The sequence below is a fragment of the Microvirga lotononidis genome (assembly GCF_034627025.1).
Classification (GTDB): Bacteria; Pseudomonadota; Alphaproteobacteria; order Rhizobiales; family Beijerinckiaceae; genus Microvirga; species Microvirga lotononidis.
In genome coordinates this window covers 113,382-168,319 of the sequence record NZ_CP141048.1, presented here as the reverse complement: position 1 = coordinate 168,319, position 54,938 = coordinate 113,382, and the positions used below count along the sequence as shown (strand labels likewise).

Annotated in this window: 60 protein-coding genes and 4 tRNA genes (2 of these 64 cut by a window edge); 53 read left to right on the top strand and 11 right to left on the bottom strand. The window is 62.9% G+C overall.

What is annotated here, in order from left to right:
* Positions 1-478, top strand: partial view of an ABC-type transport auxiliary lipoprotein family protein gene (locus U0023_RS00825; protein WP_009764265.1) — the 3' portion only. 212 nt of this gene lie to the left of the window's left edge; 478 of the gene's 690 nt are visible here — the last part of the coding sequence; its start codon lies beyond the left edge, outside the window; the stop codon is at positions 476-478.
* Between the two features lie 495 nt (positions 479-973).
* Here U0023_RS00825 and U0023_RS00820 read toward each other — a convergent pair whose 3' ends face one another.
* Entirely contained in the window at positions 974-1,162 is a 189-nt protein-coding gene (locus tag U0023_RS00820; protein WP_009764266.1) for a hypothetical protein, read from the bottom strand.
* Between the two features lie 910 nt (positions 1,163-2,072).
* Between U0023_RS00820 and U0023_RS00815 the strand changes: the two genes are divergently transcribed.
* Positions 2,073-2,831 carry an outer membrane protein gene (locus tag U0023_RS00815; protein ID WP_009764267.1) on the top strand — a complete coding sequence of 253 codons (759 nt, stop codon included), beginning with the start codon at positions 2,073-2,075 and terminating at the stop codon, positions 2,829-2,831.
* 198 nt (positions 2,832-3,029) lie between these two features.
* Here the strand turns inward: U0023_RS00815 and U0023_RS00810 are convergent, their stop codons facing one another.
* The 3 genes from U0023_RS00810 to U0023_RS00800 are packed head-to-tail and all read right to left on the bottom strand — an operon-like array spanning position 3,030 to position 5,210.
* Positions 3,030-3,905 carry an HpcH/HpaI aldolase/citrate lyase family protein gene (locus U0023_RS00810; protein ID WP_009764268.1) on the bottom strand — a complete coding sequence of 292 codons (876 nt, stop codon included), beginning with the start codon at positions 3,903-3,905 and terminating at the stop codon, positions 3,030-3,032.
* A complete protein-coding gene (locus tag U0023_RS00805) occupies positions 3,905-4,384 on the bottom strand; it encodes a MaoC family dehydratase (RefSeq protein WP_009764269.1) in 480 nt (159 codons plus the stop codon). The genes U0023_RS00810 and U0023_RS00805 overlap by 1 nt, the downstream gene beginning before the upstream one ends.
* Positions 4,385-4,436: 52 nt before the next feature.
* Entirely contained in the window at positions 4,437-5,210 is a 774-nt protein-coding gene (locus tag U0023_RS00800) for an NAD kinase (protein WP_009764270.1), read from the bottom strand.
* A gap of 49 nt (positions 5,211-5,259) precedes the next feature.
* Between U0023_RS00800 and cutA the strand changes: the two genes are divergently transcribed.
* On the top strand, positions 5,260-5,589 hold the full coding sequence (gene cutA / locus U0023_RS00795) for a divalent-cation tolerance protein CutA (protein WP_009764271.1): 330 nt from the start codon (positions 5,260-5,262) through the stop codon (positions 5,587-5,589).
* Here the strand turns inward: cutA and U0023_RS00790 are convergent.
* Both U0023_RS00790 and U0023_RS00785 read right to left on the bottom strand, forming a co-directional pair.
* The gene (locus tag U0023_RS00790) at positions 5,586-6,566 is read right to left on the bottom strand and encodes an MBL fold metallo-hydrolase (RefSeq protein WP_009764272.1); all 981 of its coding nucleotides are present in this window, start codon (positions 6,564-6,566) and stop codon (positions 5,586-5,588) included. The genes cutA and U0023_RS00790 overlap by 4 nt on opposite strands.
* Before the next feature lie 72 nt (positions 6,567-6,638).
* Positions 6,639-7,451 carry a TrmH family RNA methyltransferase gene (locus tag U0023_RS00785; protein ID WP_009764273.1) on the bottom strand — a complete coding sequence of 271 codons (813 nt, stop codon included), beginning with the start codon at positions 7,449-7,451 and terminating at the stop codon, positions 6,639-6,641.
* Between the two features lie 162 nt (positions 7,452-7,613).
* Between U0023_RS00785 and U0023_RS00780 the strand changes: the two genes are divergently transcribed.
* A complete protein-coding gene (locus tag U0023_RS00780; RefSeq protein ID WP_009764274.1) occupies positions 7,614-7,790 on the top strand; it encodes a hypothetical protein in 177 nt (58 codons plus the stop codon).
* 100 nt (positions 7,791-7,890) lie between these two features.
* On the opposite strand, the gene U0023_RS00775 is transcribed toward U0023_RS00780, so the two are convergent.
* Positions 7,891-8,127: a hypothetical protein gene (locus U0023_RS00775; RefSeq protein ID WP_009764275.1), complete on the bottom strand. Its 237-nt coding sequence runs from the start codon at positions 8,125-8,127 to the stop codon at positions 7,891-7,893.
* Positions 8,128-8,435: 308 nt separating this feature from the next.
* Between U0023_RS00775 and U0023_RS00770 the strand changes: the two genes are divergently transcribed.
* Positions 8,436-8,705 (top strand): hypothetical protein, encoded by a 270-nt coding sequence (locus U0023_RS00770; RefSeq protein ID WP_040638761.1) that lies wholly within the window; start codon positions 8,436-8,438, stop codon positions 8,703-8,705.
* 307 nt (positions 8,706-9,012) lie between these two features.
* On the opposite strand, the gene U0023_RS00765 is transcribed toward U0023_RS00770, so the two are convergent.
* A tRNA-Thr gene (locus U0023_RS00765) sits at positions 9,013-9,087 on the bottom strand.
* Between the two features lie 139 nt (positions 9,088-9,226).
* On the opposite strand from U0023_RS00765, the gene U0023_RS00760 reads away from it, so the two are divergent.
* Positions 9,227-9,535 (top strand): hypothetical protein, encoded by a 309-nt coding sequence (locus U0023_RS00760; protein WP_009764278.1) that lies wholly within the window; start codon positions 9,227-9,229, stop codon positions 9,533-9,535.
* Between the two features lie 81 nt (positions 9,536-9,616).
* Here U0023_RS00760 and U0023_RS00755 read toward each other — a convergent pair whose 3' ends face one another.
* Complete coding sequence (locus U0023_RS00755) at positions 9,617-11,335, bottom strand: MFS transporter (protein ID WP_009764279.1); 1,719 nt, start codon at positions 11,333-11,335, stop codon at positions 9,617-9,619.
* A gap of 235 nt (positions 11,336-11,570) precedes the next feature.
* Positions 11,571-12,395: a TrmH family RNA methyltransferase gene (locus U0023_RS00750; RefSeq protein WP_009764280.1), complete on the bottom strand. Its 825-nt coding sequence runs from the start codon at positions 12,393-12,395 to the stop codon at positions 11,571-11,573.
* Between the two features lie 190 nt (positions 12,396-12,585).
* Here U0023_RS00750 and U0023_RS00745 point away from each other — a divergent pair.
* From U0023_RS00745 to U0023_RS00540, 42 genes are all read left to right on the top strand, one after another.
* A tRNA-Tyr gene (locus tag U0023_RS00745) sits at positions 12,586-12,670 on the top strand.
* Between the two features lie 17 nt (positions 12,671-12,687).
* Positions 12,688-12,761: transfer RNA gene (locus tag U0023_RS00740), tRNA-Gly, on the top strand.
* A gap of 230 nt (positions 12,762-12,991) precedes the next feature.
* Positions 12,992-14,182: an elongation factor Tu gene (gene tuf / locus U0023_RS00735; protein WP_009764297.1), complete on the top strand. Its 1,191-nt coding sequence runs from the start codon at positions 12,992-12,994 to the stop codon at positions 14,180-14,182.
* Between the two features lie 43 nt (positions 14,183-14,225).
* Positions 14,226-14,302: transfer RNA gene (locus U0023_RS00730), tRNA-Trp, on the top strand.
* Between the two features lie 164 nt (positions 14,303-14,466).
* Entirely contained in the window at positions 14,467-14,667 is a 201-nt protein-coding gene (secE, locus tag U0023_RS00725; RefSeq protein ID WP_009764283.1) for a preprotein translocase subunit SecE, read from the top strand.
* 12 nt (positions 14,668-14,679) lie between these two features.
* Positions 14,680-15,213 (top strand): transcription termination/antitermination protein NusG, encoded by a 534-nt coding sequence (nusG, locus tag U0023_RS00720; RefSeq protein ID WP_009764284.1) that lies wholly within the window; start codon positions 14,680-14,682, stop codon positions 15,211-15,213.
* Between the two features lie 171 nt (positions 15,214-15,384).
* A complete protein-coding gene (rplK, locus tag U0023_RS00715; protein WP_009764285.1) occupies positions 15,385-15,813 on the top strand; it encodes a 50S ribosomal protein L11 in 429 nt (142 codons plus the stop codon).
* 10 nt (positions 15,814-15,823) lie between these two features.
* A complete protein-coding gene (gene rplA, locus U0023_RS00710) occupies positions 15,824-16,525 on the top strand; it encodes a 50S ribosomal protein L1 (protein WP_009764286.1) in 702 nt (233 codons plus the stop codon).
* Positions 16,526-16,708: 183 nt separating this feature from the next.
* Complete coding sequence (locus U0023_RS00705) at positions 16,709-17,140, top strand: YciI family protein (protein ID WP_009764287.1); 432 nt, start codon at positions 16,709-16,711, stop codon at positions 17,138-17,140.
* A 31-nt stretch (positions 17,141-17,171) separates the two neighbouring features.
* Positions 17,172-18,452: an RNA polymerase sigma factor gene (locus U0023_RS00700; protein ID WP_009764288.1), complete on the top strand. Its 1,281-nt coding sequence runs from the start codon at positions 17,172-17,174 to the stop codon at positions 18,450-18,452.
* 678 nt (positions 18,453-19,130) lie between these two features.
* Complete coding sequence (gene rplJ / locus U0023_RS00695; RefSeq protein ID WP_009764289.1) at positions 19,131-19,649, top strand: 50S ribosomal protein L10; 519 nt, start codon at positions 19,131-19,133, stop codon at positions 19,647-19,649.
* 52 nt (positions 19,650-19,701) lie between these two features.
* On the top strand, positions 19,702-20,079 hold the full coding sequence (gene rplL / locus U0023_RS00690; RefSeq protein ID WP_009764290.1) for a 50S ribosomal protein L7/L12: 378 nt from the start codon (positions 19,702-19,704) through the stop codon (positions 20,077-20,079).
* 247 nt (positions 20,080-20,326) lie between these two features.
* Complete coding sequence (rpoB, locus tag U0023_RS00685) at positions 20,327-24,457, top strand: DNA-directed RNA polymerase subunit beta (RefSeq protein WP_009764291.1); 4,131 nt, start codon at positions 20,327-20,329, stop codon at positions 24,455-24,457.
* A gap of 110 nt (positions 24,458-24,567) precedes the next feature.
* Positions 24,568-28,743 carry a DNA-directed RNA polymerase subunit beta' gene (rpoC, locus tag U0023_RS00680; RefSeq protein ID WP_009764292.1) on the top strand — a complete coding sequence of 1,392 codons (4,176 nt, stop codon included), beginning with the start codon at positions 24,568-24,570 and terminating at the stop codon, positions 28,741-28,743.
* Between the two features lie 367 nt (positions 28,744-29,110).
* Positions 29,111-33,901 carry a cadherin domain-containing protein gene (locus U0023_RS00675; protein ID WP_009764293.1) on the top strand — a complete coding sequence of 1,597 codons (4,791 nt, stop codon included), beginning with the start codon at positions 29,111-29,113 and terminating at the stop codon, positions 33,899-33,901.
* A 468-nt stretch (positions 33,902-34,369) separates the two neighbouring features.
* On the top strand, positions 34,370-34,741 hold the full coding sequence (gene rpsL, locus U0023_RS00670; protein ID WP_009764294.1) for a 30S ribosomal protein S12: 372 nt from the start codon (positions 34,370-34,372) through the stop codon (positions 34,739-34,741).
* Between the two features lie 27 nt (positions 34,742-34,768).
* Entirely contained in the window at positions 34,769-35,239 is a 471-nt protein-coding gene (gene rpsG, locus U0023_RS00665) for a 30S ribosomal protein S7 (RefSeq protein ID WP_009764295.1), read from the top strand.
* Between the two features lie 19 nt (positions 35,240-35,258).
* A complete protein-coding gene (gene fusA / locus U0023_RS00660) occupies positions 35,259-37,334 on the top strand; it encodes an elongation factor G (RefSeq protein WP_009764296.1) in 2,076 nt (691 codons plus the stop codon).
* A gap of 45 nt (positions 37,335-37,379) precedes the next feature.
* Positions 37,380-38,570: an elongation factor Tu gene (gene tuf / locus U0023_RS00655; RefSeq protein WP_009764297.1), complete on the top strand. Its 1,191-nt coding sequence runs from the start codon at positions 37,380-37,382 to the stop codon at positions 38,568-38,570.
* A 67-nt stretch (positions 38,571-38,637) separates the two neighbouring features.
* A complete protein-coding gene (gene rpsJ, locus U0023_RS00650) occupies positions 38,638-38,946 on the top strand; it encodes a 30S ribosomal protein S10 (RefSeq protein WP_009764298.1) in 309 nt (102 codons plus the stop codon).
* Positions 38,947-38,993: 47 nt separating this feature from the next.
* A complete protein-coding gene (rplC, locus tag U0023_RS00645) occupies positions 38,994-39,722 on the top strand; it encodes a 50S ribosomal protein L3 (protein ID WP_009764299.1) in 729 nt (242 codons plus the stop codon).
* Positions 39,722-40,342: a 50S ribosomal protein L4 gene (gene rplD / locus U0023_RS00640; protein WP_009764300.1), complete on the top strand. Its 621-nt coding sequence runs from the start codon at positions 39,722-39,724 to the stop codon at positions 40,340-40,342. The genes rplC and rplD overlap by 1 nt, the downstream gene beginning before the upstream one ends.
* Positions 40,339-40,635, top strand: coding sequence for a 50S ribosomal protein L23 (locus U0023_RS00635; protein ID WP_009764301.1), 297 nt, complete (start codon positions 40,339-40,341; stop codon positions 40,633-40,635). The genes rplD and U0023_RS00635 overlap by 4 nt, the downstream gene beginning before the upstream one ends.
* A 20-nt stretch (positions 40,636-40,655) precedes the next feature.
* Positions 40,656-41,492: a 50S ribosomal protein L2 gene (gene rplB / locus U0023_RS00630; RefSeq protein ID WP_009764302.1), complete on the top strand. Its 837-nt coding sequence runs from the start codon at positions 40,656-40,658 to the stop codon at positions 41,490-41,492.
* A gap of 15 nt (positions 41,493-41,507) precedes the next feature.
* Complete coding sequence (gene rpsS, locus U0023_RS00625) at positions 41,508-41,786, top strand: 30S ribosomal protein S19 (RefSeq protein ID WP_009764303.1); 279 nt, start codon at positions 41,508-41,510, stop codon at positions 41,784-41,786.
* A gap of 1 nt (position 41,787) precedes the next feature.
* Positions 41,788-42,168: a 50S ribosomal protein L22 gene (gene rplV, locus U0023_RS00620; RefSeq protein ID WP_009764304.1), complete on the top strand. Its 381-nt coding sequence runs from the start codon at positions 41,788-41,790 to the stop codon at positions 42,166-42,168.
* Positions 42,169-42,179: 11 nt separating this feature from the next.
* Entirely contained in the window at positions 42,180-42,884 is a 705-nt protein-coding gene (gene rpsC / locus U0023_RS00615) for a 30S ribosomal protein S3 (protein ID WP_009764305.1), read from the top strand.
* A 24-nt stretch (positions 42,885-42,908) separates the two neighbouring features.
* Entirely contained in the window at positions 42,909-43,322 is a 414-nt protein-coding gene (rplP, locus tag U0023_RS00610) for a 50S ribosomal protein L16 (protein WP_009764306.1), read from the top strand.
* 11 nt (positions 43,323-43,333) lie between these two features.
* Positions 43,334-43,546, top strand: coding sequence for a 50S ribosomal protein L29 (gene rpmC / locus U0023_RS00605; RefSeq protein ID WP_009764307.1), 213 nt, complete (start codon positions 43,334-43,336; stop codon positions 43,544-43,546).
* A gap of 12 nt (positions 43,547-43,558) precedes the next feature.
* Positions 43,559-43,798 (top strand): 30S ribosomal protein S17, encoded by a 240-nt coding sequence (gene rpsQ / locus U0023_RS00600; protein WP_009764308.1) that lies wholly within the window; start codon positions 43,559-43,561, stop codon positions 43,796-43,798.
* 163 nt (positions 43,799-43,961) lie between these two features.
* Positions 43,962-44,330 carry a 50S ribosomal protein L14 gene (gene rplN / locus U0023_RS00595; RefSeq protein WP_009764309.1) on the top strand — a complete coding sequence of 123 codons (369 nt, stop codon included), beginning with the start codon at positions 43,962-43,964 and terminating at the stop codon, positions 44,328-44,330.
* The gene (rplX, locus tag U0023_RS00590; protein ID WP_009764310.1) at positions 44,330-44,647 is read left to right on the top strand and encodes a 50S ribosomal protein L24; all 318 of its coding nucleotides are present in this window, start codon (positions 44,330-44,332) and stop codon (positions 44,645-44,647) included. The genes rplN and rplX overlap by 1 nt, the downstream gene beginning before the upstream one ends.
* On the top strand, positions 44,640-45,206 hold the full coding sequence (gene rplE, locus U0023_RS00585) for a 50S ribosomal protein L5 (RefSeq protein WP_009764311.1): 567 nt from the start codon (positions 44,640-44,642) through the stop codon (positions 45,204-45,206). The genes rplX and rplE overlap by 8 nt, the downstream gene beginning before the upstream one ends.
* Positions 45,207-45,245: 39 nt before the next feature.
* A complete protein-coding gene (gene rpsN, locus U0023_RS00580; protein ID WP_009764312.1) occupies positions 45,246-45,551 on the top strand; it encodes a 30S ribosomal protein S14 in 306 nt (101 codons plus the stop codon).
* A gap of 15 nt (positions 45,552-45,566) precedes the next feature.
* Positions 45,567-45,962, top strand: a complete 396-nt coding sequence (gene rpsH, locus U0023_RS00575; protein ID WP_009764313.1) for a 30S ribosomal protein S8 — start codon at positions 45,567-45,569, stop codon at positions 45,960-45,962.
* A gap of 36 nt (positions 45,963-45,998) precedes the next feature.
* Positions 45,999-46,532: a 50S ribosomal protein L6 gene (gene rplF / locus U0023_RS00570; protein ID WP_009764314.1), complete on the top strand. Its 534-nt coding sequence runs from the start codon at positions 45,999-46,001 to the stop codon at positions 46,530-46,532.
* A 12-nt stretch (positions 46,533-46,544) separates the two neighbouring features.
* Positions 46,545-46,907 (top strand): 50S ribosomal protein L18, encoded by a 363-nt coding sequence (rplR, locus tag U0023_RS00565; RefSeq protein ID WP_009764315.1) that lies wholly within the window; start codon positions 46,545-46,547, stop codon positions 46,905-46,907.
* A 64-nt stretch (positions 46,908-46,971) separates the two neighbouring features.
* Positions 46,972-47,541: a 30S ribosomal protein S5 gene (gene rpsE, locus U0023_RS00560; protein WP_009764316.1), complete on the top strand. Its 570-nt coding sequence runs from the start codon at positions 46,972-46,974 to the stop codon at positions 47,539-47,541.
* Positions 47,542-47,555: 14 nt separating this feature from the next.
* Positions 47,556-47,762, top strand: a complete 207-nt coding sequence (rpmD, locus tag U0023_RS00555) for a 50S ribosomal protein L30 (RefSeq protein ID WP_009764317.1) — start codon at positions 47,556-47,558, stop codon at positions 47,760-47,762.
* A 10-nt stretch (positions 47,763-47,772) separates the two neighbouring features.
* A complete protein-coding gene (rplO, locus tag U0023_RS00550; RefSeq protein ID WP_009764318.1) occupies positions 47,773-48,246 on the top strand; it encodes a 50S ribosomal protein L15 in 474 nt (157 codons plus the stop codon).
* Positions 48,247-48,351: 105 nt separating this feature from the next.
* On the top strand, positions 48,352-49,689 hold the full coding sequence (gene secY / locus U0023_RS00545; protein WP_009764319.1) for a preprotein translocase subunit SecY: 1,338 nt from the start codon (positions 48,352-48,354) through the stop codon (positions 49,687-49,689).
* 149 nt (positions 49,690-49,838) lie between these two features.
* Positions 49,839-50,420 (top strand): adenylate kinase, encoded by a 582-nt coding sequence (locus U0023_RS00540; RefSeq protein ID WP_009764320.1) that lies wholly within the window; start codon positions 49,839-49,841, stop codon positions 50,418-50,420.
* 27 nt (positions 50,421-50,447) lie between these two features.
* On the opposite strand, the gene U0023_RS00535 is transcribed toward U0023_RS00540, so the two are convergent.
* Positions 50,448-50,792: a DUF6968 family protein gene (locus U0023_RS00535; protein ID WP_009764321.1), complete on the bottom strand. Its 345-nt coding sequence runs from the start codon at positions 50,790-50,792 to the stop codon at positions 50,448-50,450.
* Between the two features lie 355 nt (positions 50,793-51,147).
* On the opposite strand from U0023_RS00535, the gene rpsM reads away from it, so the two are divergent.
* The 5 genes from rpsM to U0023_RS00510 all read left to right on the top strand — a co-directional run.
* Positions 51,148-51,516, top strand: a complete 369-nt coding sequence (gene rpsM, locus U0023_RS00530; RefSeq protein ID WP_009764322.1) for a 30S ribosomal protein S13 — start codon at positions 51,148-51,150, stop codon at positions 51,514-51,516.
* 78 nt (positions 51,517-51,594) lie between these two features.
* Positions 51,595-51,984 (top strand): 30S ribosomal protein S11, encoded by a 390-nt coding sequence (gene rpsK, locus U0023_RS00525; RefSeq protein WP_009764323.1) that lies wholly within the window; start codon positions 51,595-51,597, stop codon positions 51,982-51,984.
* An 89-nt stretch (positions 51,985-52,073) separates the two neighbouring features.
* Complete coding sequence (locus U0023_RS00520) at positions 52,074-53,096, top strand: DNA-directed RNA polymerase subunit alpha (protein WP_170316116.1); 1,023 nt, start codon at positions 52,074-52,076, stop codon at positions 53,094-53,096.
* A gap of 124 nt (positions 53,097-53,220) precedes the next feature.
* Positions 53,221-53,643, top strand: coding sequence for a 50S ribosomal protein L17 (rplQ, locus tag U0023_RS00515; RefSeq protein WP_009764325.1), 423 nt, complete (start codon positions 53,221-53,223; stop codon positions 53,641-53,643).
* A 142-nt stretch (positions 53,644-53,785) separates the two neighbouring features.
* A protein-coding gene (locus U0023_RS00510) for a Do family serine endopeptidase (RefSeq protein ID WP_009764326.1) crosses the window boundary here: on the top strand, positions 53,786-54,938 show its 5' portion. 254 nt of this gene lie beyond the right edge of the window; only the first 1,153 of its 1,407 coding nucleotides appear in the window; its start codon is at positions 53,786-53,788; its stop codon lies off the right edge, out of view.

The following is a 54,938-nucleotide window of genomic DNA, read 5'->3' as shown; positions in this document are numbered from 1 at the left end:
GACCCAGCAGATCCTGGTCAAGGACGCGAGCGGCTCCGTGTCCTTCATCGGGGGAGGGCAGTGGGCCGACAACCTGCCGCGCCTGATCCAGACGCGCCTGATCAACACGTTCGAGAACGCCTCCCAGCTCCGAGGCGTGGCGCGCCCGAGCAGCGGCGCCGTGGCCGACGTCCAGCTTATCTCGGAGCTGCGCCGGTTCGAGATCGCGACGCCTGAGAATGAGGCGGTGGCAGAGATATCAGTAAAGATCGTGGCCGATCAAAATGGCCGCATCGTCAACGGCCGCATTTTCCGCGCCAGGGTCCCCACCAGCTCTGTGGACGCCCCGAACGCCGCCCGCGCCCTCGACGAGGCCCTGTCGGTCGTCATGCTCGATATCGTGCGCTGGGTGAGTGGAAGCCATCTGCCCCGGCGCGAGGAGCCCGGCGACGTCAGCAGCCAATCGCAGGCTCCGGCCAAGGAGCAGGCGCCGACTTAAAGGGGATCTGCACTGGTCTCAAACGACCATTGAGCTATCGCTCGGATCTGAAGGGTCAGGGCTGGCTGGAACGAGGTCTCTGAGCGGGCGAGGTCCCATCCTCGCGCACTCGATCAAGCAAGAGTAGTTTTTCTCTTATTCAACTCCAAGGACAGACAGAGCCGTCCTTGGAGTTGAACTTCCATAGCTTATTGCGCAGGAGGCGAGCCTTGTGGACTGGGCGAACTCGATGTCTGGGGCGAAGTTGACATCGAGTTCGAAGAGGAGGGAGCGCCTCTGAGATAGCGCCTTGTCACTGTATCGACCCTTTTGCCGTTGCCCATAATGCGGGTGTTCGCAGAGGCCCGAGGCCATGGATCGTCGATTTGCACGACCTTGTTGTGCGCTATTGCGTCTCCGGCGGATGCCGTGATCGTGTCGCTGTGCTTTACGTAGTCCGCGCATGCGCCCAGAACGAGCATCGGCAGGAACCCAGCGCACGCCATCAGAGACATCTTAAGGTTTGGCGATCTTCTTGCGAGCATTGGGCTTCTCCGGTTTAAGGTTGACGATATGCCCGTAGGGCCCGACGACGCCTGCTCCCTCGATGAAGCGGCGCTGCATGTCGCTGTTAATCTCCAAATTCCCGAGCAGGAAGAACTCCGCATCGTTGCTGGGCTTCGTAGTGTCGAGCGGTGTGCGCAATGGCTGTCCCGGTTTGGCAGGGCGTACCAAATGCGGTGTGACCGATACGCATGGCCTTCTCCAATGCTTGCGCCACGTTGCAATCACAGTTCGATCATCAGTGTGAGCTTGGTCCTCTGGGGCGGAATCGTTTCGCTCCCAGGGCCAGCCTTCATTCGTATAATGATATATTATTAATTTTTTAGGCTAGCAAAGCCCAAATATCGTTTCTTCAGGGGACTCAACGGGCAGCATCTGTCTAAGAGATTGCCTGAACCAATGTAACGAGCGTTACAGCCATGTGCGCCATTCGTTGTTTGGCCGTTGTAATACACCCGGTTTGCGAAACAAACCTATATATTACAATTGCTTAGACGATGCCGAACGTCGCGGCGGCTTCGTCTGCTCAGGGCGTGCAAATTTGCAACTTCCGTAGCGACATCTGTAGATATAATTTGCATTGTTGCATTTGTTATGTTGCTGCTATGCAAGAAAGACCAAGCCGGTAGATCCAATCCGTGATTACCCTTGCACTGCAACGTACCTCGTCCCGGTTGAGGTAGATTTCTCACGCATCGCTGGAATATAGCTAATCTCATCATGCGTTTATGTGTGATCGGCCGGTGAGTGAGAGGCCGTGACGGAATAGAGTCTCCTCTCCGAAACCATCGAAACTGATGCCGAAGTGCATCTGCTTCGTAATGAGCCAGCTCATGCCCTGTGTGAGAGAGGGGCGCTGGAGGTTCGCCGGTCCAGTTGGGTACGAGAATAGCTTGGATAGCCCGCATCCTGTCTGTCGAGAAAGGTCGCGCTCGACCTCTTTGGGAACCGCAATTTAAGCTTAACACATTCTTCATTTGATCATGAATAACATAACAATGCGTCTGAAATAACGTGGCAGAACGCGTGTTCCGTGAGTAGAGAAGCTTCGATGAAAACAATCAGTATTGCGGCCCTGACCGGGCTTTTTGCGGCACTAAGTTCGGCTGCCATGGCGGCCGACCTGTCCCGGGTCTTCGTATCCTCGTCTTCCGTGGGGCGAGATTATAGGGAAAGCGCTCGCGGATTGTATCTAAGAGGTACGGTCGGCTACGTCGACTACAAGCGTCCTGAGGCGGACTTCGCCGATCAACCATTCACGAGCAGTCTCGGCGACGAAAGCCTGAATAATGCCGCCGTTGTGGGGGCGGGCGTTGGTTACCGCTTCAATGCCAATGTCCGTGCGGACGTAACGCTGGACCATACCTTCGACGCCCGCTTCAAAGGGGTCGTCGCTCCATTCTCTCTCACCGCCGTATCGATTGCGGATCAAGCCCAGTTCGAATCCTCAACCTTCATGGTCAATGGTTACCTTGATTTCAGACCGGTGATGGGTTTCACCCCTTATATCGGCGCCGGTATCGGCATGGCGCACAACATTTTCTCTCGTCATGTGCTGGCGACCTACGATCCGGCGACAGGAAACGAGACCTTCTTACGCTTTGCCGGCGGTGACGATTTCAGCCTCGCCTGGGCGCTGATGGCCGGTGTCGGTTACCAGTTGTCGTCGAACTTCACACTCGATCTTGGATACCGCTATGCCAGTCTCGGTTCGGTGAAGACACGGTCTTACGACACCGGCATTGGAGTGGACATGGAATCGATCGGCGCCCACGAGATGCGGTTCGGCGTGCGCTACAGCTTCAACTGAGAGAGGCCAACGTAGGGAACGTTACGCGCGTGTTTCAAGCCTACTCGCTCGGTGACCGCCGTCGAAGCCTGCGGAAAAGACTTCGGCGCCGACGTTAGAGCATTTTTCCGCGAAGTGGATCCGGTTCACCGTCAAAAAATGCGTCTCAGCAGAGAAGAGAGATGATTCCACGCCAGTGGAAACAGCTCTAGTCGCGGGTCAAGCCAGTCGGCCCGCGCGCCGCAGGAGGCGCTCGGCACGCAGGAGGTGAGGGCGGTCGAGCATCTCGCCGTTGACCCCGACGACACCAGCTCCCGGATGGGCTTTGAAGGCCACGATCACGGCCCGGGCTCTTTCGATGGCCTCGGCTGAAGGGGTGAAGGTCTCGTTGATCACAGGAACCTGAGCCGGATGGATCGCCATCTTGGCGGCGAAACCATCCCGCCGGGCCGCTCGGCATTCGGCTTCCAGCCCGGCAGTGTCCCGGAAATTGGTAAAGACGGAATCGATCGCGTCGATTCCGGCCGCCGCGGCGCCGAGAAGGGTGAGAGAGCGGGCGAGGCGGTATGGGTCCGTATAGGCGCCGTCATCGGTGCGATTGGTCTCGGCGCCGAGATCGGCCGACAGGTCCTCGCCACCCCAGGTCAGGCCCATGAGACGATGGCTCGCGCCTGCGAAGGTGCCGAGCGCGAACACGCCGGCGGCGTTCTCCGTGGCGATGGCGAGAATGCGGGTACCCCCGTCTTCCAGACCGAATTCCGCCTCCCGCACCGCCAGCTTGGCTCCCAGATGCGCGACGTCGGGACCTCCGATCGTCTTGGGCAGAACGATGCCATCGGGGGCAGCGCGGATGACGTCGTCGAGATCCGCGTCGATCAGGCCTGTCGTGAGTCCGTTGACGCGCACGAAGAGGCGGGGACGTTGCGCTACGCTACGCTGCTCGGCGAGGAAGGAGGCCGTGATGCGCCGGGCCTCTTGCTTTGCATCGAGCGCAACCGAATCCTCCAGGTCGATGAGGAGCACGTCGGCTCCCGAGTTCATGGCTTTCTCGAGCTTCTTCCGGCTGTCGCCCGGCACGAATAGCAGCGAGCGCATCAGGCGCTCCTCTTGCGCATGAAGGCCTGGCGGCGGCATTCGGCCACGAGCGTGCCGTCCTGCTTGTAGGCGCGGTGAACGAAGTCCACGATGCCCGCGTCGGGTCGCGATTTCGACTCGCGCTTGGCGACGATCTCCGTCGTCGCATTGACCGTATCGCCTTCGAACAGAGGCGCGGGAAACTTCACGTCCGTCATGCCGAGATTGGCGATGGTCGTCCCTACGGTGGTGTCGTTGACGGAGATGCCGATCATGAGGCCGAGGGTGAACAGAGAGTTCATGAGCGGCTTACCCCATTCCGTCTCAGTGGCGCAGAAATGCGCGTCGATATGGAGGGGCTGCGGGTTCAGCGTCATGTTGGAGAACAGCATGTTGTCCATTTGCGTCACCGTTCGGGTAAGGCGGTGCCTGATGGTCGTTCCGACGACGAAATCCTCGAAATAGAGGCCGCCCCTCGGGTGCCTGCTCTCATCGCTCATGACTTCACCTCATCGTTTTGACCGGCATGTTGGATCCCATGCCTTTGCTGCTTCAATAGCCGAACTGCTCCCGCAGGATCCGTTCGTCCAGGCTGTGACCGGGATCGTGCAGCATCACCAGATCGACGCTGCGGTCCATGGAAACGTGCACGTGGGAAACATTGCGGAATTCCGTGTGGTCGGCCACCGCGCTGACGGGCCGGTTCTCGGCTTCGAGAACCTCGATTTGAATCTTGGCGTGGTCAGGCAGGAGTGCGCCGCGCCAGCGCCGAGGGCGGAAGGCCGAGATCGGCGTCAGGGCTAGGAGAGGAGCATTGAGCGGCAGGATCGTTCCGCCGACCGAGAGGTTATAGGCGGTCGAGCCGGCCGGAGTTGCAACCAGGATTCCATCGGCGATCAGTTCGGCGATGCGGACGTGGGAATCGACGCTGATGCGGAGCTTCCCCGCCTGATAGGTCTGCCGGAACATGGCAACTTCGTTGATGGCCCGCGCCGTATGCGCCACCCCATGCATATCCCAGGCCACCATCAACAGGGGATGAACGACGCTGCGCTCGGCATCTTCCAGTCGCTCGAACAGGTCTTCCTCCCGGTAATCGTTCATCAGGAAGCCGACCGTACCCTTGTTCATGCCGTAAATGGGCTTGGAGGTGCCCATGAACCGGTGGAGGCTCTGCAGCATCAACCCATCGCCGCCGAGGGCCACGATGACATCGGCCTCTTCAGGCCGAACATTGGCATACAGGCCCTGGAGGATCTTGAGCGCACTTTGGGCGTCGGGCGCGTCGCTGGCGACGAATGCGATATGGTTGAAACGGCGGGCCATGCCCAGTTACCCTCGTGGCGTCCCATTGGATGCGGAGGACAGGCATAGCATGGATCGCCCACTTCTCGTCTATACGACCTTTCCGGATGTGGACATCGCCCTGTCGACGGGCGAGGCGCTCGTTCGGGATCGGCTGGTCGCCTGCGTCAACGTGCTGCCGGGGATGCAATCTGTGTATGGGTGGAAGGGTAGCATCGAGCGGGGGCAGGAGGCGGTCGCCATCCTGAAGACCGTCAAGGGCCTTCAGGATCAGGTCCATCGGGCCCTCAAGGAGAGGCATCCATACGAGACACCGATCATTCTCTTCATCGAGCCGACCGGCGCCGATGCGGCCACCCTGGAGTGGCTGATCGCGGAAACGTCCGGAACCGGGACTTAAACGGCCGGGCTCCACTGTACGGGCACGAAGCGGAAGCCGTTGCCGTCCTTGGCGATATGGCCCGTGGCCGGGAATGGTGCATGATAGAACGCGACCTGGGCCCGTTCGGAGGCAGCGAGTTCGAGCATCTTGCGGCGGGTTGCGCGGGCTTGGTCCGCATCCATGTCGAACACCGCCGACCAGTCCGGATTGCGCACGAACAGCGCAGGATGGTTCGCCGTATCCGACAGGATGAGCAGCCGGCCCGAGCCCGAGGAGAGCATGTAGGCCGTATGGCCCGGGGTGTGACCGGGAGCGGCGATGCTCGTCAGGCCGGGCACGACCTCCTTGTCCATCTCATATTGCTTCACGTCCTTGGCGATGGGGCCAAAGACGCGCCGGGCCCCCTGGAAACCGCCCCTTGCGCCTTCCGGAGCCTGGTTCATGCGGGCGTCGTCCATCCAGAAGGCCCATTCGACCGCCGGCACCATGACCTCGGCATTCGGGAACACCGCCGTGCCGTCCTTCAGGCGCAGGCCATTGATGTGGTCGCCATGGAAGTGGCTGATGATGACGGTGTTCACCTGGGCGGGATCAAACCCGGCTGCACGAAAGTTCGCCATCCAGCGGCCAGTGGTCGGCGCTCCTGAATCGCCGTTCCCCGTGTCGATCAAGGTCAGCCGGCCACCATTGTTCAGGACGAGAGTCGTGAAGGTGTTCTGGATCGTGTCCTGAGGCAGAAACGCCTCGCGAGCCGCCTGCTGGACGGCTGCGAGGTCCGCGTTGCGGATGAAACCCTCGAGAGGCCGTGGCGCGACGCCGTCGTTGATGGCCGTCACCTCTATGTCGCCCACCTTGTAGCGATAGAAGCCGGGAGCTTGTCGGGCACCAGCTCCCTGGTTAGGGGCGGCCGAGGTCGATTGAGCCAAGGCAGGACCTGAGAGAGGAGCGGCTGCGAGGACGGTGCTGGCGAGAATTGTGCGGCGTGTCAGTGTCATGGATGTCTCCAGGCGTGGGAACGGAAGCCTAGAACGGCCAGGCTTGGAGACAAGGGACGGGATTCTCACAAGTCAGAGAGCGGGGAAGGCCGCGGCGCTTGCCAGATGATGCAGGGCAATCCCGCTGGTGGTCGCGACATTCAGCGAATCGAACCCGCCGCTCATGGGAATGGATACAGTGCGCGTCCGGGCCAAGAGGGCTGAAGGCAGGCCGGGGCCCTCCGCTCCGAGGAGCAGGGCCGTCCGCTGCGAAGGCTGAACCTGCGCGAGGATTTCCTTGCCCGATGGGGACAAAGCCATCACGTCGAAGGAGGCTGCCTGTAAGGCCTGTACCATGGCGTCGGCGGACGGTACTCTCGTATAGGGCACCATCAGCGCTCCTCCTACCGAAACGCGAATGGCCTTGCGGTAAAGCGGATCGCAGGTTTCGTGGTCGAGCAGGACGGCTCCTACGCCGAAAGCCGCCGCATTTCGGAAAATCCCGCCCACATTGTCATGGTTCGCCAAGCCGATCAGCCCGACGACCAGGGCCTTCTCGGGCATCTGTGAGAGCAGTTCCTCGACCGGTGGAAGGGAAGCCCTGCGGGCTATGGCCAGAATGCCTCGATGGATCGGAAAGCCCACGATGGCATCCATTACGACCCGGGTCGCCGTATAGATTGGGATTTCTGGAGAAAGCACATCCAGGACGTCACCCAGGGTTTCGGCCCGGCTTTCCGCAAGCAGAAGCGATTCGATCTTGAAACGGGATTGCCGCGAGAGCACCCGTAGGACCACTTCTCCCTCCGCCACGAAGCGGTGCTCCCGCCCGACGAGGTCGCGCTCCCGCACTGCGCGATAGGGTTCGATCCGCGGATCGTCAGGATCTGAAACAGAAATCAGCATGGGACTCTATGGGTGGTAGCGGCTTGCTTTGTCGCGCCTGTCTAATCCGTGCCGACGTCTTTGCCTATGCGCAACCAGGCGAGGAACAACGACTCGGCATACCTGTTAGCCCCGTGAGAACGCTTGGACTGCAATATGCAGTCCTCCGCTGGGAGACGACATATGGATTGGGATATCGCGGATGGTTGGGTATGGGCCCTGGTGATTGTCGGCGGGCCTTTGCTGATCGGCATCTTCATGGCCGTTTTTGGCAGCCGGCGCCGCAGGTTGAATCGAGTCGAACAGGAAGTATCCGATCAGGCCGCTCACGAGAACTGGGGCAAGGAGCGGATCCGGTGAGCTCCTAACCGCCTGTGAACGGGATCAAGATATACGGGGCCGCGTTTCCCGTTCATGAATTTCCGGGTGCTCGGACTTGGCCGAAGAGCTGATCCAAGGGTTACAAGCCGGCGAGTTCCTTCGAGAGTCGGTTCGCCATAACGGCGACGACGATGGCCGAGGCCACGGCCGCGGATCCCATCACGTTCAGCAACAGCACATCCATCTGCGCCTCCGTCACGACATGGAGCACATAGCCTAAGCTGCATTCCTGCAGGCATTGCCTGGGCAGGCGGGCTACCCCGGCGGACGGTGCATGAAGCGCCGACTGGGTAAATCTCCCGCCCGTCCCGTCCATGGGCGCCTTGAGATCGGTGACGGAAGGCTGAAACTGATGGTCGCTTCCACGATTGCGGCATTCCTGCTCCCTCTGGCGCGGCGACTCAGTCAGGTCCTACGGCGCAGGCCTGCATGCAGGGCGGGCAGGAGACCGGCGGAGCCTGCCACCCACCGACCAGGTCGCCCAGCCGTTCGAGCCGCGATGGTCACGATGCCGGAAACCCAGGCGTACCGGGAGCGCCGCCGGCAGCTCTCAGGGAGGCCGGGATTACGGCCAATGGAGGACCGCAGCTTGGCACTCGGCCGCCGACGCGCTATGCCGGGTTTATGCTCAAGCTTGAAGAAGGTCTGGCCGGCCATAGCCTCAGGGCGAAAGGCTTTTCACTGGATCTGCAGGACGAACTAGGAAGGCTGACGAAGGACATCAACGACCTCAAACGGCGAATCTTCGATCAAGTCGCGCTCATTCAGGAGCTTGCCTGGGAGGCCAAGCCTACGGGAGACGCCAAGGCGGCGTTGCACGAGATGCAGGCGACGCTTGGGGATTGGCGCGCCCACAGGGACCTGCTCGTGAAACTTCAAACGGCGGAAATTTAGTTCATGCGCGCCGGGAATAAGCCCGCCTCTCCATCGTTTACTGAGGAAGTTGTGATGGGGGCGCGTTATGGATGCCGACGACACGAGATCCCTTTGGGTTGCCTTGTTGGCTGCCTTGGGGCTGAGTTTCCTGGCCCTGCTTCTCGCCGCCTATCTGAGCCTCGCCCTGGATTGAAGCGCTCTCCGACAATCTGAAAATTTTCGAAAGCGGATCCGCCGACAACGCCGGACAAGCGTCCTGTCGGACGAGGGCGCCTTCACGATTCCCGTTGTCTCTGAAGATCTTTCGCCACTCAAAAGGGAGGAGTGGTGCCGGTGGAGAGGATCGAACTCCCGACCTTCGGTTTACAAAACCGCTGCACTACCGCTGTGCTACACCGGCCAACGTCACGGTGCTCAGGTAGCAGCCCATGGCGAAGGACGCAAGTTCCACACAAACGTAAATATTTAGTGTTCCAGCACACCGAAACCATGGCCCGATTATGGAATTGTCAGGAAAACATGGTCACGGAGTTGGTATTATGAAGGTCTCAGGGGCTTCTTCTGGGAAAGTTATCTCGCGCCTCGGCGCCATCAAGGCTCTCGCTGCCCTAGCGGTCGTTCTTGGCGTCGCTATCGCGGCGGATCAGGCGCAGGCCGGCCATGCAGGGCATGGCGCGGCAGCCAAACCCGAGAGGCAGGCAGCCGCAAAGGTTGCCACAACGGATGTGGAAACGACGTCTTCCATCGAGACGAAACCCTCGACGGACGACGCCTGCAGCATTTCCCGCAAGCGCCTCTTCGTGGAAGGCGAGGGCTGGATCGTCCGCCGAGTAACCACCTGCTACTGAGCGGCCGCCCCTTCAGGGATGCCGAAATGAAAAGCCCCGCTGTGAGGCGGGGCTTTCCCGTTTGGTGAGTTCCTTTGAAAGTCAGCGCTTCGCGCCAACGCCTTCGAAGGTCATGATGTCCCGGTCCTTGGTTTCCGGCACGAAGAGCAGGCCGACCACGAAGGTCACCAGGGCAATCACGATCGGGTACCAGAGGCCGTAATAGATGTCGCCCGTGGCTGCCACCATCGCGAAGGCCGTCGGCGGCAGGAGACCCCCGAACCAGCCATTGGCGATGTGGTAGGGCAGGGACATCGCAGTGTAGCGGATGCGGGTGGGGAAGAACTCCACCAGGGCCGCCGCGATGGGGCCGTACACCATCGTGACGTAGATCACGAAGATCGTCAGGATGCCGATGGCCTTCAGGGCCTGGGCATTGCCGAGTGCCGCGAAGAAGCCGCTGACCTTCACGATGCTCGGGTCGCCCGCCTTCGGATAACCTGCCCCCGCCGCAGCCTCGGTAAAGGCGGTGATGTTGGCCGGAACCGCGGGAGCAAGAGGAGCTTCTGTGCCGTTGAACGTCACCTTGACGGGCGTGCCGGCGGCGGCCGGGACGAGCTCGTACTTGATGGCCGCACGGGCGAGAGCCACGCGAGCCACGTCGCATGGGGCCGTGAAGGTGCGGATGCCGACCGGGTCGAACACCGAGCCGCATGCGGCGGGATCGGCCACGACCTGGACCTTGGAAGTCTCGAGCGCCTGAGCCAGCCGTGGGCTGGCCACGTTCGTGAGAGCGCCGAAGAGCGGGAAGTAGGTGATCGCCGCGATCAGGCAGCCGCCGAGAATTACCGGCTTGCGGCCGATCTTGTCGGACAGCGCGCCGAAGAACACGAAGCCGCCGGTGCCGAGGATCAGCGACCAGGCGATCAGCACGTTCGAGGTGAGCAGGTCGACCTTCAGGATGCTTTGGATGAAGAACAGGGCGTAGAACTGGCCCGTGTACCACACCACGGCCTGGCCGATGGCGAGACCGATCAGGGCGATGAGAACCATCTTGAGGTTGCTCCACTGGCCGAATGCCTCCTTCAGAGGAGCCTTCGACTGCGTGCCCTCTTCCTTCATCTTCTTGAAGGCCGGGGATTCCTGCATCTGGAGACGAATCCAGACCGAGATGCCGAGGAGGACGACGGAGAGGAGGAACGGGATGCGCCAGCCGGCGATCGGCCAGCCTTCGCCGGTCTGGAAGCCCTGCTCACCCATCCAGGTACGGAGCACGAGGATGACGACGAGGGAGAGGAGCAGGCCGACCGTCGCCGTGATCTGGATGAAGCTGGTGTAGAAGCCGCGACGGCCCACCGGAGCGTGCTCGGCCACGTAGACCGCAGCGCCGCCGTACTCGCCGCCGAGCGCCAGTCCCTGGAGCATGCGCAGGGCGATCAGCACCACGGGGGCGACCCAGCCGATCTGGCTGTAGCTCGGAAGCAGGCCGACCAGGAAGGTCGAGCAGCCCATGATCAGGATGGTGATCAGGAAGGTGTATTTCCGGCCGACGAGGTCGCCGATGCGGCCGAACACGATGGCGCCGAAGGGGCGCACCAGGAAGCCGGCTGCGAAGGCCAGGAGTGCGAAGACGTTACGGGTCGTCACGTCGAAGGCGGAGAAGAATTGTGCGCCGATGATCGTGGCGAGAGAGCCGTAGAGATAGAAATCGTACCATTCAAAGACGGTACCGAGGGAGGAGGCCAGAATGACCTTCTTTTCCTCCCGCGTCATCGGCCGCGCCGAGGCGGCCGCATGAGGCGTGGTAGCTGCTGTTGCCATAGGGTTCCCTTCCATTCATCCCCGGTTTTCCGGGTTCTGAGCCGCAGGCCATGCGTGGCAGGCCTGGGCCGCGGCATCGTGGCTGCGCTCGGCAACCAAGAATCCAACGAATGGAAAGCTACCTCGGGGCAACCTTTCCACAATTCACAATTGGTATTTGCGACTTCCGTCTAAGGAGCTGTTGAAGAAGAACGATTTATTAATCTCGTCAGATATTTAGCTACCGCCTTCGCCGTCACTTTCGAGTGCTTCTGGAGGCGCCTCTGACCACAGCATAAAGGCTGATCGCGGCGGCATTGGAGACGTTGAGGCTCTTGATGGCCCCGGGCATGTCGAGCCGGCCGATGACGTCGCAGCACTCGCGCGTCCTTTGGCGCAATCCCTTGCCTTCCGAGCCCAGCACGAGAACGACGGGCAGACTGATCTCCACCTCGTCGAGATTGGCGTCGCCGGACGAATCGAGCCCGATTCGCTGAAAGCCCCGTTCGCCGAGGGCGTTGAGCGTGTCGCCGAGATTGCGCACGATCATGAAGGGGACGTGCTCGAGGCCTCCCGACGCCGATTTGGCCAGAACGCCGGTCGCTGCCGGGCTGTGCCGGGCCGTGGTGATGATGGCTTCCACGTCGAAGGCGGCGGCCGTGCGGACGATGGCGCCCACATTGTGCGGATCGGTGATCTGGTCGAGGGCGAGCACCACGCGCTTGCCGCTCAAGGTGTCCACCGACGGAGAGGGCAGGGGATCGGCCTCGGCGTAAAGGCCCTGGTGCACCGCGTCGGGCTCCAGGAGGCGGTTGATCTCGTCCGGGCGGACAATCTCAGGTTCGATGGGAAGAGGAGAGTCCAGCTCTTCGCTCAGGCGGCGGGCGGAGTTCTCCGTCGCCAGGAGGCGGCGAATGGTCCTCCGGCCGTTCCGAAGCGCCTCGACCACGGGGTGCCAGCCATAGAGGATGGTCGTGTCGATCTCGAAATTCGGGCGTCTGGCGTGGGCATCGCGGCGACCGGGTTTCCCGTGGGGACGCTGGAATCTCGGCTTGCGGGACTGGAAGGGGCGGTCGCTCATGCTGTTCGGATCTCGTTTGGTGAAGGTAGCGCCATAGCACAGGGAGCGCCCGTTCACGACCCATCAGATTCGATACGCTTTGAGGTTGACACCGGCCATGCAGGTCACCATAAGAGCGCCACGGAGCGCTTGACCACGTCGGGCGCTTCGCAGAACAGCCTCGGCGTTTTGCGTTCGGGTTGGGTCTCAAGGGGGAATGTCCCGAGCGGCAAAGGGGGCGGACTGTAAATCCGCTGGCTATGCCTTCGTAGGTTCGAGTCCTACTTCCCCCACCACCCAATCAGAAGGTCACGCGGGTGTAGCTCAATGGTAGAGCAGCAGCCTTCCAAGCTGAATACGAGGGTTCGATTCCCTTCACCCGCTCCACCTTCCGCGATCACAGCCGCTCAGCTTGTAATTTCGGGCCGCAGGGCCTTTATACAGGCCAAACCTGCCCGGCGGCGAGGTGTCTGACGATCCGGTTCCCACAGGTTCGAGGGCCGGGTTATCCGGCATTAGGTTCTGCAATATCGAAATTCGCTCTTGCACAAAGAGCATAACCGCAATATCGGACGCCCCTGGGTTTTTTGTTCCTGGCCTATGCAAGGTAGAGATCAATGGCGAAGGAAAAGTTTGAGCGGAATAAGCCGCACTGCAACATTGGGACGATTGGTCACGTGGACCATGGCAAGACGTCTCTGACGGCGGCGATCACGAAGGTTCTGGCGGAGTCGGGTGGGGCGACGTTCACGGCGTACGACCAGATCGACAAGGCGCCGGAAGAGAAGGCGCGCGGCATCACGATCTCGACGGCGCACGTGGAGTACGAGACCACGAACCGGCACTATGCCCACGTGGACTGCCCCGGCCACGCCGACTACGTGAAGAACATGATCACGGGTGCGGCGCAGATGGACGGCGCGATCCTGGTGGTGTCGTCGGCCGACGGGCCGATGCCGCAGACGCGCGAGCACATCCTGCTGGCCCGCCAGGTTGGCGTGCCGGCCCTGGTGGTGTTCATGAACAAGGTCGACATGGTCGACGACGCCGAGCTGCTCGACCTGGTCGAGCTCGAGGTGCGCGAGCTTCTGTCGAAGTACGACTTCCCCGGCGACGACATTCCGATCGTGAAGGGCTCGGCCCTGTGCGCTCTGGAAGACCGCCAGCCTGAGATCGGCCGCGAGCGGGTGCTCGAGCTGATGGCCGAGGTCGACCGCTACATCCCGCAGCCGGAGCGTCCGGTGGACCAGCCGTTCCTGATGCCGATCGAAGACGTGTTCTCGATCTCGGGCCGCGGCACGGTGGTGACGGGTCGCGTCGAGCGCGGCATCATCAAGGTCGGCGAGGAAGTGGAGATCGTGGGTCTGCGCGACACGCAGAAGACGACGGTCACGGGCGTCGAGATGTTCCGCAAGCTGCTCGACCAGGGCCAGGCCGGCGACAACGTGGGCGTTCTGCTGCGCGGCACGAAGCGCGAGGACGTGGAGCGCGGCCAGGTGCTGTGCAAGCCCGGCTCGATCAAGCCGCACACGAAGTTCAAGGCCGAGGCCTACATCCTGACGAAGGAAGAGGGTGGCCGTCACACGCCGTTCTTCGGCAACTACCGGCCGCAGTTCTACTTCCGCACGACGGACGTGACCGGCGTGGTGAAGCTGCCTGAGGGCACCGAGATGGTGATGCCGGGCGACAACATCACGATGGAAGTCGAGCTGATCGCGCCGATCGCCATGGAAGAGAAGCTGCGCTTCGCCATCCGCGAAGGCGGCCGTACCGTCGGCGCCGGCGTCGTCGCCGCCGTGATGGACTGATACCGATCCAGGCGGTGGATTTCCGCCGCCTGTTGACCGCCGGAGGAGTGTAGCTCAATCGGCTAGAGCACCGGTCTCCAAAACCGGGGGTTGGGGGTTCGAGTCCCTCCACTCCTGCCAGCGGTCGACAAAGCGGGCGTTTTGCGTTAGAGAAACGCCCCGTAGATGGTTTGAACAGGTGGCGCGAGGCTCGGAAAGCAGCCTCGCGCCCCTTCAATTTGGGCTCAAGCGTGCCCTTAGAGGACGTTCTCAGCCGCTCTCACGGTGATGTGGACGCAAGCGAAATGGCAAAGACGAACCCGTTCGATTTCATACAGCAGGTCCGCTCGGAAGCTGCGAAGGTCACGTGGCCGACGCGCAAGGAGACGATGATCACGACCGCCATGGTGTTCGTGATGGTGGTGGTCGCCAGCGTCTTCTTCCTGGTTGTCGATCAGGCCCTCGGCTGGGGCGTCCGCTCGGTGATCCTCGGGCTCGGCGGTTAAGGGGTGGATGGAATGACGAAGCGTTGGTACATCGTCCACGCCTATTCGAATTTCGAGAACAAGGTTGCCCAGTCGATCAAGGATCAGGCGGCTCAGCGCGGCCTGGAAGACAAGTTCGACGAGGTCATGGTTCCGACCGAGAAGGTCGTCGAGGTGCGCCGTGGCCGTAAGGTCGACACCGAGCGCAAGTTCTTCCCGGGCTACGTGCTGGTGAAGTGCGACCTGACCGACGAGGTTTACCACCTCATCAAGAATACGCCGAAGGTGACGGGCTTCCTGGGAGCCGACAAGTCCAAGCCGGTTCCGATCCCGGATCGGGAAGCCGAACGGATCAAGGGTCAGGTGGCCGAGGGCGTCGATCATCCCAAGCCGTCCGTCAGCTTCGAGGTCGGCGAACAGGTTCGCGTCTCTGACGGCCCCTTCGCCTCGTTCAATGGCGTGGTCGAGGAAGTCGACGACGCCCGGGCCCGCCTCAAGGTGGCGGTGTCCATCTTCGGCCGCGCAACGCCGGTCGAACTCGAATACGGTCAGGTCGAGAAGATCTGATCGGAAGGGGAGTGGTACCTGCCCGGTAGCGCTTTCCAGGCCCCTTGAGAGGGGCTTTCATCCGCGGGAGGTCTGCCCGGTCGCCAGCCGGGAGTTCCAGACTGCACCGCGATCTGCAACTGCCATTCCGCTCGGTTGGCGCCGGGCGGTTGGTCCATTGGGAGCAGTCCTATGGCAAAGAAAATCTCGGGCTACGTTAAGCTTCAAGTGCCCGCAGGCGCAGCCAACCCGTCGCCGCCGATCGGTCCGGCGCTCGGTCAGCGCGGCCTGAACATCATGGAATTCTGCAAGGCCTTCAACGCGAAGACCTCGCAGATGGAGAAGGGCACCCCGATCCCGGTGATCATCACCGCGTATCAGGATCGTTCCTTCACCTTCGAGATGAAGCAGCCCCCGGTCTCCTACTGGCTGAAGAAGGCCGCGAAGATCGACAAGGGTTCGCAGACCCCCGGTAAGGGCGGCACCGTCGGTCGCGTCACCCGCGACCAGATCCGCGAGATCGCCGAGAAGAAGATGGTCGATCTCAACTGCGACACCGTTGAATCCGCCATGGCCATGATCGAGGGCTCCGCGCGCTCGATGGGCATGGAAGTGGCGTAAGGAGGGCATGATGGCTGTTAAGGAAGGTAAGCGCATCAGCGCGGCCCGCGAGGGCATCGAGGTCACCAAGCTCTACCCGATCCAGGACGCGGTGAAGCTGATCAAGGAACGCGCCAAGGCGAAGTTCGACGAGACCATCGAGATCTCGATGAACCTCGGTGTCGATCCCCGTCACGCCGACCAGATGGTCCGCGGCGTCTGCAACCTGCCGAACGGCTCCGGCCGGACGGTCCGCGTTGCCGTCTTCGCCCGCGGCGCCAAGGCTGACGAGGCCAAGGCTGCCGGTGCCGACGTGGTGGGCGCCGAGGAGCTCTTCGAGACCGTCAACGGCGGCACGATCGACTTCGATCGCTGCATCGCCACTCCGGACATGATGCCGCTCGTCGGCCGCCTCGGTAAGGTTCTTGGCCCGCGCGGCCTGATGCCGAACCCGAAGGTCGGAACCGTCACCATGGACGTGAAGGGGGCCGTCGAGGCCGCCAAGGGCGGCGCCGTCGAGTTCCGCGTCGAGAAGGCCGGTATCGTCCACGCCGGCATCGGCAAGGCCTCCTTCGACGAGGGCAAGCTGGTGGAGAACATCAAGGCTTTCGCCGATGCGGTCTCCAAGGCGAAGCCCTCGGGCGCCAAGGGCACCTACATCCAGCGCGTCGCGATCTCCTCGACGATGGGCCCGGGCGTGAAGGTCGATCCCTCCTCGGTGATCGGCGGCTAAGCGGCCCATTGCCAGACAATCGGAAAAGCCCGGCCTCCGCGCCGGGCTTTTTCTTTTGGCCAATCCCATTTCCGTCGTTTCTGGTGCAAAAAATGTCGACGGCCTGTCGATCCGGCCGATCCCCGTTCGTCGTATGAACAGGAGAGCCCGTTCTGCTCTGCCCAAGCACAAGGAGACGAGACGATGCGCGTGATGGTACTGGTGAAGGCCACGAAGGACAGCGAGGCGGGCCTCAAGCCCTCGGCCGAGCTCACGGAGCTGTTCGAGGCCATGGGCCGGTTCAACGAGGAGCTGATCAATGCCGGGATCCTCCTGGCCGGCGACGGGCTCAAGCCCTCGTCCGAGGGGAAGCGGGTGGCCTTCGATGGCCCGAGCCGCACCGTGATCGACGGCCCCTTCGCCGAGACCCGCGAGCTGGTGGCGGGGTTCTGGCTCTGGGAGGTCAAGGACATGGCTGAGGCTCTCGAATGGGTGAAGCGGTGCCCCAACCCGATGCCCGGCCCGAGCGAGATCGAGATCCGCCCGATCTACGAGCTGGCCGATTTCGGCGATATCGTCACGCCGGAGCTCGCTGAGCGCGAGAACGAGCTCCGCGCCCGGATCTCGGGCCAATAGGTCCCGCCATAGCCCAATTCCCCTGACGACTGTGACGATAACCGACCTCCGCCACACCATCGAGACGATCTTCCGGATCGAGCGGGCCAGGCTCATTGCCAGCCTGGCGCGGATGGTGCGCGATGTCGGACTGGCCGAGGAGCTGGCCCAGGACGCGTTCGTCACGGCTCTGTCCGAATGGCCGAGAACAGGGGTCCCGACAAATCCCGGCGCCTGGCTGAACGCCGCCGCCAGGCGCCGGGCGATCGACCTTATCCGGCGCAACAGGATGCTCGCCCGGAAACATGCCGAGATCGGTCGCGATCTTTCCGAGGAGGACGAGGGCGGGGTTGCAGCGATCGAGGCCGCCATGGACGACGAGGTCGGGGATGAGCTGCTGAGCCTGATCTTCATCGCCTGCCACCCAATCCTGTCGCCGGAAGCTCGGGTCGCCTTGACCCTGCGGCTGATCGGCGGACTGACGACGGAGGAGATCGCCCGGGCCTATCTCGCCAGCGAGGCGACCATCGCCCAGCGCATCGTCCGGGCGAAGAGAGCCCTCGGCAAGGCCGGCCTGTCGTTCGAGGTGCCGCGCGGACGGGAACGGCAGGAGCGCCTCTCCTCGGTCCTGGCGGTGATCTACCTGATCTTCAACGAGGGCTACTCTGCGACCTCCGGAGCTGATCTCACCCGCCCGGTCCTGTGCGCCGAAGCCCAGCGCCTCGCCCGCATCCTGGCGGGTCTCGCCCCCGACGAGCCGGAGGTTCTCGGCCTCCTCGCCCTGGTGGAGATCCAGGCTTCGCGCTTGGCAGCCCGCATTGGCCCGGATGGTCTGCCGATCCCCCTGACGGAACAGAACAGGGCCCGGTGGGACAGGCTTCTCATCCGCCGAGGCCTGTTGGCTCTCGAGCGGGCCGAGGCCCTGGGCGGCGCCCTCGGGCCCTATGCCCTCCAGGCCGCGCTCGCCGCCTGCCACGCCCGCGCCAACCGGCCTGAAGACACGGATTGGGCGAGAATTGCCGGCCTCTACGATCTGCTCTGCCTCGTCATGCCTTCGCCCGTGGTCGAGCTCAACCGGGCGGTGGCGCACAGCATGGCTTTCGGACCGGACACCGGTCTGAGGCTCCTGGACGACATCGATCCGACTTCCCTGGCCCAGTACGCCCCTTTGCCTGCAGCGAGGGGCGCTTTCCTGCTCCGTGCCGGCCGACCCGCCGATGCCCGGGCCCAATTCGAGCTTGCGGCCTCCCTCAGCCGGAACGAGCGCGAGAGGGCCTTCCTACTCGGAAGGGCCGCGGCCTGTTCGCAGAACGCGGATCAGAACAAGGTCTGATCGCCCCAAGGGAAGGGGCGTCGCTTTTGGGGCTTGAATATTGCGCTTCCAGCCATCACATTGTTGCAGGTGGGAGCAGGGATATATATATGCCATGATCGAGCTAATCGGTGCCATCGGGCTGGTCTTGACCGGATATCTGGCGACGCGCGGTCTCATCGGGACGTCGCAACCGGCTCCTCAGGCCGTTCCCGTCCGGGTGGCATCCAGGCGGTCCCTCCGCCCGCGGCCATAAAAACCTTAAACTTATCCTACCCTACCTCTTGGCAAGAGGGCGAAAAGGGATTATAGGGATTCTTTGAGTTTCCAACATATGCCGAGGCTCCGCTTTTGCGCGTGCCTTTGGCTGCTAATCCGTCCCGGAGACGGGGCGGTGACAAGCCGGCGAGCTAAAGGGTAACCTTTGGCGCGTTCCGGCTATGTCCTGTCCGAGACTGCAGGTGCCGGCTTGCCGGTTTAATTCGTAAGGGCCTGCATAGACGGGGAAGCCGAGTTTTTTATACCTGCATCAACGCAGGTGAAGAGGATCGGTTCGAACCATCTCACCCGGTGCGCCGCCAGGCGTCATTTGGGGGACAGGGCTTGCGAGAGCGTCGTTCAGGGATGCCTCGGATGCAAGTCCGGGCCTTGAACGGCAAATGCAACCGGCGGACATTTCCGCCAACCGGAGAGAGCCCAGTGGAAAGAGCAGCAAAGCGCGAGCTCGTCTCGACTCTCAACGACGTGTTTAGCACCACGAGCGTTGTCGTCGTCGCCCACTATGCTGGTCTCACGGTCGCCGACATGCAGAAGCTGCGTTCGCAGATGAAGCAGGCCGGCGCCACCGTGAAGGTCGCAAAAAACAGCCTCGCCAAAATCGCTCTCGAAGGCAAGGACGTCGCGTCCATCTCGGGCCTTATGAAAGGTCCGACCCTGATCGCTTATTCGAGCGATCCGGTCGCGGCTCCCAAGGTCGCTGTCGATTTCGCCAAGGGTAACGACAAGCTCGTGATCCTCGGCGGCGCAATGGGCACGACCGCCCTGAACGTGGACGGAGTGAAGGCGCTTGCCACTCTGCCGTCCCTCGATGAACTGCGCGGCAAGCTGGTCGGCCTCATCCAGGCCCCGGCTACGAAGATCGCTCAGCTCAGCACTGCGCCGGCGGCGAAGCTCGCCCGCGTGTTCGGGGCCTATGCCAAGACAGGCGAAGCGGCGTGAGGCCGTAACCTCAACCATCAAACCGTTCGAACTGAACTTAAGGAACTAAGAAATGGCTGATCTTGCCAAGCTCGTTGACGATCTTTCGTCGCTGACCGTTCTCGAGGCTGCCGAGCTCTCGAAGATGCTCGAAGAGAAGTGGGGCGTTTCCGCCGCCGCTGCTGTTGCCGTCGCTGCCGCTCCGGGCGCTGGCGCTGGCGCTGCTCCTGTTGAAGAGCAGACCGAGTTCACGGTCGTCCTGGCTTCGGCCGGCGACAAGAAGATCGAGGTCATCAAGGAAGTCCGTGGCATCACGGGCCTGGGCCTGAAGGAAGCTAAGGACCTCGTCGAAGGTGCGCCGAAGCCCGTTAAGGAAGGCGTTGCCAAGGACGAAGCCGAGAAGATCAAGGCGACCCTCGAGAAGGTCGGCGCCAAGGTCGAGCTTAAGTAATTTTGCGGCCCTTCAGGGTCGCAGGGTTACCCCCGAGAAATCGGGGCTCAAAACACACGGTCCCAGGCGATTTTGCCTGGGGCCGTTGTGTCGTCAAAGAGGCAGGGCTTCTTGACGGCACGTCGGCAGGTCGGAAAAGCGACCTGAATTCTTGCGGTTAGCGGGCGGATTGAGCCGCCGGGCGGCTAATCGAGGAGCCTGACCTCCCGGGGTTCTCGATTAGCCGTGTATGAGGAACGAGGTCCAGATGGCCAACACACTGATCGGCCGGAAGCGCATTCGCAAGTTCTTCGGGAAAATCAAGGAAGTGGCGGAGATGCCGAACCTGATCGAGGTTCAGAAGGCATCCTACGACCAGTTCCTGATGGTCGAAGAGCCAAAGGGTGGCCGGCCGGAAGAGGGCTTGCAAGCCGTCTTCAAATCGGTTTTCCCGATTTCGGACTTTTCGAATACTGCCCTGCTCGAATTCGTGAAGTATACGTTCGAGCCCCCGAAATACGACGTGGACGAGTGCCGTCAGCGGGGCATGACCTTCGCTGCGCCGCTCAAGGTCACGCTGCGCCTCATCGTGTTCGATGTGGACCCGGATACCGGCGCCCGCTCCGTGAAGGACATCAAGGAGCAGGACGTCTACATGGGCGACATGCCGCTCATGACGGACAACGGCACCTTCATCGTGAACGGCACCGAGCGCGTCATCGTCTCCCAGATGCACCGTTCGCCCGGCGTGTTCTTCGATCACGACAAGGGCAAGACGCATTCCTCGGGCAAGCTGCTGTTCGCCGCCCGCATCATCCCCTATCGCGGTTCCTGGCTCGACATCGAGTTCGACGCCAAGGACATCGTGTACGCCCGTATCGACCGCAAGCGTAAGCTTCCGGCGACGTCGCTGCTCTACGCCCTCGGCCTCGACGGCGAGGAGATCCTCAACACCTTCTACAACCACATCATCTATACTCGTGATGGGGACGCCTGGTCCGTGCCGTTCGACGCGGAGCGCATGAAGGGCTTCAAGGCCTCCGTGGACCTGATCGACGCCAAGTCCGGCGAGATCGTGCTCGAGGCCGGCAAGAAGCTGACCGCGCGTGCCGCCCGCCAGCTCGCCGAGAAGGGCCTGAAGAACCTGCGCGCGACGGACGAGGACCTCTACGGCCAGTACATCGGCGAGGACCTCGTGAACCCCAAGACCGGCGAGATCTACGCCGAAGCGGGCGACGAGATCACCGAGAAGCTGCTGAAGGGGCTGGAAGAGGCCGGGTTCACCGAGATCCCGGTGCTCGACATCGACCACGTCACGGTCGGCCCTTACATCCGCAACACGCTCGCCATCGACAAGGCCTCCTCCCGCGAGGACGCCCTGTTCGACATCTACCGCGTCATGCGTCCGGGCGAGCCGCCGATCCTCGAGACGGCGGAAGCCATGTTCAACTCGCTGTTCTTCGATCCCGAGCGGTACGACCTCTCGGCGGTGGGCCGCGTGAAGATGAACATGCGCCTCGACCTCGACGCAGAGGACACAGTGCGGACCCTTCGCCGTGAGGACATCCTCGCGGTCACGAAGGCGCTCGTGGACCTGCGCGACGGCAAGGGCGAGATCGACGACATCGACCACCTCGGCAACCGCCGTGTGCGCTCGGTCGGCGAGCTCATGGAGAACCAGTACCGCCTCGGACTGCTGCGCATGGAGCGCGCGATCAAGGAGCGCATGTCGTCGGTCGATATCGACACCGTCATGCCGCAGGACCTGATCAACGCGAAGCCTGCCGCTGCCGCCGTGCGCGAATTCTTCGGCTCCTCGCAGCTGTCGCAGTTCATGGACCAGACGAACCCGCTCTCGGAAGTCACGCACAAGCGTCGCCTCTCGGCCCTCGGCCCGGGCGGTCTGACCCGCGAGCGCGCCGGCTTCGAGGTGCGCGACGTGCACCCGACCCACTACGGCCGCATCTGCCCGATCGAGACGCCGGAAGGCCCGAACATCGGTCTGATCAACTCGCTGGCTACCTTCGCCCGCGTCAACAAGTACGGCTTCATCGAGACGCCGTTCCGCCGCGTGCGCGACAGCCGCGTGACGGACGAGGTGATCTACCTCTCGGCTATGGAAGAGGCGAAGTACAACATCGCCCAAGCGAACTCGCTGCTGGATGCCAACGGCACCCTGACGGAAGAGCTCGTGATCTGCCGCCGCGCCGGTGAAAACATCGTGGCGGCTCCCGATCGCGTGGATCTGATGGAGGTGTCGCCGAAGCAGCTCGTGTCGGTCGCTGCCGCGCTCATCCCGTTCCTCGAGAACGACGACGCGAACCGCGCTCTCATGGGCTCGAACATGCAGCGTCAAGCCGTGCCTCTGGTTCAGGCGGACGCTCCGTTCGTCGGCACCGGCATGGAAGCGGTCGTGGCCCGTGACTCGGGTGCCGCCATCGCAGCCCGCCGCACCGGCATCGTCGACCAGGTGGACGCGACCCGTATCGTTATCCGCGCGACGGAAAACACGGATCCGACCCGCCCGGGCGTCGACATCTACCGCCTGCAGAAGTTCCAGCGCTCCAACCAGTCGACCTGCATCACGCAGAAGCCGCTGGTCCGCGCCGGCGACGTCGTGCGCAAGGGCGACATCATCGCCGACGGTCCCTCGACCGAATACGGCGAGCTGGCGCTCGGCCGGAACGTGCTCGTCGCGTTCATGCCGTGGAACGGCTACAACTTCGAAGACTCGATCCTGCTCTCCGAGCGGATCGTGAAGGAAGACGTCTTCACCTCGATCCACATCGAGGAGTTCGAAGTGATGGCCCGCGACACGAAGCTGGGGCCTGAGGAAATCACGCGCGACATTCCGAACGTTTCGGAAGAGGCGCTGAAGAACCTCGACGAAGCCGGCATCGTGTATATCGGCGCCGAGGTCCATGCGGGCGACATCCTCGTCGGCAAGATCACGCCGAAGGGCGAAAGCCCGATGACACCGGAAGAGAAGCTTCTGCGCGCCATCTTCGGCGAGAAGGCCTCCGACGTCCGCGACACCTCGCTGCGCGTGCCCCCGGGCGTGACCGGCACCATCGTGGAAGTCCGCGTCTTCAACCGTCACGGCGTCGACAAGGACGAGCGCGCCCAGGCCATCGAGCGCGAGGAGATCGAGCGTCTCGCGAAGGACCGCGACGACGAGCAGGCGATCCTCGACCGCAACACCTATGCGCGTCTGGCCGAGATCCTCTCGGGCAAGACCGGCGTTGCGGGCCCGAAGGGCTACAAGAAGGACGCTCCGATCACCCGCGAGCTCCTCAGCGAGTTCCCGCGGTCGCAATGGTGGCAGTTCGCGGTCGAAGACGATGCTCTGATGACCGAGATCGAGGCCATGCAGAAGCAGTACGACGAATCGAAGAAGCGCCTCGAGCAGCGCTTCCTCGACAAGGTCGAGAAGCTGCAGCGCGGCGACGAGCTGCCTCCGGGCGTCATGAAGATGGTCAAGGTCTTCGTGGCCGTGAAGCGCAAGATCCAGCCGGGCGACAAGATGGCCGGCCGTCACGGCAACAAGGGTGTCGTGTCGCGGATCGTGCCCATCGAGGACATGCCGTTCCTCGAGGACGGCACCCACGCGGATATCGTGCTCAACCCGCTCGGCGTGCCGAGCCGCATGAACGTGGGTCAGATCCTCGAGACGCATCTGGGCTGGGCTGCCGCCGGTCTCGGCAAGCAGGTCGCTCAGGCCGTGGACGCCTATATGAAGTCGGGCAAGACCACGGCGCTTCGCGAGCAGTTGGTGTCGATCTACGGCAACCTGCCGGAAATCGAGCAGGCCGACGACGACGAGCTCGTCGAGCTCGGCCGCAAGCTGCGCCGCGGCGTTCCGTTCGCCACGCCCGTCTTCGACGGCGCGAAGGAATCGGACATCGAGGCCATGCTGCAGAAGGCCGGCCTCGATCCGTCGGGTCAGGTGACGCTCTACGACGGCAAGACCGGTGAGGCTTTCGACCGCAAGGTGACCGTGGGCTACATCTACATGCTGAAGCTCCACCACCTCGTGGACGACAAGATCCACGCCCGCTCCATCGGCCCCTACAGCCTCGTCACCCAGCAGCCGCTGGGCGGTAAGGCCCAGTTCGGCGGCCAGCGCTTCGGCGAAATGGAGGTCTGGGCCCTGGAGGCTTACGGCGCCGCCTACACGCTGCAGGAAATGCTCACGGTCAAGTCGGACGACGTGGCCGGCCGTACGAAGGTCTACGAGGCCATCGTGCGCGGCGACGACACATTCGAGTCGGGCATTCCGGAGAGCTTCAACGTTCTCGTGAAGGAAATGCGCTCGCTCGGCCTCAACGTGGAGCTGACCAACTCCAAGAAGGCTGCCAACGAGGCGGAGCAGCTGCCTCCGTCCGAGGCCGCCGAATAAGTGCCCAAGGCGCTTCAAGTTTGACGTTCGGCCGCGGCTTTCGTGCCGCGGCCTCATGCAATTGCCGGTGAGGGTGCTTATGTAAGCGCCCTTCAGCCCAGGAGACGGCGATGAATCAAGAGGTCATGAATCTCTTCAACCAGACGGCCCAGCCGCAGAGCTTCGATCAGATCAAGATCTCGATCGCGAGCCCTGAGAAGATTCTGTCCTGGTCCTACGGCGAGATCAAGAAGCCGGAGACCATCAACTACCGTACGTTCAAGCCCGAGCGCGACGGCTTGTTCTGCGCGCGCATCTTCGGTCCCATCAAGGACTACGAGTGCCTGTGCGGCAAGTACAAGCGCATGAAGTACAAGGGCGTTATCTGCGAGAAGTGCGGCGTCGAGGTCACGCTGGCCCGCGTCCGTCGCGACCGCATGGGCCACATCTCCCTGGCCGCGCCTGTCGCCCACATCTGGTTCCTGAAGTCCCTGCCGAGCCGCATCGGTCTGCTGCTCGACATGACCCTGAAGGATCTGGAGCGCATCCTCTATTTCGAATCCTACATCGTCGTCGATGCGGGCCTGACGCCTATGAAGGACCGTCAGCTCCTCACCGAGGAGGAGTACATCCGTGCTCAGGACGAGTACGGTGAGGATTCCTTCACGGCCATGATCGGTGCGGAAGCCATCCGCCGGATCCTGCAGGAGCTCGACCTCGAGAAGACCGCGCAGGAGATCCGTGAGGAGATCGCCGTCACCACGTCCGAGCTGAAGCCCAAGAAGCTGATGAAGCGCCTCAAGATCATCGAGGCCTTCGTCCAGTCGGGCAACAAGCCGGAATGGATGATCCTGACCGAGGTTCCGGTGATCCCGCCGGATCTGCGTCCGCTCGTGCCGCTGGACGGCGGCCGCTTCGCGACCTCGGACCTGAACGATCTCTATCGCCGCGTCATCAACCGCAACAACCGCCTGAAGCGCCTGATGGAGCTGCGTGCGCCGGACATCATCGTCCGCAACGAGAAGCGCATGCTCCAGGAGGCCGTCGACGCCCTGTTCGACAACGGCCGCCGCGGCCGCGTCATCACCGGCGCCAACAAGCGTCCGCTGAAGTCGCTCGCCGACATGCTGAAGGGCAAGCAGGGCCGCTTCCGCCAGAACCTCCTCGGCAAGCGCGTCGACTACTCGGGCCGTTCGGTCATCGTGGTCGGACCGGAGCTCAAGCTGCACCAGTGCGGCCTGCCGAAGAAGATGGCGCTCGAGCTGTTCAAGCCGTTCATCTACGCCAAGCTCGACGCGCGCGGCCTGTCCGCCACCGTCAAGCAGGCGAAGAAGCTCGTCGAGAAGGAGAAGCCGGAAGTCTGGGACATCCTGGACGAGGTCATCCGCGAGCATCCGGTGCTGCTCAACCGCGCTCCGACGCTCCACCGCCTGGGCATCCAGGCCTTCGAGCCCACCCTCATCGAGGGCAAGGCGATCCAGCTGCACCCGCTCGTCTGCGCCGCGTTCAACGCGGACTTCGACGGTGACCAGATGGCTGTCCACGTGCCGCTCTCGCTCGAGGCTCAGCTTGAAGCCCGCGTGCTGATGATGTCGACCAACAACATCCTGCACCCGGCCAACGGTCAGCCGATCATCGTGCCGTCGCAGGACATCGTTCTCGGCCTCTACTATCTCTCCATCGTCTCCGACGGCCAGCCCGGTCAGGGCAAGGCCTTCGCCGACATGGGCGAGATCGAGCATGCCCTGAACGAGAAGGTCATCACGCTTCACACGAAGATCCGCTATCGCTGGGAAGGCCTGGGCGAGGACGGCCAGCCGGTGTCGAAGATCGTCGACACCACCGCCGGCCGCGTCATGCTCTCGCGCCTCCTGCCGAAGCACCCGATGCTGCCCTTCGACGTCGTGAACAAGCTCATGACGAAGAAGGAGATCTCCAACATGATCGATGCCGTGTACCGGCACTGCGGTCAGAAGGAATCGGTGATCTTCTGCGATCGCATCATGGGCCTCGGGTTCTACAACGCGTTCCGCGCCGGCATCTCGTTCGGCAAGGACGACATGGTGATCCCGGAGAACAAGTGGGCCATCGTCGAGGAGACCCGTGCCCTCGCGAAGGACTACGAGCAGCAGTACCAGGACGGTCTCATCACCCAGGGCGAGAAGTACAACAAGGTTGTCGACGCCTGGGCGAAGTGCTCCGACCGCCTCGCCGCCGAGATGATGAACCGCATCTCGACGGTCCAGAAGGACGATCAGGGTCGCGACAAGCCGGTCAACTCGATCTACATGATGTCCCACTCGGGGGCGCGTGGTTCGCCGGCCCAGATGAAGCAGCTCGCGGCGATGCGCGGCCTCATGGCCAAGCCGTCGGGCGAGATCATCGAGACGCCGATCATCTCGAACTTCAAGGAAGGCCTCGACGTTCTCGAGTACTTCAACTCGACCCACGGCGCCCGTAAGGGCCTGGCCGACACCGCGCTCAAGACGGCGAACTCGGGTTACCTGACCCGTCGTCTCGTCGACGTGGCGCAGGACGCGGTCATCCGTGAGCCGGATTGCGGCACCGAGAAGGGCATCAAGATGCGGGCCATCATCGACGCCGGCCAGGTGGTCGCGTCGCTGGCTTCCCGTATCCTCGGCCGCTCCACGGCGGAGGACCTGGTCGCCCAGGATGGTACCGTCATCGTTCCGAAGGGCACGATGATCGAGGAGCATCATCTCGAGGCCATCGGCGCTGCCGGTATCCAGGAGGTGAAGATCCGCTCGGTGCTGGTCTGCGAGTCGAAGAACGGCGTCTGCGCGACCTGCTACGGTCGCGACCTGGCCCGGGGCACCCCGGTCAACCACGGTGAGGCCGTCGGCGTCATCGCGGCGCAGTCCATCGGCGAGCCGGGCACCCAGCTCACGATGCGTACCTTCCACATCGGCGGCGCTGCGCAGATCGCCGACTCGTCCTTCATCGAGTCGAGCTTCGAAGGCAAGATCGGCTTCCGCAACAAGAACATTGCGCGCAACTCCGACGGCGACCTCGTCGTCATGGGCCGCAACGTGGCGGTTGTGATCATCGGCCACGACGGCACCGAGCGGGCGGTGCACCGCCTGCAATACGGCTCCCGCCTGAAGGTCGACGAAGGCGACACGATCAAGCGGGGCCAGCGCATCGCCGAGTGGGACCCCTATTCCCGTCCGATCCTCACCGAGATCGACGGTACGGTGGGTTACGAGGACCTGGTGGACGGCGCGTCGATGATCGAGTCGATGGACGAGTCGACCGGCATCGCCAAGCGCGTGGTCATCGACTGGCGCGGTTCCCCGCGTACGGCGGATCTGCGTCCGGCCGTGGTGATCCAGGGTGCCGGTGGCAAGGTGGCCAAGGTCGCCCGTGGTGGTGACGCCCGTTACCTGCTGCCCGTGGACGCGATCCTCGCGGCCGACCCGGGCTCCAAGGTCAAGGCCGGCGACATCCTCGCCCGCGTCTCGACCGAGAGCGCCAAGACCCGCGACATCACGGGCGGTCTGCCGCGCGTGGCGGAGCTGTTCGAGGCCCGTCGTCCGAAGGACGCGGCCATCATCGCGGAGAAGTCCGGCACGATCCAGTTCGGCCGCGACTACAAGAGCAAGCGTCGCCTGACGCTGAACCCGCACGATGGCTCGGAGCCGGTGGAGTACCTGATCCCGAAGGGCAAGCACATCCACCTGCAGGACGGCGACGTGGTCGAAGTGGGCGACTTCATCGTGGACGGCAACCCGGCCCCGCACGACATCCTTGCGATCAAGGGCGTCGAGGAGCTGGCCGCCTACCTGGTGAACGAGATCCAGGAGGTCTACCGCCTCCAGGGCGTGCTCATCAACGACAAGCACATCGAGGTGATCGTTCGCCAGATGCTGCAGAAGGTCGAGATCACCGAGGGCGGCGATTCCGAGCTGCTCACCGGCGAACAGGTCGACCGTCTGGAGTTCGAGGAGATCAACGAGCGTCTCGTGGCCGAGAAGAAGAAGCCCGCCGAAGGCGTGCCGGTTCTGCTCGGTATCACGAAGGCCTCGCTGCAGACGCGCTCCTTCATCTCGGCGGCGTCCTTCCAGGAGACCACCCGCGTCCTCACCGAGGCGGCGGTCAACGGCAAGGTCGACACCCTCGAGGGCCTCAAGGAGAACGTCATCGTCGGCAGCCTCATCCCGGCCGGTACCGGTGCGCTCACCGCCCAGGTCAAGGCCGTCGCGACCCATCGCGACGAGCTGATCCTGCAGCAGAAGCGCTCCGAGTCGCAGGCTCAGATCAGCGAACTGCCCCCGGCGGCGGAATAAGCTCTCCCGCTTCAATGAATTGAAAAGGCCGCCTCCGGGCGGCCTTTTTGTTTTACGGCCTCAGAGGCTGACCGATCCATCGTTTCCCTCTTCGTCATGGCCGCCTTGTGCCGGCCATTGCGATCCGAAAAGCACCGCGTCTCGATCGATCAGGATCACCGGCACGGGTCCCCGGAACGAGGACGGAGAGGTGATGACGTCAGAGGAGCTGCCAGCGCATCTCCAGCCGGACACTCAGGTCCAACCCGGAAGTTCTGCCGCGGCACGAGCCAGCCGATAAAGCAGAGCTTTACTCGGATATTTAACAATATAATATAGCATAACATGTAACCGTGGTTGTCCCGTGTATCGGTGACGAGGCTTAGCCATGTCCCAAACGATCTCAAGAGTTGGCGTCGAAACCGTTGTAGCGACAGCCGCGGCGAATTTTACCCCGAATTATCCGAGCCTCTCGGCCTTTCCGCCGCCTGCGGGCGGTTACATCGCTGTCTGGCAAGTCGACATCGCCGGTCAGGCCGACATTTTTTACCAGCGGTTCGACTCCAACGGCGTCAAGATCGACGCCGACCCGCGGCTGGTCAACACGACGACGACCGGCAACCAGACGGCACCCAGCGTCGCCGCATTCTCGGACGGACGCTTCGTGGTGGTCTGGGAAGGCGCGGGGCCGAACGGCAGCGGCGGGCAGGATGCCGCCGGAGTGTATCAGCGGCTGTTCAACGCGGATGGAAGCCCGGCGACCGCCGAGGTGAACGTGTCTCATGTCCCGGCGCTCAAGCAGGGGTCGGCATCCATCACGGCCCTCCCGGCCGCTGTCGGCGGCGGGTGGATCGTGACGTGGCAGAATATGGAATCCGACGGCAACGTCGATGTGATCGAACAGCGCTACGCTTCCAACGGCCAGCCGGCTGCGGGCGGCTTTCCGCAAGAGTTCCTGGTCAATACGACCGCAGCTGGGTACCAGGGGAACCCCGAGATCACGGCACTCGTGAACGCCAACGACCCGTTCGCCGGCTGGGTCGTGACGTGGCAGGGTAATGGGACGGACGATCCCACCGGCATCTATCAGCAGCGATACGGATATTCCGGCGACAAGATCGGGTCGGAAATCCGGGTCAACTTGTTCACCAGCGGTGTTCAGCAGAATGCTGTCGTCTCCGCGCTACCCGGCGGAGGCTGGGTCGTCGTCTGGCAGGATCTGGATCCGGACCACAAGGGGATCTTCCAGCAGGTTTTCGACGTCAATGGCAATCGGCTTCATCCGGACGATACCCGGGTCGGCTCCGTCGACGCGAGCGCCGTCTTCATCGGAGAGCCCTGCGTCACGATGCTGGCCGGCGGCCGTTGGGTCGTGACCTGGACGAACAATTACGATGTCTTGCAGCAGGTGTTCAACGCGGACGGGACGGCGAACGGGAGTGAAATCCTGGTCCACAACGTTTCGTCGGGCGTCCAGCAATTGCCGAGTGTCGCAGCACTGCCCGACGGAGACTGGATCGTCATGTGGTACGGTGCAGGAACCGGCTCGGCGAATGCCGGCATAAACGGTCTGTTCCAGCAGCGCTTCCACCTCAACAACCTTGCCCCTGAAGCGCTGACGCTCGCGGGTGCAACGGCTCTCACATATTCCGGGGTGTTGGGGAGCAACTTCGATTTCGGCCCGTTGTCGGCGGTCGATGCCAATGGCGACACCGTCTTCACCTATCAAATCGTCGATGGCTCCGGAAATCCGACGATCAACTCTCGGGTTCAGATCATCGGCGATGCTTCTTCGGGTTATCGCATAGCGTTGAAGGATGGCGTCACGCTGGATTCGAGCAATCCGCAAGGGCGAAACTTCAGCTTCAACGTCAAGGTCACCGATCAAGGGGGCGCGAGCTTCGTTCAACTGATCAGCTTCACCGGGAGCACAGGCAACGGCATCCCCGGTTCGATCAAGGTGGGAGGAGCGACGGCGCTCAGCATTCCCGAACTGGGCACAAGCGGGCGGGATATCGGCGCACTATCGGCGACAGATCCGGACGGTGTCTCCGCGCTCACCTATGCGATTGTCGACCAGGGCGGGAATCCCCTTTCGAGCTCGCCCTTCGAGATCGTGGCGGCGGGTGCGGCGGGCTCGTACAAGCTCAAGCTGAAAGCCGGCGTCACCCTCGATCGGGAAGCCTATACCAACGGCGCGTTCACACTCTACCTGCGGGTCACGGATTCGGCCGGCCATACCAGTGTCGAGCCGATCGCCGTAACGGTTGAGAACGTCGTCGAAGGCCCGACGGGGATCACGGTCCTCGGCCCTTCAAGCTTCCCTGAAAACGATTCCAGTCAAGTCATTCAAGCATTGATGAATGTCGGCGGCGACAGCGGATCCTACACCTACACCCTCGTTTCGACCGCGGCTGAAGGCAACACCAACCCGACCGCCACAGCCCTGGCGCAGCTCTTTGCCATCGACGGACAGAATCTCAGGAAGATCGGCGCCTTCGATCACGAGGCCTATGCCGGTGGCACGTTCAGCTTCAAGATCCATGCCGAGATGGCGGGCGTCCCCGGGACCGCGTTCGAGCAGACCATCGTCATCACCGTGACCGACGTCAACGAAGCGCCGACATCAATCGACTTCGGCACTCCTGGTCATACGGCCGTGCGGGTCTCACAGAGCGCGGATGCCGGCGACGAGATTGCGACCTTGCGCGGCCTGGATCCCGATGGCGATGCTCTCGAGTTCACCCTCGTCGAGGGCGAGAACAGCGTGGTGGAGGTCGCCGGCGCCTTCAGCATCTCTAACGGCAAGCTCGTCGTCGGGGCTGGCGGCTTGGGGACGTTCCTGGGTTCCCAGACGCTCTGGATCCGAGCGAAGGATGCCGGAAACCTGAGCAAGTGGCAGCTCGTGACGGTTACGGTCGATCCTGCCAACGAAGTCCCAAGCGCCGTAAAGGTCGCCGTGGGCGCTGAAGCTCCCGCCACCGCGATCGCCATCGCCGAGAACGGGGAGGCCGGCCGCATCATCGGGGTCTTGTCCACGACCGACGAGGATGCTGGACAGACCCATACCTATCGGATCGTCGACGTCAACAATGCCCCTACGGTCAATTCGCCGTTCGAGATCGTGGAGACGGCGGCGGGGAGTGGGGTCTTCGCTCTCAAGTTGAAGAGCGGCGTCGTGCTTGACCGTGAGCAGTACAACGGCGGCGTCACCTCCGTGAAGATCGAGACCACCGATTCCGGCAGCCCGGCACAGAGTTTCATCCAGGACATCGTGATCAACGTCACGAACGTGGTCGAAGCCCCGACCGCCGTTCGAGTCGGCGGAGTGACCACCCTCGTACTTACGGAAAACGCGGTCCCGATTGCCAATTTCGGCGGCCTGGCCGTCCAGGGGGGCGACCAGGGCCTGTACACATATTCGCTCGTCTCGACCGCCGGGGAGGGCAATACGAACCCGGATGCCGCGACGCTGGCGACGCTGTTTGCGGTCACTGACGACAACAACCTCCGGCAGACCGCCGTGCTGAACCGGGAGGATTATGCGAACGGCACGTTCACCTTCAAGATCCGCGCCGAGATTGCCGGCACTCCCGGCACGGCGTTCGAGCAGACGATCACCGTCACGCTCGACAACGCCAACGAAGCGCCGACGGCGATCGATTTTGGCTCAGCGGGAGCGGTGACGGCCAGCGTGTCGAGATCCGCCGGGGGCGGACGGATCATAGGCCAGTTGCACGCGGTCGATGAGGATTTGGGGGACACGCATTCCTATGCCATCGTCACCGGCAACGGCACGCATGCGGAGGTCGAACCGGGCGGTCCCTTCAAGATCGTCGACGGCAGGCTCGTCGTGGATAGTGCGAGCGCGTTACAGGCCCTGGGCGATCAAACGGCGATCTGGATCAAAGCGACGGATGCCGACGGCCTGAGCACATGGCAAGAGTTCACCATAAACCTGGTCACCAACACGGCGCCGAGCGACATCGTCGTGACCGGGGGCTCGGTGGCTGAAGGTGCGGCAATCGGCACAGTGATCGCTACGCTTGCCACGACCGACCAGAGCGGAGACACCCACACCTACGATCTTGTGGCCGACGCGTCCGGCGGCGCTTTGCCGAACGCTCAGCATCCTCTGTTCAAGATCGAGAACGGCAGCAACCAGATCATTCTCAGATCGGCTCTCGACGATGCTCAGGTCGGCACGTACGACCTCTGGGTCAGGACAACCGACTCGGAGGGGCTTACCTATATCGAGAAGGTGACGGTCACTGTCACCAACGTCGCAGAGGCGCCGACCGACGTCAGATTCGCGAGCCACCCCGTATCCGAACTGGCGGCGGCAGGGACGGAGGTCGGGTCGCTGACCACGATCGATCCGGATCTGGAAGGACGGTATACCTATACCCTTCTCGAAGACGCTGGCGGACGGTTCGAGATACGGGGTGACAAGATCGTTGTGGGGAACGGGTTCCTGCTCGACTACGAGCAGAAAACCCAACATTCCATCAAGGTGCGCGCGACGGACGAGAGCGGGCAGAGCCTCGACAAGACCTTCGTCATCCATGTTGCCGACGTGGACCGGGAGACCACTGTCGGCTCGGCTGCCGGCGACGTGTTCTATGGCGGCGCCCTGAACGACAGGCTGTCGGGCGGCTTCGGCGGCGACTGCCTGTTCGGCGGGAGCGGCAATGACATCCTGTCAGGCGATGCGGGCGACGACATTCTCGCCGGCGGAGCCGGCAAGGACACGCTTACCGGCGGCAAGTGGAATGCGGCGGACCCGAACCGCGACGCCTTCCTGTTCGACGTCAAGGTCACGAAGCGGGACTATAAGGACCATGTCGACATCGTGAAGGATTTCCAGGCCAAGTACGATTCGCTCTACTTCGACGATGCCGCCTTCAGCAATGCGACCATTGCCAAGTATCTGAAGGGAAAAGGCGCCTCGCTCGACAAGCCCATTGCCATCAAGAGCGGCTGGTTCGCCCTCGGCGAGGCCAAGCAGGCGGACGACTTTTTCATCGCCAAGAAGATCAATGCCAAGACCTACAGGCTCTATTTCGATGCCGACGGCTCGGGCACGAAGCAGAAGGCCCTGGAGATCGCCACCGTCACCTACGATTCCAGCAGGAAGACCGGCGGCGAGATCACCTATAAGGATTTCTTCATGGTTTAGCCTGAAATTGTGGTATCAGGCTCATGCCGAGTTCGCGCGGGCCTATGGATAGGACCGGTTTCCCGGCCCATGACCATGCGGCAGCTTTTCGGATCCAGGGCTAGGCGGCCCGGATGGCTAAGCTCCGGCTCTCCCAGTGAAAAAGAGTTGACTTTGGGCGACTCGGGCGCTAGAGAGACCGGACTTTCCGGCTGGCCGTAGGTTTTCGCCAGTCGAAGCGCCTAGCTTCGACCGATGCCACCTAAACGCTGCCGAACTCAACCTTGACTGACACTTGTCAGATTTAGGGCACGACCGCGGTGCACGATATCGTGGTCCTCTGCAATCGTACCGCGCCAGGGGCTTACCCAAGTCAATGGCGTGGCTTCGTTTTGTGTACCCGAACAGGTCCGCACGGCGAAGTGCAGCGTCAACCGTTGAAGACACTTGAAGGCCACCGGGTCGGTGGCTGGTGAAAGAGGGCACAGGATGCCAACGATCTCTCAGCTGATCCGCAAGCCGCGGACGGCGCAAAAGAGCCGGAACAAGGTTCCCGCGCTTGAGGCCTGCCCGCAGAAGCGTGGCGTGTGCACGCGCGTTTATACGACGACCCCGAAGAAGCCGAACTCGGCTCTCCGTAAGGTCGCCAAGGTTCGTCTGACGAACGGGTTCGAAGTCATCGGGTACATCCCGGGTGAAGGTCACAACCTTCAGGAGCACTCCGTGGTCATGATCCGCGGCGGCCGTGTGAAGGACCTTCCGGGTGTGCGCTATCACATCCTCCGCGGTGTCCTCGACACCCAGGGCGTGAAGAATCGTAAGCAGCGTCGTTCGAAGTACGGCGCGAAGCGGCCGAAGTAAGCCGTCAACTGTCATTGAGGTCAGTTCATGTCCCGCCGCCACAGCGCTGAGAAGCGTGAGATCATCCCGGATCCGAAGTTCGGGGATATCGTCGTCACCAAGTTCATGAATTCCATCATGTACGACGGCAAGAAGTCCGCTGCCGAGAGCATCGTCTACGGTGCCTTCGACAGCATCGAGAGCCGTGCGAAGGCGAACCCCCTCGAGGTGTTCAAGCAGGCCCTCGACAACGTCGCTCCTGCGATCGAGGTTCGTTCCCGCCGCGTCGGCGGTGCGACCTATCAGGTCCCGGTCGAAGTTCGTACCGAGCGCCGTCAGGCTCTGGCGATCCGCTGGATCATCCAGGCCGCTCGCGGTCGGAACGACAAGACCATGGTCGAGCGTCTCTCCGCCGAGTTGCTCGACGCCTCCAACAACCGCGGCAACGCCGTGAAGAAGCGCGAAGACACCCACCGTATGGCGGAAGCCAACCGTGCGTTCTCGCACTACCGCTGGTAACGGCCCGAGGAGCTGAGCGATGCCCCGCACGCACGCGATTGAGGACTACCGTAATTTCGGCATCATGGCCCACATCGATGCCGGCAAGACCACGACGACCGAGCGCATCCTGTACTACACCGGTAAGTCCCACAAGATCGGTGAAGTGCACGAGGGTGCCGCCACCATGGACTGGATGGAGCAGGAGCAGGAGCGTGGCATCACGATCACGTCCGCTGCCACCACCTGCTTCTGGAACGGCAAGCGCCTGAACATCATCGACACTCCCGGCCACGTCGACTTCACCATCGAAGTCGAGCGTTCGCTGCGCGTGCTCGATGGCGCCGTCTGCGTTCTGGACGGCAACCAGGGCGTCGAGCCCCAGACCGAGACCGTGTGGCGTCAGGCCGACAAGTATGACGTTCCCCGCGTCGTGTTCGTCAACAAGATGGACAAGACGGGCGCGAACTTCTTCAACTGCGTCGACGACATCGTGAAGCGCGTCGCCGGCAAGCCCGTCTGCCTTCAGATCCCGATCGGAGCGGAGAGCGATTTCCGCGGCATGGTCGATCTGATCAAGATGAAGGCCCTTGTCTGGTCCGGCGAGTCGCTGGGTGCCAGCTTCGACGAGGTCGAGATTCCGGCTGACCTGAAGGACCAGGCCGCCGAATATCGCGCCAAGCTCGTCGAGGCCGCTGTCGAGATGGATGACGATGCGCTCGCCGCCTACCTGGACGGCCAGGAGCCGGACGAGACGACCCTGCGTCGCCTGATCCGTACGGCCGTGCAGCGTCGCGCCTTCCACCCGGTGCTCTGCGGTTCCGCGTTCAAGAACAAGGGCGTTCAGCCCCTGCTCGACGCGGTCGTGGACTTCCTGCCGTCCCCGGCGGATCGCGAAGCTATCCAGGGTATCGACTTCAAGACGGAAGAGCCGACGACCCGTAAGCCGACCGATGAGGAAGGCTTCTCCATGCTCGCCTTCAAGATCATGGACGACCCCTTCGTCGGCACGATCACCTTCTGCCGCGTCTATTCGGGCAAGGTGAACGCTGGCGACACGCTGCTCAACTCGTCTCGCGACAAGAAAGAGCGCGTTGGCCGCATGCTGCTCATGCATGCGAACAACCGCGAGGACATCAAGGAAGCCTATGCCGGCGACATCGTCGCCCTGGCCGGCCTCAAGGAAGTCCGCACTGGCGACACGCTCTGCGACCCGAGCAAGGCCGTGATCCTCGAGCGCATGGAGTTCCCTGAGCCCGTGATCGAGATCGCGATCGAGCCGAAGTCGAAGGCCGACCAGGAAAAGCTCGGTCTGGCTCTCTCGAAGCTGGCCGCCGAGGACCCGTCCTTCCGCGTCTCGACCGACCAGGAGTCGGGCCAGACGATCCTGAAGGGCATGGGCGAGCTTCACCTCGACATCAAGGTCGACATTCTCCGTCGTACCTACAAGGTCGATGCGAATATCGGCGCTCCGCAGGTGGCCTACCGTGAGACGATCACCAAGAAGGCAGAGGTGGACTACACCCACAAGAAACAGACCGGCGGTACCGGCCAGTTCGCTCGTGTGAAGATCGTCGTTCAGCCGAACGACCAGGGTGCCGGCTTCGCCTTCGAGTCGAAGATCGTCGGTGGTGCGGTTCCGAAGGAATACATCCCGGGCGTTGAAAAGGGCCTCCAGTCGGTCGTGGGTGCTGGCGTCGTCGCCGGCTTCCCGGTGGTCGACCTCAAGGTCGAGCTCATCGACGGTGCCTTCCACGAAGTCGACTCGTCGGCCCTGGCCTTCGAAATCGCTTCCCGCGCCGCTCTCCGTGAGGCCCTCCAGAAGGGCGGATCGGTTCTGCTCGAGCCGGTGATGAAGGTCGAAGTCACGACCCCTGAGGACTACACGGGTTCGGTCATCGGTGACCTCAACTCCCGTCGTGGCCAGATCCAGGGTCAGGACATGCGCGGCAATGCCGTGGTCATCAACGCGATGGTCCCGCTCGCCAACATGTTCGGCTACGTCAACACCCTGCGCGGCATGAGCCAGGGACGCGCGAGCTACACCATGCAGTTCGACCACTACGAGCAGGTGCCGTCGAACGTGGCTGCCGAGGTTCAGGCGAAATACGCCTGAACCCACTAAGCGACTATTTGAAAGATCAAAGGAACGGGTGCCACGATGGCGAAGGAAAAGTTTGAGCGGAATAAGCCGCACTGCAACATTGGGACGATTGGTCACGTGGACCATGGCAAGACGTCTCTGACGGCGGCGATCACGAAGGTTCTGGCGGAGTCGGGTGGGGCGACGTTCACGGCGTACGACCAGATCGACAAGGCGCCGGAAGAGAAGGCGCGCGGCATCACGATCTCGACGGCGCACGTGGAGTACGAGACCACGAACCGGCACTATGCCCACGTGGACTGCCCCGGCCACGCCGACTACGTGAAGAACATGATCACGGGTGCGGCGCAGATGGACGGCGCGATCCTGGTGGTGTCGTCGGCCGACGGGCCGATGCCGCAGACGCGCGAGCACATCCTGCTGGCCCGCCAGGTTGGCGTGCCGGCCCTGGTGGTGTTCATGAACAAGGTCGACATGGTCGACGACGCCGAGCTGCTCGACCTGGTCGAGCTCGAGGTGCGCGAGCTTCTGTCGAAGTACGACTTCCCCGGCGACGACATTCCGATCGTGAAGGGCTCGGCCCTGTGCGCTCTGGAAGACCGCCAGCCTGAGATCGGCCGCGAGCGGGTGCTCGAGCTGATGGCCGAGGTCGACCGCTACATCCCGCAGCCGGAGCGTCCGGTGGACCAGCCGTTCCTGATGCCGATCGAAGACGTGTTCTCGATCTCGGGCCGCGGCACGGTGGTGACGGGTCGCGTCGAGCGCGGCATCATCAAGGTCGGCGAGGAAGTGGAGATCGTGGGTCTGCGCGACACGCAGAAGACGACGGTCACGGGCGTCGAGATGTTCCGCAAGCTGCTCGACCAGGGCCAGGCCGGCGACAACGTGGGCGTTCTGCTGCGCGGCACGAAGCGCGAGGACGTGGAGCGCGGCCAGGTGCTGTGCAAGCCCGGCTCGATCAAGCCGCACACGAAGTTCAAGGCCGAGGCCTACATCCTGACGAAGGAAGAGGGTGGCCGTCACACGCCGTTCTTCGGCAACTACCGGCCGCAGTTCTACTTCCGCACGACGGACGTGACCGGCGTGGTGAAGCTGCCTGAGGGCACCGAGATGGTGATGCCGGGCGACAACATCACGATGGAAGTCGAGCTGATCGCGCCGATCGCCATGGAAGAGAAGCTGCGCTTCGCCATCCGCGAAGGCGGCCGTACCGTCGGCGCCGGCGTCGTCGCCGCCGTGATGGATTAATTTGAGAGGATCAAAGGACAGCGGCCGGGTTTCGGCTCGGTCGCTTCCCTTGTTGAATGGATAAGCCATGAACGGTCAAAACATTCGTATTCGCCTTAAGGCGTTCGACCACAGGATCCTCGACGCTTCGACACGCGAAATCGTGTCGACCGCGAAGCGGACCGGCGCACAGGTGCGCGGGCCCATCCCGCTGCCGACGCGCATCGAGCGCTTTACGGTGCTTCGCTCGCCGCACATCGACAAGAAGTCGCGCGAGCAGTTCGAGATGCGCACTCACAAGCGTGTTCTCGATATCGTGGACCCCACCCCGCAGACGGTTGATGCTCTGATGAAGCTCGATCTCGCTGCTGGTGTGGACGTGGAAATCAAGCTCTGAGCCTTCGGGCTTGGAGCCTTCGGTAGACACGCCGAGAGGATACGCACATGCGCTCAGGCGTCATTGCACAGAAAGTCGGGATGACCCGCATCTTCACGGATGCAGGCGAGCATGTCCCGGTCACGGTTCTGAAGGTCGACAGCTGCCAGGTCGTCGCCCACCGGACCAAGGAAAAGAACGGCTACACCGCGCTGCAGGTCGGCGTCGGCAAGGCCAAGGTGAAGAACGTTTCGAAGGCCGAGCGCGGAAGTTTCGCCGTCGCCCAGGTCGAGCCGAAGCGCAAGCTCGCGGAGTTCCGCGTCTCCGAGGATGCTGTCATCCCGGTTGGCGCCGAGATCACCGCCGATCACTTCGTTGCTGGTCAGTTCGTGGACGTCACGGGCATCACGACGGGTAAGGGCTTCGCCGGCGGCATGAAGCGCTGGAACTTCGGCGGTCTGCGCGCCTCTCACGGCGTGTCGATCTCCCACCGCTCGATCGGTTCGACCGGTGGCCGCCAGGATCCGGGCAAGACGTTCAAGAACAAGAAGATGCCGGGTCACCTGGGCGTCGAGCGCGTCACCACGCAGAACCTGCGTGTCGTGTCGACCGACGTCGAGCGCGGTCTGATCCTGGTCGAGGGCGCCGTTCCCGGCGTGGCCGGCGGCTGGATCTTCGTCCGCGACGCGGTGAAGCGCAAGCTGCCGAAGGAAGTGCCGATGCCCGGCTCGTTCCGCACGGCCAACGACGCTGCGCCGGTCGCCCAGGCTGAGCAGGCCCAAGAGGAGAATGCGTGATGAAGCTTGATATCACCACGCTCGAAGGCGGCAACGCCGGTTCGGTCGACCTGAACGAGACCATCTTCGGTCTCGAGCCGCGCGCCGACCTGCTGGCCCGCTGCGTCCGCTGGCAGCTCGCCAAGCGCCAGGCCGGCACGCACGCCGTCAAGAATCGTTCGGACATCGACCGGACGACGAAGAAGGTCTACAAGCAGAAGGGCACCGGCAGCGCCCGTCACGGCGCCGCGAGCGCTCCCCAGTTCCGGGGCGGCGGTCGTGCCTTCGGCCCGCAGGTCCGCAGCCATGCTCACGACCTGCCCAAGAAGGTTCGCGCTCTCGCCCTGAAGCACGCGCTCTCGTCCAAGGCCAAGGACGCTTCGCTCGTCGTGATCGACGACGTGAAGCTCGCCGAGCCGAAGACGAAGGCTCTCGTCGAGCGCTTCGGCAAGCTCGGCCTCGGCAACGCCCTGATCATCGGCGGCGCTGAGATCGAGACGAACTTCCAGCGGGCTGCTCGCAACATCCCGAACATCGACGTCCTGCCGGTGCAGGGCATCAACGTCTATGACATCCTGCGTCGCGAGAAGCTCGTTCTCACGAAGTCGGCTGTCGATGCGCTGGAGGCGCGTTTCAAATGAGCCTGGACCCGCGCCATTACGATGTGATCGTAAGCCCGGTCATCACCGAGAAGGCCACGACCCTGTCCGAACAGAACAAGGTCGTCTTCAAGGTGCGTCCGGATGCGACGAAGCCGCAGATCAAGGAAGCGGTGGAGAAGCTGTTCGATGTCAAGGTGAAGAGCGTCAACACGCTCGTCACCAAGGGCAAGGTGAAGATGTTCCGCGGCACCCGCGGCCAGCGGTCGGACGTGAAGAAGGCGGTCGTAACCCTCGTTGAGGGCCAGACCATCGACGTCACGACAGGCCTCTGATCGGTTGAGAGAGTGATCCGATGGCTTTGAAAACATTCAAACCGATCACCCCCGGCCTGCGCCAGCTGGTGATCGTCGACCGCAGCGAGCTCTACAAGGGCAAGCCGGTCAAGAAGCTGACGGAGGGCAAGAGCTCCTCCGGCGGCCGTAACAACCTGGGTCGCGTGACCGTCCGCTTCCGTGGCGGTGGTCACAAGCGCACCCTCCGTCTGGTCGACTTCAAGCGTCGCGCCCGTCTGGGCGATGTGGCGACCGTGGAGCGGATCGAGTACGATCCGAACCGCACCGCCTTCATCGCTCTGATCCGCTACGCCGACGGCGAGCAGGCCTACATCCTGGCCCCGCAGCGTCTGGCTGTCGGCGATCAGGTGTCGGCCGGCGAGCAGGTCGACATCAAGCCGGGCAACGCGATGCCGATCGGCAACATGCCGGTGGGAACGATCATCCACAACGTCGAGCTGAAGATCGGCAAGGGCGGCGCACTCGCCCGTTCCGCCGGCACCTACGCTCAGATCGTGGGTCGTGACCAGGGCTACGTGACGATCCGCCTGAACTCCGGTGAGCAGCGCCTGGTCCACGGGCTGTGCTTCGCCAGCGTCGGCGCGGTGTCGAACCCTGACCACATGAACACCTCGATCGGTAAGGCTGGTCGTAACCGTTGGCTCGGCAAGCGTCCGCACAACCGCGGCGTCGCCATGAACCCGATCGACCACCCGCACGGTGGTGGTGAAGGCCGTACCTCCGGTGGTCGTCATCCGGTGTCCCCGTGGGGCGTACCGACCAAGGGCAAGAAAACCCGTTCGAACAAGCGGACCGACAAGTTCATCGTGTCGAGCCGCCACGCTCGGAAGAAGTAAGGATAGAGGCACGTCATGGCACGTTCGCTTTGGAAGGGTCCGTTCGTCGACGGCTACCTCCTCAAGAAGGCCGAGGCTGCCCGTTCCTCGGGCCGCAACGAGGTTATCAAGATCTGGAGCCGCCGCTCCACGATCCTCCCGCAGTTCGTGGGCCTCACCTTCGGGGTCTACAACGGTCAGAAGCACATTCCCGTCTCCGTGAACGAGGAAATGGTGGGTCACAAGTTCGGCGAGTTCTCGCCGACCCGCACTTTCCACGGCCACGCGGCGGACAAGAAGGCGAAGAGGAAGTAAGATGGGTAAGGCCGCGACTCCTCGCGCACTGAGCGACACCGAGGCTCAAGCCGTCGCTCGCATGCTGCGCGTCAGCCCCCAGAAGCTCAACCTTGTTGCGGCCCTTATCCGCGGCAAGAAGGTTTCTGCGGCTCTCGCCGATCTCGAGTTCTCCCGCAAGCGCATTGCGCGCGACGTGAAGAAGTGCCTCGAGAGCGCCATTGCCAACGCCGAGAACAACCACAACCTCGATGTGGACGATCTCGTGGTCAGCCAGGCCTATGTCGGCAAGGCGCTCGTCATGAAGCGCTTCCACGCCCGGGCCCGCGGCCGGGGTGCTCGTATCATGAAGCCGTTCTCGAACCTCACGATCGTGGTTCGGGAAGTTGCCGAACAGGCATAAAGGAGAACCAGATGGGTCAGAAAATCAACCCGATCGGTCTTCGGCTCGGCATCAACCGGACCTGGGACTCGCGCTGGTTCGCCGGCAAGGGCGAGTACGCCAAGCTGATGCATGAGGACATGGCGATCCGCGAAGCTCTCATGAAGCAGCTGAAGCAGGCCGCCGTCTCGAAGATCGTCATCGAACGCCCGCACAAGAAGTGCCGCGTCACCATCCACTCGGGTCGTCCGGGCGTGGTGATCGGCAAGAAGGGCGCCGACATCGAGAAGCTGCGCAAGCTGGTTTCGAAGATGACGGACGCCGACGTGGCGATCAACATCGTCGAAGTCCGCAAGCCGGAAGTCGACGCGACGCTGGTGGCCGATTCGATCGCTCAGCAGCTTGAGCGCCGTGTCGCTTTCCGCCGCGCCATGAAGCGCGCCGTTCAATCGGCGATGCGTCTGGGCGCCGAGGGCATCCGTATCAACTGCTCGGGCCGTCTGGGCGGCGCTGAAATCGCACGCCTCGAATGGTACCGCGAGGGCCGCGTTCCGCTGCACACCCTGCGTGCGGATGTGGATTACGGAACGTCCACGGCTTTCACGACCTATGGCACCTGCGGCATCAAGGTCTGGATCTTCAAGGGCGAAATCCTCGAGCACGATCCGATGGCCCAGGACAAGCGGATGAACGACGAAGGAGGCCGCTCCGGTGGCCGCCGCGAGCAAGCGGCGTAACCGAGAGGTCAGGAGAGGTTTGCCATGTTGCAACCGAAGAAAACCAAGTTCCGTAAGCAGTTCAAGGGCCGTATCTCCGGCACTGCGAAGGGCGGTACGGACCTCAACTTCGGCCAGTTCGGCCTGAAGGCGATGGAACCCGAGCGTGTCAACGCTCGTCAGATCGAGGCGGCTCGCCGCGCCATCACCCGCGCCATGAAGCGCGCGGGCCGGGTGTGGATCCGCATCTTCCCGGACGTGCCGGTGTCGACGAAGCCGACCGAAGTACGTATGGGTAAGGGTAAGGGCGCTCCCGAATATTGGGCAGCCAAGGTTAAGCCTGGCCGCATCATGTTCGAGATCGACGGCGTGCCGGAGGATATCGCCCGCGAGGCGCTCCGTCTCGGCGCTGCCAAGCTCCCGATCAAGACGCGCTTCATCCAGCGCATTGCCGAGTAAAGGAGGGGATCATGAAGTCTAAGCAGAGAGCCTCCGACCTCAACGCGATGTCGCAGGACCAGCTGTCGGACGAGTTGCTGAACCTGAAGAAGGAGCAGTTCAACCTGCGCTTCCAGCGTGCGACCGGCCAGCTCGAAAACACCGGACGCGTCCGTGAGGTCCGCCGGGACATCGCCCGCGTCAAGACGCTGCAGCGCCAGAAGGCCGCTGCGGCTAAGGCTTAAGAGGAAATCAAGATGCCGAAGCGCGTTTTGCAGGGCGTCGTTGTCAGCGACAAGCAGGACAAGACGGTCGTCGTGAAGGTGGAACGTCGTTTCACGCACCCGGTTCTGAAGAAGACCGTGCGTAAGACGAAGAACTACCACGCTCACGATGAGAACAACACTGCCAAGGTGGGCGACACGGTCTTCATCGAAGAGACCAAGCCGTTCTCCAAACTCAAGACCTGGGTGCTCGTCAACGAAGCGAAGGCCTAAGGGCTTCCGTTTTGGGGTTGTCTAACGGGGGCGGTTCGTGTATACGGCCGCCTCTCTCGACATTTGAAGGGCAGGGGACGTCAGATCCCCGTCAGGCGTAGTCCGGGGGGCAATCCTGCCTTGGCCCGGAAACCTGTCTGAAACAAAGGAAAGGATCAAAGCCATGATCCAGATGCAGACGAATCTTGACGTCGCCGACAATTCCGGCGCCCGTCGCGTGATGTGCATCAAGGTTCTCGGCGGTTCGAAGCGTAAGTACGCTTCCGTGGGCGATATCATCGTCGTATCCGTGAAAGAAGCTATCCCGCGCGGCCGCGTGAAGAAGGGCGACGTCATGAAGGCGGTCGTCGTGCGCACCGCCAAGGACATCCGCCGCGCTGACGGCTCGGTCATCCGTTTCGACCGCAATGCCGCCGTTCTGATCAACAATCAGAAGGAGCCGGTCGGCACCCGTATCTTCGGCCCCGTTCCGCGTGAACTGCGTGCCAAGAACCACATGAAAATCATTTCGCTTGCGCCGGAGGTGCTCTAATGGCCGCGAAGATCAAGAAGGGCGACAAGGTCGTTGTCCTGACCGGTCGCGACAAGGGCAAGACCGGTGAAGTCGTGCAGGTGCTCCCGAAGGAAGAGCGCGCGGTCGTCCGTGGCGTGAACCTCGTGAAGCGCCACCAGCGCCAGACGGCAAACGCCGAGGGCGGCATCATCTCGAAAGAGGCTGCCATCCACCTGTCGAACCTGGCCTATGCGGACCCGAAGGACGGCAAGCCGACCCGGGTTGGTTTCAAAGTTCTCGAAGACGGCCGCAAGGTCCGTTTCGCCAAGCGCTCGGGGGACCTGATCGATGGCTAAGGCTCAGGTGGACGGCTACACGCCGCGGCTGAAGAAGCACTACGAGGAAGTGGTGCGTCCGAAGCTCATTGAAGAATTCGGCTACAAGAACCCCATGGAAGTGCCGACGATCGAGAAGATCGTCCTCAACATGGGCGTTGGCGAATCGACCGCCGACTCGAAGAAAGCTTCGGTCGCGGCTGGCGATCTCGCTCTCATCGCCGGCCAGAAGCCGGTGATCACGAAGGCCCGCAAGGCCATCTCGCAGTTCAAGGTCCGCGAGGGCATGCCGATCGGTGCCAAGGTTACGCTGCGCAAGGCTCGCATGTACGAGTTCCTTGACCGTCTCGTGACCGTCGCTCTTCCCCGCGTTCGTGACTTCCGGGGCCTGAACCCCAAGTCGTTCGACGGTCGCGGCAACTACGCAATGGGTATCAAGGAGCACCTGGTGTTCCCTGAGATCAATTACGACAGGGTCGAGCAGGTTTGGGGCATGGACGTCGTCATCACCACCACGGCGAAGACCGACGACGAAGCCCGGGCCCTGCTGCGTCACTTCAACTTCCCGTTCCGGCAGTGAGGATAGCTGTCCTCAAACGCGGACACTGGAGATAAAAGCATGGCTAAGAAAAGCGCTATTGAGAAGAACAAGCATCGTCGCGACCTGGTGAAGAAGTTCGCCGGCCGCCGCGAGCGCCTCCTGGCGGTCGCCAACGACGAGTCGAAGTCCATGGAGGAGCGCTTCGAGGCGCGCCTCAAGCTCGCCGAGCTGCCGCGCAATGCGAGCAAGACCCGTATCCGCAACCGCTGCGAGATCACGGGCCGCCCGCGCGCCTATTATCGCAAGCTCGGCATGTCGCGTATCGCTCTGCGCGAACTGGGCAACAAAGGCCTGATCCCGGGCCTCGTGAAGTCCAGCTGGTAAGGGGGAGGGCATTATATGATCAACGATCCGTTGGGCGATATGCTCACCCGTATCCGTAACGCGCAGATGCGTCGTCGCGGATCCGTTTCCACCCCCGGCTCGAAGCTTCGCGCCCGTGTCCTCGAAGTTCTGAAGAGCGAGGGCTACATCCGCGATTACTCGCAGACCGAGTTCGGCAATGGCCGGACCGAGTTCTCGATCGAGCTGAAGTATTATGACGGTCAGCCGGTGATCCGCTCCATCGAGCGCGTCTCCAAGCCCGGCCGCCGCGTGTATGCCTCCGTCGACACCATGCCTCGCGTGGCTGACGGCCTCGGCATCACCATCCTCTCGACGCCTCAGGGCGTGATGGCCGATCACGAGGCCCGTGAGAGGAACGTGGGCGGCGAAGTGCTCTGCAAGGTCTTCTAAGGCCAGGCACCCGCACAGAACCACGGAGATTCGAAAATGTCCCGAGTAGGCAAGAAGCCCGTTACGGTTCCGTCAGGTGTGACGGCGACCGTCGACGGTCAGATGGTTAAGGTAAAGGGCTCGAAGGGCGAACTGTCGTTCCTCGTTCCCGAAGAAGTATCGGTTGCTCTTGAGAGCGGCGCCGTGTCGGTGAACCCGCGCGACGAGTCCAAGACGGCCCGTGCGAAGTGGGGCATGTCCCGCGCCCAGGTGGCGAACCTGGTCGAAGGCGTGTCCAAGGGCTTCGAGAAGCGCCTCGAGATCAACGGCGTCGGCTACAAGGCCGCCGTTGCCGGCAAGGTGCTGAAGCTTTCGCTGGGCTACAGCCACGATATCGACTACGCGATCCCGGCCGGCGTCACGATCACGACGCCCAAGCCCACGGAGATCATCGTAGCCGGCATCGACAAGCAGGTCGTCGGTCAGACCGCCGCCGAGATCCGCGACTATCGCGGTCCGGAGCCCTACAAGGGCAAGGGCGTCAAGTACTCCGACGAGTTCATCTTCCGCAAGGAAGGCAAGAAGAAGTAAGGACGACGTATCATGGCTGAGAAGAAAGGCGCTGAAGATCGCCGCAAGGCTCGTGTGCGCCGTGCGATCAAGAAGGCAGCGAATGGCCGTCCGCGTTTGTCGGTCTTCCGTTCGTCCAAGCAGATCTATGCCCAGGTCATCGACGACGTGCGCGGCCATACGGTCGCCTCGGCTTCGACCCTCGAGGCTGACCTTAAGGGCAAGCTCAAGACCGGCGCCACCGTGGATGCGGCGAAGGAAGTGGGCAAGCTCGTTGCCGAGCGCGCGGTTCAGGCCGGCGTGAAGCAGGTCATCTTCGACCGCTCGGGCTACCTCTATCACGGCCGCGTCAAGGCTCTCGCCGACGCTGCCCGTGAAGGCGGTCTGGATTTCTAACGGCGGGTTTAATCCAAGCAACCCTTAGCGAGCGGGCCCGCCGCCCGCGCAAGTGAGAGGTCTCATGGCTAGAGAACCAAGAGAACGTGCTGATCGCGAAGAGCGCGACAGCGAATTCGTGGACCGCCTGGTCCACATCAACCGCGTCGCCAAGGTGGTGAAGGGCGGCCGTCGTTTCGGCTTCGCTGCTCTCGTCGTCGTCGGCGACCAGAAGGGCCGCGTCGGCTTCGGCCACGGCAAGGCCCGTGAAGTGCCGGAAGCCATCCGCAAGGCCACGGACGCCGCCAAGCGCTCCATGATCCGCGTCGCCCTTCGCGAAGGCCGCACGCTTCACCACGACGTGAACGGTCGCCATGGTGCCGGCAAGGTCGTGCTGCGTGCCGCTCCCCAGGGTACCGGCATCATCGCCGGTGGCCCGATGCGCGCCGTCTTCGAGGTGGTGGGCATGCAGGACGTGGTCGCGAAGTCGCTCGGTTCGTCGAACCCGTACAACCTCGTCCGCGCGACTTTCGACGCGCTCAAGAACGAGGACAGCCCGCGTTCGGTCGCCGCTCGCCGTGGCCTGAAGGTCTCGACGCTGCAGGCGCGCCGCCGCGATGCGGATGTCAGCGAAGCCGCTGGCGCCGAAGCGTAAGGGAGGCTTTGACGATGGCAAAGAATCCTGCTTCCGCTGGGAAGACCGTCACCGTTGAGCAGATCGGCTCGCCGATCCGCCGCGAAGCCAAGCAGCGCCAGACGCTGATCGGCCTCAAGCTCAACAAGCTTCACCGTACCTCGACCTTGGAAGACACGCCGGCTGTGCGCGGCATGATCGAGAAGGTCAAGCACCTCGTGCGCGTTGTCGACGGGCAGTGAGGAGAGCGTCATGAAACTCAACGAAATTCGTGACAACGAAGGTTCCACCAAGAACCGCATGCGTGTCGGCCGTGGTATCGGCTCCGGCAAGGGCAAGACCGGTGGTCGCGGCGTAAAGGGACAGAAGTCCCGTACCGGCGTGGCGATCAAAGGCTTCGAAGGCGGTCAGATGCCTCTGCACCGTCGTCTGCCGAAGCGCGGCTTCAACAAGCCGAACGCGATCGAGCTGAACGAGGTCAACGTCGGCCGCATCCAGCAGGCCATCGAGGCCGGCAAGCTGGACAAGGCCGCTGCCGTGACCGTCGAGTCGCTGGTCGCCGCCGGTGTGGTGTCCAAGCCCCGCGACGGCGTGAAGATCCTCGGCGTCGGCGAGCTCAAGACGAAGCTTTCCTTCCAGGTCCATGGCGCGTCCAAGTCGGCCGTCGAAGCGATCGAGAAGGCTGGTGGCTCGGTCACCCTTCTGGGTGCCGTTGCGCAGGCGTGAGCCAGCGCCCACATTGACTAAGATCCAAGCGGCGGCCCGCGTCTGATCGCGTGGCCGCCGTTTGCGTGATGACCGTCACGTATCAGGTATTTCGGGGACACCACTATGGCCTCAGCAGCCGAGCAACTTGCGGCAAACATCAATTTCGGCGCCATTGCCAAGGCCGATGAGCTGAAGAAGCGCATCTGGTTCACCTTGGGCGCTCTCATCATCTACCGCCTCGGCACCTACATCCCGCTGCCCGGCATCGATCCGGAGGCTCTCCGGCAGAGCTTCCAGAGCGCCAGCGGGGGCGTGCTCGGCCTCTTCAACATGTTCTCGGGCGGCGCCGTGGAGCGCATGGCCATCTTCGCCCTGAACATCATGCCGTACATCTCGGCATCGATCATCGTCCAGCTCCTCACTTCCGTTCTGCCCTCGCTCGAGGCGCTGAAGAAGGAAGGGGAGGCGGGCCGCAAGATCCTGAACCAGTACACCCGCTATCTGACAGTGTTCCTGGCTGTGTTCCAGTCGTGGGGCATCGCGGTCGGCCTGCAGAGCTCGGGTACGATCGTGCAGTCTCCGGGGCCGTTCTTCCTGATCTCGACCGTAATCACGCTGACGGGCGGCACCATGTTCCTCATGTGGCTGGGCGAGCAGATCACGTCGCGGGGCATCGGCAACGGCACGTCCCTGATCATCTTCGCCGGCATCGTGGCGAACCTGCCGAACGCCATCGCGGGGACGCTTGAGCTCGGCCGTCAGGGCGCGATCTCGACGGGCCTGATCCTCGGCGTGATCGTGATGGCGGTGGCCATCATCTACTTCGTCGTGTTCATGGAGCGCGCTCAGCGCCGTCTGCTGATCAATTATCCGAAGCGCCAGGTGGGCAACCGGATCTATGAAGGTCAGACGTCGTTCCTGCCGCTCAAGCTGAACACCTCGGGCGTGATCCCGCCGATCTTCGCCTCGTCGCTGCTCCTGCTGCCGGCGACGATCGCCAGCTTCCAGACCAGCACCGACGGCACGGGCGTCATTTCGATGCTCACGGCGTATCTGGGACACGGGCGTCCGGCCTACATGTTCCTTTATGCGGCACTGATCGTGTTCTTTGCCTTCTTCTACACGGCCATCGTGTTCAATCCCACGGAGACGGCGGACAATCTGAAGAAGCAGGGCGGCTTCATCCCGGGCATCCGCCCCGGCGAGCGCACGGCGGATTTCATCGACCAGGTGCTGACCCGCATCACGGTGCTGGGCGCCGCCTATCTGGTGATCATCTGCCTGATTCCCGAACTGCTGGTGTCTTATGCGGCTCTGCCATTCTACTTTGGCGGCACTTCGCTTCTGATCGTGGTGTCTGTTACCATGGACACGGTCGCCCAGGTGCATGGCCATCTTCTGGCGCACCAGTACGAGGGCCTCGTCAAGAAGGCGAAGCTCAAGGGCGCCCGCAGGCGATAAGGCGTTCTCCGGCGAATCCGGGGGGCCGGTTCGCCGTCAATCAAGATGTGACTGGCAAGGGGGAGCCGGTTTCCACAAGGAGAGCGGCTCCGGAATTTGACGATCCCGCCAGAAGGCGGGGACACTCGACGGAGTGAGGGGGGGCGTCGATGAGGATGATTCTGCTGGGGCCGCCGGGGGCCGGAAAAGGCACTCAGGCTGTGCGTCTGGTCGAGAGGCTGGGGATTCCGCAGCTGTCGACGGGCGACATGCTCCGCGCAGCCGTGGCGGCCGGCACGCCGGTCGGCCTGAAGGCGAAGGCCGTCATGGACCGGGGCGACCTGGTGTCCGACGATATCGTGGTCGGCATCATCGCCGACCGGATCGAAGAGGCCGACGCCAAGAACGGCTTCATCCTCGACGGCTTCCCTCGGACCGTGGCCCAGGCCGAAGCCTTCGACGCCATGCTGGCCGAGAAGGGCCTCAAGCTCGATTCCGTCATCGAGTTCAAGGTGAACGAAGCCGAGCTGGTCGACCGGATCGTCAAGCGCGCTGCGGAAACCGAAGCCCGCGGGGAGCCGGTCCGCAAGGACGACAACCCGGAGGTCTTCAAGACCCGGCTCGAAGCCTACCGAAACCAGACGGCTCCGCTTTCAGCCTATTACGCAAGCAAGGGCATGCTGAAGACCGTCGATGGCATGCAGCCAATCGACGAGGTGACCGGGGCGATCAAGGGCATTCTCGGGCGATAATGGAGGACGGGGCAGCCTGGCTGCTCCTCATCCTTCTCCGTCGAACCTTTTGTCATCTCCGATCAGCACATCCCGCATGATCTTGGGCACGGGAAAACCGTAACCGGATCCTGGCAATTCGAAGTACAAGTTGCCGGACTGGTGATGATCACTGAGATAGAGCCGGGAGCCAATCATCTGAAGTGTCAGGATGATCGCCTGGAACTGATCAACGCCGTAAGTCGTGCTTTTTTCCACTTCATCTGGCCAGGCAATAGTAAAGCGGCAAGACCAGTGCTTGCCGCTTCCTTCTGGGGCATAGAGCCTGACGGGCACGGGAATGGTCTTCCCGGATTGAGAGACATAGTCGAGTTCACGCTCTGCAATGATCATTGGGACACCGAACGTCCAGCAGTCGGGACGATCGTCGGCCCGTTGCTATAGAGTTGCAACAACTTTCTCTGCGAATCAAGGGCCGGGGGCAGCCGGACGCTTGAGGGCTCAGTCGAGGCTCGACATGAAGTCGCAGGACAGGGAAAAGCAGATGGGCGTGGTCACTCAACGGTGTTGACGCAGCGCCGAAAACCAGCTATGTGCCTCCACTTGCAAAAGATGAGCTCGGCTCGGAGGGCTTCGGGAGAAGTCACTCGGGTCGTTTTGTTTTGCATAAGCCCGCGCAGGGGCCGGCCTCCACCGGACGCGCGATAACCAAAACCCGAAGCATTCGCTTCATACATGGAGACGGACGATGGCCCGTATAGCTGGCGTCAACATCCCGACCGCCAAGCGCGTTGTGATCGCGCTTCAGTACATCCACGGTATTGGGCCCAAGAAGGCCCAGGAGATCATCGAGAAGGTCAACATCCCGGCCGAGCGCCGCGTGAACCAGCTGACCGACGCCGAGGTTCTGGCCATCCGCGAGACGATCGACCGCGACTACATCGTCGAAGGTGATCTGCGCCGCGAAGTGTCCATGAACATCAAGCGCCTGATGGATCTCGCCGCCTATCGTGGCCTGCGGCACCGCCGCAGCCTTCCGACCCGCGGTCAGCGTACCCACACGAACGCCCGCACCCGCAAGGGCAAGGCGAAGCCGATCGCCGGCAAGAAAAAGTAATTTTGATCGGCCGCCCCGGGCGGGCGGCCTTTTCTCCCGAGCGCCTGGAACGACGGGCGCGCTTGAAGGATCTTTGGAATGGCTAAAGAAGCTACCCGCGTCCGCCGCCGCGAACGCAAGAACATCGTTTCCGGCGTGGCGCATGTGAACGCCTCGTTCAACAACACCATGATCACCATCACCGACGCCCAGGGCAATACGATCTCCTGGTCCTCGGCCGGTGCCATGGGTTTCAAGGGTTCGCGTAAGTCGACCCCGTACGCGGCGCAGATCGCCGCTGAAGATGCTGCCCGCAAGGCTGCCGAGCACGGCATGCGCACCCTCGAGGTCGAGGTGTCGGGTCCCGGCTCCGGCCGTGAGTCCGCCCTGCGCGCCCTGCAGTCGGCCGGCTTCACCGTCACGTCGATCCGTGACGTCACGCCGATCCCGCACAACGGCTGCCGCCCGCGCAAGCGTCGCCGCGTCTAAGGTTATCCGGCGCGTGGGTCCAAAACCCACGCGCGTTTCGGTTTAAAGGGTTGGCCGAAAGCCTCCCTTCAAGCCGTACCTCATGAGGTGTGGTTGTGATCCAAAAGAACTGGCAAGAGCTGATTAAGCCGAACAAGCTCGAAGTGGCCCCCGGCGACGATCCGAAGCGCATCGCGACGGTCGTGGCGGAGCCGCTCGAGCGTGGCTTCGGCACGACGCTCGGCAACTCGCTGCGCCGGGTCCTCCTGTCGTCGCTCCAGGGCGCGGCGGTGACGGCGATCCATATCGACGGCGTGCTGCACGAGTTCTCGTCCATCCCGGGCGTCCGCGAGGACGTGACCGACATCGTCCTCAACGTGAAGACGATCGCCATCAAGATGCAGGGCGAAGGCGCCAAGCGCATGACCCTCCGTAAGACGGGCCCCGGCGCCGTCACGGCCGGCGACATCAACACGGTCGGCGACGTGCAGATCCTGAACCCCGAACTCGTGCTCTGCACCCTCGACGAGGGCGCCGAGATCCGCATGGAGTTCACGGTCGACACGGGCAAGGGCTATGTTCCGGCCGAGCGCAACCGCACCGAGGACGCTCCCATCGGCCTCATCCCGGTCGACTCGCTCTACAGCCCGGTCAAGAAGGTTTCCTATCGTATCGAGAACACCCGCGAGGGCCAGATTCTCGACTACGACAAGCTGATCATGACGGTCGAGACCAACGGCGCCGTGACGCCTGAGGATGCCGTGGCCTATGCCGCTCGCATCCTGCAGGACCAGCTCCAGGTCTTCGTCAACTTCGAAGAGCCGCGCAAGGAAGAGGCTGCCGCTGCCGCACCGCAGCTGCCGTTCAACCCGGCGCTCCTCAAGAAGGTGGACGAGCTGGAGCTGTCGGTCCGTTCGGCCAACTGCCTGAAGAACGACAACATCGTCTATATCGGCGACCTCATCCAGAAGTCCGAGGCGGAAATGCTCCGCACCCCGAACTTCGGCCGCAAGTCGCTCAACGAGATCAAGGAAGTTCTGGCCGGCATGGGCCTTCACCTCGGCATGGACGTGCCGGGCTGGCCGCCGGAGAACATCGAAGACCTCGCGAAGCGCTTCGAAGAGCATTACTGAGTGTTTTGAAGCCGCCTTTCACCCGAAGGGCGGCTTCACATCTGCCCCTCGTCCTCAAGGGCGGGGATCATAAGAGAGACGGCCGTTCCTTGGCACGGCGGCCGTAAGATCAAGGAGAAAGCCAATGCGTCACGGATTCCGTGGTCGTCGCTTCAACCGCACGACCGAACACCGCAAGGCCATGTTCGCCAATATGGCGGCTGCGCTGATCAAGCACGAGCAGATCGTCACGACCCTGCCGAAGGCGAAGGACCTGCGTCCCGTCGTCGAGAAGCTGATCACGCTCGGCAAGCGCGGCGATCTGCACGCCCGTCGTCTCGCCATGTCGAAGCTGCGCGACGAGGCCATGGTCAAGAAGCTGTTCGACGTTCTGGGCAAGCGCTACCAGGACCGCAACGGCGGCTACACCCGCGTTCTGAAGGCCGGCTTCCGCTACGGCGACAACGCCCCTCTGGCCGTGATCGAGTTCGTGGACCGCGACGTTGATGCGCGCGGCCAGGATTCGGGCCCGACCCAGAAGGACGAGCTGGTCGAAGCCGCCGAGTAAGATCCCGGTTTCAACGATTTCATCAAGGGCGGTCTTCGGGCCGCCCTTTTTGTTTGGAACGGTCCGCGCAACCATGCGGATCTTGTTATTTCGGGCTCCGCGCTTTATCGAGACATGTCGTTGAATGAAGGATTCGCCGGTTATGCGCTTTTCGCCGTTTCGCCTGTCATTGGCTGCCGCCCTCATGCTGCTCGGTACAGCAGGAGCACAGGCCCAGACGCAGCGCGTCGTTCCTGAGAGCAAGGCGCAGGTCCAGCTGTCCTTCGCGCCGGTCGTGCGCCAGACGGCCGGATCCGTCGTCAACGTCTATGCCAGCCGCTCGGAGCGTCGGCAGAACGGCGCCATGGAGGAGTATTTCCGTCGCTTCTTCGGGGACAATGCGCCGGGCGTTCCCCGGGGGCGGTCGCAGAGCTCCCTCGGATCCGGCGTCATCGTCGATCCGTCGGGCCTCGTGATCACGAACAACCACGTGATCGAGAACATGACCGAGGTGAAGGTGGCACTTGCCGACCGGCGGGAATTCGCGGCCGACATCCTGCTACGCGATCAGCGCACCGACATCGCCGTGCTGAAGCTCAAGGACGCCACCAACCTCCAGGCGATCGAACTCGGCGATTCCGAAGCCCTCCAGGTCGGCGACATCGTGCTCGCCATCGGCAACCCCTTCGGCGTCGGCCAGACGGTGACCCAGGGTATCGTGTCGGCCCTGGCCCGGACCCAGGTGGGCATTTCCGATTACCAGTTCTTCATTCAGACCGACGCCGCCATCAATCCCGGCAATTCGGGCGGCGCCCTCATCGACATGAACGGCCGCGTGGTCGGCATCAACACGGCGATCTATTCGCGCTCCGGCGGCAGTATCGGCATCGGCTTCGCCGTGCCCTCGAGCATGGTCAAAGTGGTGCTGAACTCCGCCAGGGGTGGCGCCAAGAGCGTCGTCCGGCCGTGGCTCGGGGCGCGGCTGCAGCCCGTGGACGGGGACATCGCCAGCGGACTCGGCCTCGAGCGTCCGACGGGCGTCCTGGTCACCGCCGTCTATGACAAGGGACCGGCCGCGGAGGCCGGCCTGAAGCGGGGCGACGCGATCCTGATGGTCGATGGACAGCCTGTCGATAATCCGGATTCCTTCGGATACCGCTTCACCCTCAAGGGAACGCAGGGCGCGGCACCTCTCACGGTGCTTCGAGGCGGCAAGCAGACGACGCTTCAGGTCAAGCTGATGCCTCCGCCGGAGAACCCATCGCGCGAGCCGTTGCGCGGCAAGGCGCGGACGCCATTCGCCGGCGCGACGCTGG

Excerpts from the sequence above, each read along its gene's own strand:
- U0023_RS00785 (WP_009764273.1), bottom strand. The coding sequence starts at position 7,451 with ATGCTGATTTCTGTTTCAGATCCTGACGATCCGCGGATCGAACCCTAT.
- U0023_RS00755 (WP_009764279.1), bottom strand. The coding sequence starts at position 11,335 with ATGGCAACAGCAGCTACCACGCCTCATGCGGCCGCCTCGGCGCGGCCG.
- secE (WP_009764283.1), top strand. The coding sequence starts at position 14,467 with ATGGCAAAGACGAACCCGTTCGATTTCATACAGCAGGTCCGCTCGGAA.
- rplE (WP_009764311.1), top strand. The coding sequence starts at position 44,640 with ATGGCTAAGGCTCAGGTGGACGGCTACACGCCGCGGCTGAAGAAGCAC.
- rplK (WP_009764285.1), top strand. The coding sequence starts at position 15,385 with ATGGCAAAGAAAATCTCGGGCTACGTTAAGCTTCAAGTGCCCGCAGGC.
- U0023_RS00810 (WP_009764268.1), bottom strand. The coding sequence starts at position 3,905 with ATGCGCTCGCTGCTATTCGTGCCGGGCGACAGCCGGAAGAAGCTCGAG.
- rpsS (WP_009764303.1), top strand. The coding sequence starts at position 41,508 with ATGGCACGTTCGCTTTGGAAGGGTCCGTTCGTCGACGGCTACCTCCTC.
- U0023_RS00705 (WP_009764287.1), top strand. The coding sequence starts at position 16,709 with ATGCGCGTGATGGTACTGGTGAAGGCCACGAAGGACAGCGAGGCGGGC.
- fusA (WP_009764296.1), top strand. The coding sequence starts at position 35,259 with ATGCCCCGCACGCACGCGATTGAGGACTACCGTAATTTCGGCATCATG.
- U0023_RS00815 (WP_009764267.1), top strand. The coding sequence starts at position 2,073 with ATGAAAACAATCAGTATTGCGGCCCTGACCGGGCTTTTTGCGGCACTA.
- rplN (WP_009764309.1), top strand. The coding sequence starts at position 43,962 with ATGATCCAGATGCAGACGAATCTTGACGTCGCCGACAATTCCGGCGCC.
- rpoB (WP_009764291.1), top strand. The coding sequence starts at position 20,327 with ATGGCCAACACACTGATCGGCCGGAAGCGCATTCGCAAGTTCTTCGGG.
- rpsJ (WP_009764298.1), top strand. The coding sequence starts at position 38,638 with ATGAACGGTCAAAACATTCGTATTCGCCTTAAGGCGTTCGACCACAGG.
- U0023_RS00535 (WP_009764321.1), bottom strand. The coding sequence starts at position 50,792 with ATGATCATTGCAGAGCGTGAACTCGACTATGTCTCTCAATCCGGGAAG.
- rpsC (WP_009764305.1), top strand. The coding sequence starts at position 42,180 with ATGGGTCAGAAAATCAACCCGATCGGTCTTCGGCTCGGCATCAACCGG.
- rplA (WP_009764286.1), top strand. The coding sequence starts at position 15,824 with ATGGCTGTTAAGGAAGGTAAGCGCATCAGCGCGGCCCGCGAGGGCATC.
- secY (WP_009764319.1), top strand. The coding sequence starts at position 48,352 with ATGGCCTCAGCAGCCGAGCAACTTGCGGCAAACATCAATTTCGGCGCC.
- tuf (WP_009764297.1), top strand. The coding sequence starts at position 12,992 with ATGGCGAAGGAAAAGTTTGAGCGGAATAAGCCGCACTGCAACATTGGG.
- U0023_RS00770 (WP_040638761.1), top strand. The coding sequence starts at position 8,436 with ATGCTCAAGCTTGAAGAAGGTCTGGCCGGCCATAGCCTCAGGGCGAAA.
- rpsE (WP_009764316.1), top strand. The coding sequence starts at position 46,972 with ATGGCTAGAGAACCAAGAGAACGTGCTGATCGCGAAGAGCGCGACAGC.
- U0023_RS00800 (WP_009764270.1), bottom strand. The coding sequence starts at position 5,210 with ATGGCCCGCCGTTTCAACCATATCGCATTCGTCGCCAGCGACGCGCCC.
- U0023_RS00805 (WP_009764269.1), bottom strand. The coding sequence starts at position 4,384 with ATGAGCGATGAGAGCAGGCACCCGAGGGGCGGCCTCTATTTCGAGGAT.
- rpsM (WP_009764322.1), top strand. The coding sequence starts at position 51,148 with ATGGCCCGTATAGCTGGCGTCAACATCCCGACCGCCAAGCGCGTTGTG.
- rpsH (WP_009764313.1), top strand. The coding sequence starts at position 45,567 with ATGATCAACGATCCGTTGGGCGATATGCTCACCCGTATCCGTAACGCG.
- rplB (WP_009764302.1), top strand. The coding sequence starts at position 40,656 with ATGGCTTTGAAAACATTCAAACCGATCACCCCCGGCCTGCGCCAGCTG.
- cutA (WP_009764271.1), top strand. The coding sequence starts at position 5,260 with ATGGATCGCCCACTTCTCGTCTATACGACCTTTCCGGATGTGGACATC.
- rpsN (WP_009764312.1), top strand. The coding sequence starts at position 45,246 with ATGGCTAAGAAAAGCGCTATTGAGAAGAACAAGCATCGTCGCGACCTG.
- rplP (WP_009764306.1), top strand. The coding sequence starts at position 42,909 with ATGTTGCAACCGAAGAAAACCAAGTTCCGTAAGCAGTTCAAGGGCCGT.
- rplV (WP_009764304.1), top strand. The coding sequence starts at position 41,788 with ATGGGTAAGGCCGCGACTCCTCGCGCACTGAGCGACACCGAGGCTCAA.
- U0023_RS00635 (WP_009764301.1), top strand. The coding sequence starts at position 40,339 with ATGAGCCTGGACCCGCGCCATTACGATGTGATCGTAAGCCCGGTCATC.
- rplQ (WP_009764325.1), top strand. The coding sequence starts at position 53,221 with ATGCGTCACGGATTCCGTGGTCGTCGCTTCAACCGCACGACCGAACAC.
- rplR (WP_009764315.1), top strand. The coding sequence starts at position 46,545 with ATGGCTGAGAAGAAAGGCGCTGAAGATCGCCGCAAGGCTCGTGTGCGC.
- nusG (WP_009764284.1), top strand. The coding sequence starts at position 14,680 with ATGACGAAGCGTTGGTACATCGTCCACGCCTATTCGAATTTCGAGAAC.
- rplF (WP_009764314.1), top strand. The coding sequence starts at position 45,999 with ATGTCCCGAGTAGGCAAGAAGCCCGTTACGGTTCCGTCAGGTGTGACG.
- U0023_RS00540 (WP_009764320.1), top strand. The coding sequence starts at position 49,839 with ATGAGGATGATTCTGCTGGGGCCGCCGGGGGCCGGAAAAGGCACTCAG.
- rpmD (WP_009764317.1), top strand. The coding sequence starts at position 47,556 with ATGGCAAAGAATCCTGCTTCCGCTGGGAAGACCGTCACCGTTGAGCAG.
- rplD (WP_009764300.1), top strand. The coding sequence starts at position 39,722 with ATGAAGCTTGATATCACCACGCTCGAAGGCGGCAACGCCGGTTCGGTC.
- U0023_RS00790 (WP_009764272.1), bottom strand. The coding sequence starts at position 6,566 with ATGACACTGACACGCCGCACAATTCTCGCCAGCACCGTCCTCGCAGCC.
- U0023_RS00750 (WP_009764280.1), bottom strand. The coding sequence starts at position 12,395 with ATGAGCGACCGCCCCTTCCAGTCCCGCAAGCCGAGATTCCAGCGTCCC.
- rpoC (WP_009764292.1), top strand. The coding sequence starts at position 24,568 with ATGAATCAAGAGGTCATGAATCTCTTCAACCAGACGGCCCAGCCGCAG.
- rpsG (WP_009764295.1), top strand. The coding sequence starts at position 34,769 with ATGTCCCGCCGCCACAGCGCTGAGAAGCGTGAGATCATCCCGGATCCG.
- U0023_RS00780 (WP_009764274.1), top strand. The coding sequence starts at position 7,614 with ATGGATTGGGATATCGCGGATGGTTGGGTATGGGCCCTGGTGATTGTC.
- rpsQ (WP_009764308.1), top strand. The coding sequence starts at position 43,559 with ATGCCGAAGCGCGTTTTGCAGGGCGTCGTTGTCAGCGACAAGCAGGAC.
- U0023_RS00775 (WP_009764275.1), bottom strand. The coding sequence starts at position 8,127 with ATGGACGGGACGGGCGGGAGATTTACCCAGTCGGCGCTTCATGCACCG.
- tuf (WP_009764297.1), top strand. The coding sequence starts at position 37,380 with ATGGCGAAGGAAAAGTTTGAGCGGAATAAGCCGCACTGCAACATTGGG.
- rplX (WP_009764310.1), top strand. The coding sequence starts at position 44,330 with ATGGCCGCGAAGATCAAGAAGGGCGACAAGGTCGTTGTCCTGACCGGT.
- U0023_RS00760 (WP_009764278.1), top strand. The coding sequence starts at position 9,227 with ATGAAGGTCTCAGGGGCTTCTTCTGGGAAAGTTATCTCGCGCCTCGGC.
- rpsK (WP_009764323.1), top strand. The coding sequence starts at position 51,595 with ATGGCTAAAGAAGCTACCCGCGTCCGCCGCCGCGAACGCAAGAACATC.
- rpsL (WP_009764294.1), top strand. The coding sequence starts at position 34,370 with ATGCCAACGATCTCTCAGCTGATCCGCAAGCCGCGGACGGCGCAAAAG.
- rplC (WP_009764299.1), top strand. The coding sequence starts at position 38,994 with ATGCGCTCAGGCGTCATTGCACAGAAAGTCGGGATGACCCGCATCTTC.
- rplL (WP_009764290.1), top strand. The coding sequence starts at position 19,702 with ATGGCTGATCTTGCCAAGCTCGTTGACGATCTTTCGTCGCTGACCGTT.
- rplO (WP_009764318.1), top strand. The coding sequence starts at position 47,773 with ATGAAACTCAACGAAATTCGTGACAACGAAGGTTCCACCAAGAACCGC.
- rpmC (WP_009764307.1), top strand. The coding sequence starts at position 43,334 with ATGAAGTCTAAGCAGAGAGCCTCCGACCTCAACGCGATGTCGCAGGAC.
- U0023_RS00675 (WP_009764293.1), top strand. The coding sequence starts at position 29,111 with ATGTCCCAAACGATCTCAAGAGTTGGCGTCGAAACCGTTGTAGCGACA.